This is a genomic window from Pedobacter deserti (assembly GCF_024436415.1).
Classification (GTDB): Bacteria; Bacteroidota; Bacteroidia; order Sphingobacteriales; family Sphingobacteriaceae; genus Pedobacter; species Pedobacter faecalis.
The window spans coordinates 115,344-173,014 of sequence record NZ_JAFMZQ010000001.1 but is presented as its reverse complement, the minus strand read 5'-3'; the positions used below and the strand labels follow the sequence as shown (position 1 = coordinate 173,014).

50 protein-coding genes and 3 tRNA genes (2 of these 53 cut by a window edge) are annotated in these 57,671 nt (G+C 48.3%); 24 read left to right on the top strand and 29 right to left on the bottom strand.

Features of this window, described 5'->3' with window-relative positions:
- The 4 genes from J3P40_RS00800 to J3P40_RS00785 form a co-directional block, all read right to left on the bottom strand.
- Positions 1-292: the 5' end (the start) of a nucleotidyltransferase gene (locus J3P40_RS00800; protein ID WP_256001948.1), read on the bottom strand. It extends 452 nt beyond the left edge of the window; only the first 292 of its 744 coding nucleotides appear in the window; it begins with the start codon at positions 290-292; its stop codon lies beyond the left edge, outside the window.
- 58 nt (positions 293-350) lie between these two features.
- Positions 351-1,073, bottom strand: a complete 723-nt coding sequence (locus J3P40_RS00795; RefSeq protein ID WP_256001947.1) for a hypothetical protein — start codon at positions 1,071-1,073, stop codon at positions 351-353.
- A gap of 60 nt (positions 1,074-1,133) precedes the next feature.
- The gene (gene fabV / locus J3P40_RS00790) at positions 1,134-2,333 is read right to left on the bottom strand and encodes an enoyl-ACP reductase FabV (RefSeq protein ID WP_256001946.1); all 1,200 of its coding nucleotides are present in this window, start codon (positions 2,331-2,333) and stop codon (positions 1,134-1,136) included.
- Between the two features lie 352 nt (positions 2,334-2,685).
- Positions 2,686-2,760 (bottom strand) — tRNA-Val (locus J3P40_RS00785).
- Positions 2,761-2,984: 224 nt separating this feature from the next.
- On the opposite strand from J3P40_RS00785, the gene J3P40_RS00780 reads away from it, so the two are divergent.
- A complete protein-coding gene (locus tag J3P40_RS00780; RefSeq protein WP_256001945.1) occupies positions 2,985-3,158 on the top strand; it encodes a hypothetical protein in 174 nt (57 codons plus the stop codon).
- An 11-nt stretch (positions 3,159-3,169) separates the two neighbouring features.
- Positions 3,170-3,355 (top strand): hypothetical protein, encoded by a 186-nt coding sequence (locus J3P40_RS00775; protein ID WP_256001944.1) that lies wholly within the window; start codon positions 3,170-3,172, stop codon positions 3,353-3,355.
- 15 nt (positions 3,356-3,370) lie between these two features.
- Here the strand turns inward: J3P40_RS00775 and J3P40_RS00770 are convergent, their stop codons facing one another.
- The 8 genes from J3P40_RS00770 to J3P40_RS00735 form a co-directional block, all read right to left on the bottom strand.
- Complete coding sequence (locus J3P40_RS00770) at positions 3,371-4,090, bottom strand: DUF4488 domain-containing protein (protein WP_256001943.1); 720 nt, start codon at positions 4,088-4,090, stop codon at positions 3,371-3,373.
- An 81-nt stretch (positions 4,091-4,171) separates the two neighbouring features.
- Positions 4,172-5,650, bottom strand: coding sequence for a ligand-binding sensor domain-containing protein (locus J3P40_RS00765; RefSeq protein WP_256001942.1), 1,479 nt, complete (start codon positions 5,648-5,650; stop codon positions 4,172-4,174).
- A 151-nt stretch (positions 5,651-5,801) separates the two neighbouring features.
- Positions 5,802-5,876 (bottom strand) — tRNA-Val (locus J3P40_RS00760).
- A 42-nt stretch (positions 5,877-5,918) separates the two neighbouring features.
- Positions 5,919-5,993, bottom strand: a tRNA-Val gene (locus J3P40_RS00755).
- Between the two features lie 95 nt (positions 5,994-6,088).
- Positions 6,089-6,814, bottom strand: a complete 726-nt coding sequence (gene recO / locus J3P40_RS00750; RefSeq protein ID WP_256001941.1) for a DNA repair protein RecO — start codon at positions 6,812-6,814, stop codon at positions 6,089-6,091.
- On the bottom strand, positions 6,804-7,112 hold the full coding sequence (locus J3P40_RS00745; RefSeq protein ID WP_256001940.1) for a hypothetical protein: 309 nt from the start codon (positions 7,110-7,112) through the stop codon (positions 6,804-6,806). The genes recO and J3P40_RS00745 overlap by 11 nt, the downstream gene beginning before the upstream one ends.
- Before the next feature lie 37 nt (positions 7,113-7,149).
- Positions 7,150-8,433, bottom strand: a complete 1,284-nt coding sequence (locus J3P40_RS00740; protein WP_256001939.1) for a DUF2130 domain-containing protein — start codon at positions 8,431-8,433, stop codon at positions 7,150-7,152.
- A gap of 12 nt (positions 8,434-8,445) precedes the next feature.
- Positions 8,446-9,114 carry a metal-dependent transcriptional regulator gene (locus J3P40_RS00735; protein WP_256001938.1) on the bottom strand — a complete coding sequence of 223 codons (669 nt, stop codon included), beginning with the start codon at positions 9,112-9,114 and terminating at the stop codon, positions 8,446-8,448.
- Positions 9,115-9,224: 110 nt separating this feature from the next.
- Here J3P40_RS00735 and J3P40_RS00730 point away from each other — a divergent pair, with 110 nt between their 5' ends.
- Positions 9,225-11,294, top strand: coding sequence for a TonB-dependent receptor plug domain-containing protein (locus tag J3P40_RS00730; RefSeq protein ID WP_256001937.1), 2,070 nt, complete (start codon positions 9,225-9,227; stop codon positions 11,292-11,294).
- Positions 11,295-11,317: 23 nt separating this feature from the next.
- Positions 11,318-12,460 carry a putative sensor domain DACNV-containing protein gene (locus tag J3P40_RS00725; protein ID WP_256001936.1) on the top strand — a complete coding sequence of 381 codons (1,143 nt, stop codon included), beginning with the start codon at positions 11,318-11,320 and terminating at the stop codon, positions 12,458-12,460.
- A gap of 10 nt (positions 12,461-12,470) precedes the next feature.
- Here J3P40_RS00725 and J3P40_RS00720 read toward each other — a convergent pair whose 3' ends face one another.
- Positions 12,471-12,629 carry a hypothetical protein gene (locus tag J3P40_RS00720; protein WP_256001935.1) on the bottom strand — a complete coding sequence of 53 codons (159 nt, stop codon included), beginning with the start codon at positions 12,627-12,629 and terminating at the stop codon, positions 12,471-12,473.
- 241 nt (positions 12,630-12,870) lie between these two features.
- On the opposite strand from J3P40_RS00720, the gene J3P40_RS00715 reads away from it, so the two are divergent.
- Together J3P40_RS00715 and J3P40_RS00710 are read left to right on the top strand one after the other, a co-directional pair.
- Complete coding sequence (locus tag J3P40_RS00715) at positions 12,871-13,218, top strand: PadR family transcriptional regulator (protein ID WP_256001934.1); 348 nt, start codon at positions 12,871-12,873, stop codon at positions 13,216-13,218.
- A gap of 7 nt (positions 13,219-13,225) precedes the next feature.
- Positions 13,226-14,791 (top strand): PspC domain-containing protein, encoded by a 1,566-nt coding sequence (locus J3P40_RS00710; RefSeq protein WP_256001933.1) that lies wholly within the window; start codon positions 13,226-13,228, stop codon positions 14,789-14,791.
- Here the strand turns inward: J3P40_RS00710 and J3P40_RS00705 are convergent, their stop codons facing one another.
- The 7 genes from J3P40_RS00705 to J3P40_RS00675 all read right to left on the bottom strand — a co-directional run bounded on the left by J3P40_RS00705 (position 14,792) and on the right by J3P40_RS00675 (position 26,589).
- Positions 14,792-17,515 carry a carboxypeptidase regulatory-like domain-containing protein gene (locus tag J3P40_RS00705; protein ID WP_256001932.1) on the bottom strand — a complete coding sequence of 908 codons (2,724 nt, stop codon included), beginning with the start codon at positions 17,513-17,515 and terminating at the stop codon, positions 14,792-14,794. It lies immediately after the preceding gene.
- 96 nt (positions 17,516-17,611) lie between these two features.
- On the bottom strand, positions 17,612-18,244 hold the full coding sequence (locus J3P40_RS00700; protein WP_256001931.1) for an NAD(P)H-dependent oxidoreductase: 633 nt from the start codon (positions 18,242-18,244) through the stop codon (positions 17,612-17,614).
- A gap of 92 nt (positions 18,245-18,336) precedes the next feature.
- Positions 18,337-19,584, bottom strand: coding sequence for a TlpA family protein disulfide reductase (locus tag J3P40_RS00695; RefSeq protein ID WP_256001930.1), 1,248 nt, complete (start codon positions 19,582-19,584; stop codon positions 18,337-18,339).
- Between the two features lie 23 nt (positions 19,585-19,607).
- A complete protein-coding gene (locus tag J3P40_RS00690) occupies positions 19,608-20,939 on the bottom strand; it encodes a RagB/SusD family nutrient uptake outer membrane protein (RefSeq protein ID WP_256001929.1) in 1,332 nt (443 codons plus the stop codon).
- Positions 20,940-20,949: 10 nt separating this feature from the next.
- Positions 20,950-24,567, bottom strand: coding sequence for a SusC/RagA family TonB-linked outer membrane protein (locus J3P40_RS00685; protein ID WP_256001928.1), 3,618 nt, complete (start codon positions 24,565-24,567; stop codon positions 20,950-20,952).
- A gap of 196 nt (positions 24,568-24,763) precedes the next feature.
- Positions 24,764-25,933: a FecR family protein gene (locus J3P40_RS00680; RefSeq protein WP_256001927.1), complete on the bottom strand. Its 1,170-nt coding sequence runs from the start codon at positions 25,931-25,933 to the stop codon at positions 24,764-24,766.
- Between the two features lie 95 nt (positions 25,934-26,028).
- Positions 26,029-26,589: an RNA polymerase sigma factor gene (locus J3P40_RS00675; RefSeq protein ID WP_256001926.1), complete on the bottom strand. Its 561-nt coding sequence runs from the start codon at positions 26,587-26,589 to the stop codon at positions 26,029-26,031.
- Between the two features lie 159 nt (positions 26,590-26,748).
- On the opposite strand from J3P40_RS00675, the gene J3P40_RS00670 reads away from it, so the two are divergent.
- Positions 26,749-27,969 carry a PQQ-dependent sugar dehydrogenase gene (locus J3P40_RS00670; protein ID WP_256001925.1) on the top strand — a complete coding sequence of 407 codons (1,221 nt, stop codon included), beginning with the start codon at positions 26,749-26,751 and terminating at the stop codon, positions 27,967-27,969.
- A 15-nt stretch (positions 27,970-27,984) separates the two neighbouring features.
- Here J3P40_RS00670 and msrA read toward each other — a convergent pair whose 3' ends face one another.
- A complete protein-coding gene (msrA, locus tag J3P40_RS00665; protein WP_256001924.1) occupies positions 27,985-28,593 on the bottom strand; it encodes a peptide-methionine (S)-S-oxide reductase MsrA in 609 nt (202 codons plus the stop codon).
- A gap of 111 nt (positions 28,594-28,704) precedes the next feature.
- On the opposite strand from msrA, the gene J3P40_RS00660 reads away from it, so the two are divergent.
- Positions 28,705-29,631, top strand: a complete 927-nt coding sequence (locus tag J3P40_RS00660) for an isopenicillin N synthase family dioxygenase (RefSeq protein ID WP_256001923.1) — start codon at positions 28,705-28,707, stop codon at positions 29,629-29,631.
- A gap of 6 nt (positions 29,632-29,637) precedes the next feature.
- Here J3P40_RS00660 and J3P40_RS00655 read toward each other — a convergent pair whose 3' ends face one another.
- Entirely contained in the window at positions 29,638-30,540 is a 903-nt protein-coding gene (locus J3P40_RS00655; RefSeq protein ID WP_256001922.1) for a HEPN domain-containing protein, read from the bottom strand.
- A 41-nt stretch (positions 30,541-30,581) separates the two neighbouring features.
- Positions 30,582-31,694, bottom strand: coding sequence for a hypothetical protein (locus tag J3P40_RS00650; protein ID WP_256001921.1), 1,113 nt, complete (start codon positions 31,692-31,694; stop codon positions 30,582-30,584).
- A gap of 126 nt (positions 31,695-31,820) precedes the next feature.
- On the opposite strand from J3P40_RS00650, the gene J3P40_RS00645 reads away from it, so the two are divergent.
- Positions 31,821-32,507, top strand: a complete 687-nt coding sequence (locus J3P40_RS00645; RefSeq protein WP_256001920.1) for an XRE family transcriptional regulator — start codon at positions 31,821-31,823, stop codon at positions 32,505-32,507.
- On the opposite strand, the gene J3P40_RS00640 is transcribed toward J3P40_RS00645, so the two are convergent.
- Entirely contained in the window at positions 32,504-34,336 is a 1,833-nt protein-coding gene (locus J3P40_RS00640; RefSeq protein WP_256001919.1) for a serine hydrolase domain-containing protein, read from the bottom strand. The two genes, J3P40_RS00645 and J3P40_RS00640, sit on opposite strands and share 4 nt — an antisense overlap.
- Before the next feature lie 140 nt (positions 34,337-34,476).
- On the opposite strand from J3P40_RS00640, the gene mutL reads away from it, so the two are divergent.
- The 7 genes from mutL to J3P40_RS00605 are packed head-to-tail and all read left to right on the top strand — an operon-like array spanning position 34,477 to position 42,376.
- Positions 34,477-36,345: a DNA mismatch repair endonuclease MutL gene (mutL, locus tag J3P40_RS00635; protein ID WP_256001918.1), complete on the top strand. Its 1,869-nt coding sequence runs from the start codon at positions 34,477-34,479 to the stop codon at positions 36,343-36,345.
- Positions 36,346-36,349: 4 nt separating this feature from the next.
- A complete protein-coding gene (locus J3P40_RS00630) occupies positions 36,350-37,099 on the top strand; it encodes a rhomboid family intramembrane serine protease (protein ID WP_256001917.1) in 750 nt (249 codons plus the stop codon).
- Positions 37,092-37,949 (top strand): rhomboid family intramembrane serine protease, encoded by an 858-nt coding sequence (locus J3P40_RS00625; protein WP_256001916.1) that lies wholly within the window; start codon positions 37,092-37,094, stop codon positions 37,947-37,949. The genes J3P40_RS00630 and J3P40_RS00625 overlap by 8 nt, the downstream gene beginning before the upstream one ends.
- Positions 37,950-37,951: 2 nt before the next feature.
- Entirely contained in the window at positions 37,952-39,073 is a 1,122-nt protein-coding gene (locus J3P40_RS00620; protein ID WP_256001915.1) for an endonuclease/exonuclease/phosphatase family protein, read from the top strand.
- An 18-nt stretch (positions 39,074-39,091) separates the two neighbouring features.
- On the top strand, positions 39,092-40,552 hold the full coding sequence (gene cysS, locus J3P40_RS00615; RefSeq protein ID WP_256001914.1) for a cysteine--tRNA ligase: 1,461 nt from the start codon (positions 39,092-39,094) through the stop codon (positions 40,550-40,552).
- Positions 40,553-40,608: 56 nt separating this feature from the next.
- Positions 40,609-41,463, top strand: coding sequence for a DUF4440 domain-containing protein (locus J3P40_RS00610; protein ID WP_256001913.1), 855 nt, complete (start codon positions 40,609-40,611; stop codon positions 41,461-41,463).
- 28 nt (positions 41,464-41,491) lie between these two features.
- Positions 41,492-42,376 (top strand): glycerophosphodiester phosphodiesterase family protein, encoded by an 885-nt coding sequence (locus J3P40_RS00605; protein ID WP_256001912.1) that lies wholly within the window; start codon positions 41,492-41,494, stop codon positions 42,374-42,376.
- A gap of 11 nt (positions 42,377-42,387) precedes the next feature.
- Here the strand turns inward: J3P40_RS00605 and J3P40_RS00600 are convergent, their stop codons facing one another.
- Both J3P40_RS00600 and J3P40_RS00595 read right to left on the bottom strand, forming a co-directional pair.
- Complete coding sequence (locus J3P40_RS00600; protein WP_256001911.1) at positions 42,388-43,350, bottom strand: AAA family ATPase; 963 nt, start codon at positions 43,348-43,350, stop codon at positions 42,388-42,390.
- Between the two features lie 5 nt (positions 43,351-43,355).
- Positions 43,356-44,720, bottom strand: coding sequence for a peptidylprolyl isomerase (locus J3P40_RS00595; RefSeq protein WP_256001910.1), 1,365 nt, complete (start codon positions 44,718-44,720; stop codon positions 43,356-43,358).
- A 166-nt stretch (positions 44,721-44,886) separates the two neighbouring features.
- Between J3P40_RS00595 and J3P40_RS00590 the strand changes: the two genes are divergently transcribed.
- Both J3P40_RS00590 and rdgB read left to right on the top strand, forming a co-directional pair.
- A complete protein-coding gene (locus J3P40_RS00590) occupies positions 44,887-45,399 on the top strand; it encodes a hypothetical protein (protein WP_256001909.1) in 513 nt (170 codons plus the stop codon).
- A gap of 7 nt (positions 45,400-45,406) precedes the next feature.
- Positions 45,407-45,982, top strand: a complete 576-nt coding sequence (gene rdgB / locus J3P40_RS00585; RefSeq protein WP_256007039.1) for an RdgB/HAM1 family non-canonical purine NTP pyrophosphatase — start codon at positions 45,407-45,409, stop codon at positions 45,980-45,982.
- On the opposite strand, the gene J3P40_RS00580 is transcribed toward rdgB, so the two are convergent.
- Positions 45,957-47,987 (bottom strand): OstA-like protein, encoded by a 2,031-nt coding sequence (locus J3P40_RS00580; protein ID WP_256001908.1) that lies wholly within the window; start codon positions 47,985-47,987, stop codon positions 45,957-45,959. The two genes, rdgB and J3P40_RS00580, sit on opposite strands and share 26 nt — an antisense overlap.
- Positions 47,988-48,064: 77 nt before the next feature.
- Here J3P40_RS00580 and tilS point away from each other — a divergent pair, with 77 nt between their 5' ends.
- The 3 genes from tilS to bshA all read left to right on the top strand — a co-directional run bounded on the left by tilS (position 48,065) and on the right by bshA (position 51,150).
- Complete coding sequence (gene tilS, locus J3P40_RS00575) at positions 48,065-49,396, top strand: tRNA lysidine(34) synthetase TilS (protein ID WP_256001907.1); 1,332 nt, start codon at positions 48,065-48,067, stop codon at positions 49,394-49,396.
- Positions 49,397-49,438: 42 nt separating this feature from the next.
- Positions 49,439-49,933 (top strand): hypothetical protein, encoded by a 495-nt coding sequence (locus tag J3P40_RS00570; RefSeq protein WP_256001906.1) that lies wholly within the window; start codon positions 49,439-49,441, stop codon positions 49,931-49,933.
- A 71-nt stretch (positions 49,934-50,004) separates the two neighbouring features.
- Positions 50,005-51,150, top strand: coding sequence for an N-acetyl-alpha-D-glucosaminyl L-malate synthase BshA (bshA, locus tag J3P40_RS00565; protein ID WP_256001905.1), 1,146 nt, complete (start codon positions 50,005-50,007; stop codon positions 51,148-51,150).
- Positions 51,151-51,152: 2 nt separating this feature from the next.
- Here the strand turns inward: bshA and J3P40_RS00560 are convergent, their stop codons facing one another.
- Both J3P40_RS00560 and J3P40_RS00555 read right to left on the bottom strand, forming a co-directional pair.
- Positions 51,153-52,265: a lactonase family protein gene (locus J3P40_RS00560; protein WP_256001904.1), complete on the bottom strand. Its 1,113-nt coding sequence runs from the start codon at positions 52,263-52,265 to the stop codon at positions 51,153-51,155.
- Positions 52,266-52,272: 7 nt separating this feature from the next.
- Positions 52,273-53,475, bottom strand: coding sequence for a pseudouridine synthase (locus tag J3P40_RS00555; RefSeq protein WP_256001903.1), 1,203 nt, complete (start codon positions 53,473-53,475; stop codon positions 52,273-52,275).
- Between the two features lie 503 nt (positions 53,476-53,978).
- On the opposite strand from J3P40_RS00555, the gene J3P40_RS00550 reads away from it, so the two are divergent.
- From J3P40_RS00550 to uvrA, 3 genes are all read left to right on the top strand, one after another.
- Complete coding sequence (locus J3P40_RS00550; RefSeq protein ID WP_256001902.1) at positions 53,979-54,764, top strand: lytic transglycosylase domain-containing protein; 786 nt, start codon at positions 53,979-53,981, stop codon at positions 54,762-54,764.
- A 105-nt stretch (positions 54,765-54,869) separates the two neighbouring features.
- Complete coding sequence (locus tag J3P40_RS00545; protein WP_256001901.1) at positions 54,870-55,922, top strand: 2Fe-2S iron-sulfur cluster-binding protein; 1,053 nt, start codon at positions 54,870-54,872, stop codon at positions 55,920-55,922.
- 45 nt (positions 55,923-55,967) lie between these two features.
- Positions 55,968-57,671, top strand: partial view of an excinuclease ABC subunit UvrA gene (gene uvrA / locus J3P40_RS00540; RefSeq protein WP_256001900.1) — the 5' portion only. It continues 1,143 nt past the right edge of the window; 1,704 of the gene's 2,847 nt are visible here — the first part of the coding sequence; the start codon lies at positions 55,968-55,970; its stop codon lies off the right edge, out of view.

Below are 57,671 nucleotides of genomic sequence, written 5' to 3'. Positions count from 1 at the left end.
CCGTATCGAAGATGATGTCGATATAATGTCCGTCTTTATGGATTTTAGCGAGCCAGCGCACATCGGTAAGTTCGGTGTTATAGCCTTTATCGGCCAGAAGCTTAAGTATTTTTGGATACTCTGAAGGTTTGCAGAAAATATCCATATCCTTAAGGTCGCGCGCTATACCCGTGTACTGGTACATGGCAAGTCCGCCGCCCAGCATAAACTGCAGGTCGTTTTCCTGCAGGGTACGCAGCACGTCGACATAAAATTGAATTGCTGCTGTTTTTTGCTCGTGTGTTAAAATCATGTTATCTCTAGCTTAGATGCTAGTAGATAACACAATTTCGACCGTTCTGTTTTGAGGCCTATTTAAGCCTGCTCCAGATTTCGTAGATCTTTGCGCCTTTGCTGCTCAGGCCGCTGTGATGCCATTTGCCGTTCTCCAGTTTGCCATCGAAGCTCAGAGCGGCGCCAACGCGCGAGTTATCGCGAGAAAAGAACTCTATATTTTCCGTATATTTCCCATCCTTAAAGGTATAAGAACCGCCTCCGGTTCCCGAAAACTCCTTCTTGCCCGGGTCCATGGCCACCCATTGGAATTTTGTTCCCGTAAGCATCTTGTAAGTCTGCCGCGTACCGGTCTGATGTATTTCGGCAACTTTACCGTCATCGCCCATGCGACCAGTAATGCGCCAAACGCCAGCCAGCGGAGCATCGCCTTTATCGACCCGACGAAAAGATGCCTCATTGCCCTGTACCTGTGCCGTAAGCACGTCGCCCGAGATGCTGAAAGGTACCTCCATCACAGAACCCACACCGCTGTTATCGGCAGAGTTGTACATCATTTTGGCCTTCATCACATTTCCGCTGATCTCGTAAGACCCGCCCTGACTCGCCACAAACTCGTTGCCGCGGTGTACTGTATGAAAATACATGCCGTCCTGGACAAACAAATGATGCTGGTTTTCGCCGTCTTTAAGTTGCCATGCGCCCGTTATCGCATTGTTCTGCGCCTGCGCGTTCATTATCATACCCGTTAATACCAGCAGCAACCCAAAAAAGGTGCTGCGTTTTACAAGTGCTCTCATAGGTTTATATTTTAGTGGTTCATATGTAAACTTACACTAAAGTACGCAATTTGCTGAAAACTAGCCAGCTGATTGCAAACCGCGGATCTCAACAACCTCGTTCACATCGGCCTCATAGTCGACCCCCGGTACCTCAAAGCCAAACAGCTTAAAGAAGTCATTGCTGTAGCCTTTCAGGTCACCAATTTCCGGAAGGTTCTCGGTTGTCGCCTTTTCCCACAGCGCCGCAACCTCCTGTTGCACATCTTCACGCATTTCCCAGTCGTCTATACGGATACGTCCGGCCTCATCGGTTTGGAGTGGTTTGCCCGAATACAGGTGGTCGTGGAACAAACGGTTGATCTGCTCAATACAGCCCTCGTGCAGCCCTTTTTCTTTCATCACCTTATACAGCAGTGAAATATACAATGGAATCACTGGAATTGCCGAACTTGCCTGGGTCACCAAAGCCTTGTTTACCGACACATAAGCTTTTCCGTTTACATCTTTCAGGTCATCTGAAATGGTGAAAGCTGTTTTTTCCAGATGGTCTTTAGCGCGACCAATCGTTCCTTTGCGGTATACAGGTTCGGTAAGTTCCGGACCAATGTAAGAATAGGCTACGGTGTTAACCCCTTCTGCCAGCACGCCAGCTTCTTTCAGGGCATCCATCCACATTTTCCAGTCCTCACCGCCCATTACGGCCACTGTATTTTCAATATCCTGCTCATTGGCAGGAGTAATCTCAACTTCCGATACCACACCGGTGTGGAAGTCTACCGTTTTATTTCTGAAAGTCTGTCCGATCGGTTTCAGTGCAGAGTTAAACACCTCGCCCGTTACCGGATGCGTACGCCTGGGCGATGCCAGACTGTATATCACCAGGTCTACCTGACCCAGGTCGGCCTTAATAAGCGCTATCGTTTGCTGCTTGATCTCGTTAGAAAATGCATCACCATTAATGCTTTTGGCATACAAACCGGCCTCTTCGGCAAAAGTTTCGAACGCTGCGGTATTGTACCAGCCAGCAGAAGCCGGCTTGCCCGGTGCTGCAGGCTTTTCGAAATAAACACCAATAGTGGCAGCCCCCGCGCCAAAAGCACTGGTAATCCTGGATGCCAGTCCGAACCCGGTCGACGCACCGATAACCAGCACCTTTTTTGGTCCCTCTACCGGGCCGGCGGCCTTTACATAATTGATCTGGTCAAGTACATTCTGCTTGCTACCTTCCGGATGCGCCGTGAGGCAAATAAATCCACGTGTTCTGGGTGCGATAATCATATCTTATATCCTTAAGTCTAAAAATCCAGTGTTAATTCAGACAAAGCTAAAACTTTTGTCTAATGAAAAAATGTTTAAGTGCAGCAATTGTTTGGCGGCGACCGGCTGCCGATCCAAAATTGCAGGGTATTAAGCCAGTCTGAGGGGTGGTAAATGCATCCCCTCTGGTACGGTAAATTACAGTGCTTTATTATTGATATTAAACTGGCTTAAAACAGCTTTTACACTGGTTTAAGCAGACTAATACCAGTCTAATAGCAGTGTAATACCAGTCTAAAAGCAGTCTAATTTACACACGCAATGCAGGAGGTTTAAATGAAAAAACCTCCCGCTTTTGGCAGAAGGTTTTATGTGGGAATTACTGGGTTCGAACCAGTGACCCCTACCTTGTCGAGGTAGTGCTCTAAACCAGCTGAGCTAAACTCCCGTGAGATGGCAGGCAAACTTACGTAATCCCGAGAAGTTTCGCAATACGGTTCAATTGATTACGCGGCTGCACCCGTATGCTTTGCTCATTATACGTCTGGTCAGCGCGTATTTGTCTGATAATTATCGTATTTATCAGCTAAAACTTATCCTGTGTTCGATGGTTAAATGATTAGGAACGGATAAATGCGGGCCTAAGAAGATAACCAATTAAATAAGAACAAGATGAGCATTAATGAACAAGATCAGGACAATCCTAAAAGCATGGAGCAGTCTGTAACAGAAAGCGAAGACAATGCCGATATGGGTCAGCAGGAAAGTAATTTGCTGGACGATACCGAAGGAGGAGGCACTCAAGTAAATAACGAAGGTGTCGGAGAAACAGAATCAGAAGACTAAAAGTAATGGTGATGAAAAAGCATGAGAAGGGCGCAGCGGATAAGTCTGCACAAAGCGCAAAGGAGAAAATTTCAGCAGTGTCAAAAGATGGCGTGACTGGCAGATCTGCCGGTTCGTTTAACCTGAATCAGGATGGCGGGCAAAGCAAACGGCCCATAAGCCTTCGGCAGCAACGACCCAGGCGCGGGCTGCTGTGATATTTTAGTTACAGCTCATCGTATTCTTATTGGCGGCACTTCAGTCAGAAGCTTTTTCACCTCTTCCTGCCTGGCTGGCAAAATGGAGATAATAATCACCCCGTACTTGCCAGACTCGCCATATGCTTTGATCGCTTCTTCGTCCTTAAGCACGTTAATGGCCGAAATAGCCTCTTGCGGGATTCGAGACAGTGGCCTGTTATCGCCAACTGGTTCAATTTTGGTTTTTACCTCGCCTACCTGAAGGATATATAGCGGCTGGTTCCGGTAACGTGCGAGCGGGTCGCGCTTTGCCCCAAAGGGGTCTTTTTCGGAGTAGACGACCCGTTCCCATAGTTCGGACGTAGCCATGTCATTAAACGAACCCGTAGAGGTCATTTTATCCAGACCGTCAAATTTGAGTTTGAAGGAAAAAGTCTTGCCGATCATGAAGGCCGACTCTTGGTTGACGTGCAGGATCGTTTCGGTGTATGTACTGTCTTTGATCTCGTAGGTTCCAAAGATACTCGTCGTTGTAACCTTGCTGGCAGAATCTACCTCCGTCACTATAAAGTGTGTGGGCGTGTAGGATTTGTATTTTATAAACCTGTTGTGGTTCTCGTTATTGTTCGGGTGGTTACCGTACTGAAACTTTTTGATCTTCCAGGTGCCCAGCAGAAGCTCTGTATAGCTTTGGCTGTAGGCGCTTACAGCGCTTAGCGCTATAAAGGTGAGGGTTAATATTGATTTGGTCATGATGAGAATGGTTAGGAAGTAAGATACGAAATAATTCCTGCACCGCATGAAAACAAAAGCCTTTCAGTTATATGAAAGACTCTATTTTTTCTCGATTTTAACAAGTCCATACCTGGTAGTCAGATAGATATTTCCCTTGGTATCTTTGCCAATATCAGTCACAAAGGAAGAAGGGACTTGTGAATTTTTATTATTGTAAAGCTCCCAGCCGTCCTTTAAGTCGAATCTCACTAGTCCAGCTAGTGCTGTGCCAATCCACAATACATTTTCCTTTTCATCATATAACATTGGTCCAACGTCATTTACAGGTATACCGGAATTCTCGATCGTAAGCTGTTTCCAGGAGCCGTCTGGTTTAAACACAGCAATACCTTCATTTCTGATTAATCTTTTGCGGTCAGCAGGGGCATATTCGTAAAGTCCGAAGTATAAATTACCTTGACTGTCTTCTTCCAGGGCTGTGATACACTTACCCTTCAGCACAGTACTGCCGGCGTTAAAATCTGTTGCAGTGCCGTCCAGATCAATCATCACAGAACCGCTAAAAGTTCCAATCCAGATACGACCCTTCTTATCTTTTTTAGCATAATTTACCCGGTCAGAAGGCAGCGCTTTTATATTGGCCTTGTTAATTACAGACCAGACTCCATTTTTATTAATCACCAACCCCTGGTCTGAAGTGAAATAAACTTCTCCCGACGCCGCATTATTGACGATGCTATAGCCCCTTTTAATGCCTGTTTTGAGAGAGTCGTAAAGTACCCAGTCCTTATTATTATAACTATATAAACCGGACTCAGTATAAAACCATTTGACATTTGAATTATCTGTTGCCATTCCTTTCACATAATAATACTTGGCAGGTGGTAAAACGCCTCTGTCAACCTTCTGCACTTTCCCGTTTTGTACGCAATACAAATCATTGGTTGTATCATAGAAAACGATATCCTCGTGATCAATCGTCAAATGGTCGCTAAGGTTATTCTTCATGATGGAATTCTTGGAATTCCAGACGGTCAATTTATAAGACGCAAGATGCGCATTATCATATTTATAATGCTTATTTTGGATATCCGGATCCACAGGCCGGTCAAACAAGGCAGTTGCGAACTCTTCTGTTACCCGCTGTATTCGGCCAGAGAGCTTCCCGTTTAAAACATCTATTGCTACATTTACAGAAACCCTACCTTCAATTTTCCCATTTGTAGAGGCAGGCGACCAGCCTGTAAAGTCATTTAGGGCCATTACAACTTTTTCCGATAGCATCCGCCCATTTACATCGGTATGGCTCAGCACACAACCCTTACCCGTCGAATCTACCAAAACCTGGAACAGAATAGACCCCCTTAGATTGTTCACATTGTTGTGTGAATTCAAATACTGGATCATTTTTGAAAACTTAAGGCTATCGGCACCAACTTTAACGTCTCCACAATCCAAACAGAATTTGGAAGTCGGGCAATTGTTCAGCTTCTTAGGGAAAATGTTTTGTGCATTGGCATAATGCACTATACTCAGCAGCAGGAGTGTGAATAAAAATTTCTGTGTTTTGATAAACATGAGTAACGTAAAACTTAGGCAAGCAAGATACAGAGATATTTCAAAAAATATGTAATTGCGTCATCTTACAGCTGTGATTGTATACAGGGTATAACAATAGTACAATTAGCACTAAATGACAAAAGCCTCTCAGATACTGAAAGGCTTTGTGTGGGAGATACTGGGTTCGAACCAGTGACCCCCTGCTTGTAAGGCAGGTGCTCTGAACCAGCTGAGCTAATCTCCCGGGTTCTGCCATTTGTTTGAAAACAGTCGGCTCTGTTTTTTGTGGGAGATACTGGGTTCGAACCAGTGACCCCCTGCTTGTAAGGCAGGTGCTCTGAACCAGCTGAGCTAATCTCCCTAAGGTTCTGTCGTTTTTAGCCCGACCAGGCTCCCCTGATTTGGGATTGCAAATATACAGCCTTAAATCATTTATGCAAAAAAAGATCGTGCTTTTTATGAGAGTACTTCTTCAAGGACGAGGTGTGAGTGGATTTCTCCGAAGGATGCGGTATGTAACCGGTAGTAAATCAGCAATTTATCAAGCAGTATACGCCTGCTTGCATTATTTATATGAAAATCATCGAGTCTCTCAAATGGTGTCACAAATAGTGCGGTGAAAAGGTTCGCCTGCGAGAGGTCAAGGAAATTGCCGTGTCCGGGTATGCGCTGACAGAATTCGCCCTCGTGCAGGTCGAAGTAGTCGTCGCCGGCTCTTTTTTCGGTATTGGGCGCAAATCCGAGGTATTTGGAGAGTTTGATGAGGAAGGAGAGGTGAAAGTTGACGTTGAGGTCTTCGCAGGCGTCGAGCCAGCATATGGCGTGGTACAGGTAATCGAACAGGTGCTCGTCGGCAGTTTGCTGTCTAATGCTTTTGTAAAGGACTTCGTTGAGGAACATCACCATGGTGCGTTTAACCACATCGTAGGGGATGTTGGCGAAAACGGGTGAGGGGCGGAGTTCTGAGACGCGCTGAATGCTGGTGTTGGTTTTGTGGTACACGATCATATCGGCCAGGTGGAGCGGCTGCAGCATATTCATGCTGATTTTGGCCCGGGGCTTTTTAACGCCGTTGATCATGTATGATTGTATGCCGAATTTGTCTGTAAAGATTTGCGCGACAACACTGCTTTCGCTGTATTGCGTTGTTTTGAGCACGATGCCGCGGGTTTTATGTAGCATAGTTTTGCAGTATGACTTTCTTGTTCCTGAACACGGCAATCTGCTCACCGCTTTCGTAATGCCGGAATCTTAGTTCTTCGCCCGCCTTAAGCTGCCTTTTTACGGTGCAGTAGATGTGCAGGCATTTGATCCAGTTTTCGGCGGTAGCTTGGTCTTTCCAAATTTGGGGGTACACGAAAACATCGTTGCCTTCAAAGCGAAGCAAAGATTTTTCTGCAAGACCATGTACATTGGCAATGATCTTGGCGGTCTGCGCTGCCGTGCTGGCCTGCTGATGTACTTTTTTCCTGGCGTACATGCTTTAGTTTATCATTGGTGTCAGGTAAATCTGTCGGCTACTCAAGCAACAGCGGATCTTCCTCGTCGGTCAGGCTCAGTTGTATGCTGTCTGTCCCTGCGATACCTTCTATAGAACCCCTGATGTGTGCGGCATTAAGCAATACTTTTTCCAGCTGTTTCTCACGTGCTTTCCAAAGCCGTTCCATGGCATCGCGCTCTTTCTGTATGGAGAGTTTCATGCTCATGAAGCCTTCACGGATGGCTTTCCACTGTTCCGAAAATTCGTTGCTGGTGAGGTAGTCGTACAGCATGTGCATTTTATCGCCCCGGTTTTCCTGAGATCTTGTGGCCCCGGCAAGTTTGATGATCCCGTCGCGCAGGATATAAGACACGGCTTTCACCTCGTCGAAAGAGCAGATCCACACGCCGTCTTTTTCACCGAAGCAGTCCATCCCTTTGGGGTAACATTGGGTAACGATTACGGCCACGTCTACGCCCATACTGCGCATGTCTTTCTTGAGTTTCTCGATCCAGTCGTTAGAAAAATCCTTGGTGCGTTTGCTTTCATAAATGATCTTCCCGCATTCCTGGCCAAACTGGTTGCGTACCAGGTGTACGCAGTCGGCCCCGCGCACGCCTTTACCCACCTCGGTAATGAGGTCAAAGGGAAACGAATTTCGCAGCAGTTCCTCTAAGATCAGTTCCTGGACTTCGCCCTGCAACTGCATAGAGCCCTGTTCGGCTTTGCGCTTCATCTCCTCTGCGAGTTTCTTCTGGTCTTCCAGCTGCTTCTCCAACTCTTTTACCCTGAGCTGATGTTCAGTTTCTTTGATGTTGTTTTTTTCAGCCTCCTGCTTTCTGATCTGATCGGCCATTTCTGCCCGCTGTTCCTGAAGCTTGCGCTGCAGTTGAAGCTCAAGTTCTTCCTCTTTCTGCTTCATCAGTTGCTCCTTTTTCAGGAAGTCGAGTTCCTTTTGCCGGGCTAGACGAAGCTTTTCTTCGTTTTCCTTGTTGGCATTGTCGAGCAGTTGCAGTTTATTTTCAAAATCGCTGCTGATGCGCTTGCGCAGGTTCTCTTCCAGCGTAGCCTGTAAAAGTTTCTTCTCCTGTTCGAGTTTCTGCTCATAGGCAAGGGCCTGCTGCCGCTGCTGTTGTTCAAAGCTGGCCTGCAATTTTTGCTGCTGCTGGAGAAATTCCTGCTGTTTTCGGGCAAATTCTTCTTCCTTCTGCTTGGTGAAGGACACCATTTTGTCCCTGAGGTCTTTCTTGTATTCTTCGGCCATAACTTCCTCAATAGGGAAGCTATGGGAACATGCGGGGCATTTTATTTCGGTCGCCATTTCTCTCCTCCTTTATTTTTGTCGCCTTACAAACAGGCTTTCGGCAAACTTGGCCGATACACTTTTTGGCTCGCCGCCCTCTACTTCGATGTTCATGGAGCCATCAAAACTAATTACTTCCCTAACGGTGATTTTTGAGCCAATGGCGATGTTCAGTTTTTCCAGGTATTGCAAGAACAGGGTCGACGTGTCTTTTACGGCCACCACGGTGCAGGTTTCGTCTTCCACGATTTCCGACAATAGTACTTTGGCCGCTTCAGGCATTTCGCCGTTGGCCTTCGGGATAGGGTCTCCATGCGGATCATACTCCGGGAATCCTAGGAACTCCTCAAGCTTATCTACCAGCTTGGCCGACTGGATATGCTCGAGTTGCTCGGCTACTTCATGCACTTCGTCCCAGCTAAAGTCAAGCTTCTCGCAGAGGAAGGTTTCCCACAACCGGTGCTTCCGCAGTATCGCGATTCCGTTCTTTTTACCTGCGTCGGTAAGCAGTATTTTGCCATATTTCTTATAAGAAACCAGGTCTTTTTCCTTAAGCTTTTTGAGCATGTCGGTAGCTGTAGCTGGCTTCACACCCAGGTAGGCGGCCATTTCATTCGTGCCTGCCTCTGGCTTGTCCTCATTCTGGAAGCTGAGCTTCAGCAAAGCTTTAAGGTAGTTTTCTTCAGTATAAGATAGCATAGATACAAACTTAGAGGAAATAGTTAGTTAAAGCAATTTAATAGATTGATGGAATTATTATTGTTAGGTTTATCTAACTTTTGTAGTTTTGGGTGTTTAATAATTTAATTATGAGGATTTGTACCATTGTGTTATTCGCATTTTTGATATTGTTCTTAAGTCCGAACAGAGGCTTGGGTCAGACCGATACGCTGACCAAGCAAGCCGACAGCCTGGATGAAGTGGTGATCAGCGGAACGCTGAAGCCCGTAAACCGGCTGGAAAGTCCGGTCCCGGTAGAAGTATACACGCATGGTTATTTTAAAAAGAATCCTACACCTAATATTTTTGAGGCTTTGCAGAATGTGAATGGAGTTCGCCCGCAATTGAACTGCAACATCTGCAATACGGGTGATATTCACATTAACGGACTGGAAGGTCCTTATACGATGATCCTGATAGATGGAATGCCTATCGTAAGCAGCTTGTCGACTGTTTATGGCTTGTCCGGCATTCCAAATTCCCTGGTAGAGCAGATAGAGATCGTGAAGGGTCCTGCATCTTCGTTATACGGCAGCGAGGCGGTAGGAGGACTGATCAATATCATTACCAAGAAGCCTAAAGATGCTGCAAAGCTTTTTGCCGATGTGTTTGCGACGAGTTTTAAGGAGCATAATGCTGACCTGGGGTTTAAGTTTGATGCAGGCAGGCTCGCCAGTGTGCTTACAGGAGTAAACTATTTTAAATACGGCAATGCGGTCGACCATAACCACGATAATTTTACAGATGTGACCTTGCAGGATCGTATTTCGGTGTTCCAGAAGTGGGCGTTTAAGCGGGCCGGGGACCGTATTTTTAATCTGGGCGCCCGGTACATGTATGAGGACCGCTGGGGCGGTGAGATGCAATGGAACAAATCCTACCGCGGGGGCGACCAGGTTTACGGGGAAAGTATTTTTACCAGTCGCTGGGAACTGATCGGCACGTATCAACTGCCCTTGCAGGAGCGTATGTTGTTCTCGTTCTCATTGAATGCGCATGATCAGGACAGCCGTTATGGTACCACTTCCTTTATTGCCGATCAGAAGATCGCTTTCGGTCAGCTGGTGTGGGACAAAAAGGCGGGCATCCACGATGTATTGCTCGGTACTGCGCTGCGGTATACGTTCTATGACGATAATACATCGGCGACTACCCAGGCAAATCAGGCCATTTCGAAAGATACCTGGCTGCCGGGCATATTTGTGCAGGACGAAATCAGCGCGGGCAGACAGCACAAGTTCCTGGCTGGTCTGCGCTACGACCGCAACTCTGTGCACGGGAATATTTTAACGCCCCGGTTTGCGTATAAATGGAACCTGAATGCCAATAATATGCTGCGTTTAAATGCCGGTACGGGTTTCCGGGTGGTTAATATTTTTACGGAAGATCATGCAGCACTGACGGGCGCCCGCGCTGTAAAGATTGAGGATAAGTTGAAACCCGAAAAGTCGTACAATGTGAACCTGAATTACCTTACCAAAATTTACACCGCCGGCAATGCTTTTATCGGCATTGAGAGCTCGGCATTCTATACGTATTTCAATAACCGGATCATCGGGGATTTTGACAAGCATCCGGATTCCATAATCTACAGTAATCTGCGCGGACACGCAGTGAGCAAGGGCTTGAGCACAAATATAGACCTGACACTTCCGAACGGGCTGAAGGTTATTCTGGGAGCCACGTATCAGGATGTAGCGACCTACGAAGGCGGTGTAAAGCGACCTCAGATTCTGACGGAGAAATTTTCCGGTACCTGGGCGGTGTCGTACAAGTTCAAGCGACTGAATTTGTCGGCCGACTACACCGGTAACATTTACAGTCCGATGCGGTTACCGCTGGCGGGAGAATTTGATCCGCGCAAAGCATATTCGGATACATGGAGCATCCAGAACATCCAATTTACCTATAGTGGTTTTTCGCGCTTCGAATTATACGGAGGGGTTAAGAACCTGCTTAACTGGACGCCGAACCGTGGAAATCCTTTTATTATAGCCCGGGCAAATGATCCCTTTGACCGGGGCGTGACCTATGATGATCAAGGACAGGTTATAAAGACTTCGGACAATCCCTACGCCCTTACTTTCGACCCAACTTATGTATACGGACCCAACCAGGGAATCAGGGGATTTTTTGGCATTAGATATACAATTAAGTAAAAGCAATCGCTTAACTTTAGGGCATGAAGTACCCTTCCACCTACCAGGCCGCAAGGCATATTGCACCAAAAGTAGAGGCTATTTTTGCTGCACATCTTGCCGCTGCGCGCGAAAATGGGGAGGACGACCTTGCGCCGCTTCCCACGCATGATGTTGTGGAAGCGGTTTTGGATGCGACCTTCTGGGCGAGTCTGAGAAAAGAGGAGGGGCATTCGCCAAAAATATCCCTTGCTTTCCTGCCTCCGCAGCAGGCCGGCAATCCGCTTCTTTTTAAACAGCGGTTTAAGCTTACACCCTCCACCCTCACCAAGCTTGCGCCAGGAATAGAGCGCTCGGGCATCCATTTGGGTGTATGGGCCGAAGAAGGGGAGCTTTATATCTGGGGAACCACGGTGAGCATCCCGAATTTTTGCTTTGTGGTAGATGTGTCAGAGCCGGCACTGCTGGTGATTAAGCATCGCCGGATTTATGGTTTCGGCAAGTTTACCAATGTGGCGGTGCTTAAAGGGGATCAGGTGAAGATGGTAGACGGACATATGGCCAGTACGCCGGACTGTCCGCCAATGCTGCTTTCCCTTCTGGACCTGACGGCGCCTTCGTACTGGAACGACTCTGTGAATGTGATGATCCAGCTCGCTGTGTCCATGCGTGCACATGGTCGGGGTGGCACGCTGCTTATTGTGAACCGCGAGAACAACAACTGGCTCCAGTCTATTATCAAGCCGGTACAATATCTCATTCAGCCTGCATTCAACGGTTTATCTAAGCTGCTGCTGAACGAACGTAAGGAGTCGAGCCAGATCTTCTGGCAAACAGCATTGAGGCGGGAGGTAGAACACCTGGCGGGATTAACTGCAGTAGATGGTGCTACAGTGATCAGCAGTTCCTTCGAGCTGCTTGCCTTTGGTGCGAAAATTGGTCGCGCTAAGGGCAAAGACAATGTGGATGAACTGGCTTTTTCTGAACCGGTTGAAGGTGGCGCAGCGGTAGTTGTACACCCCACGAAGGTTGGAGGGACCAGGCATCTGTCTGCGGCGCAGTTTGTTCACGACCAGCGTGATGCCACTGCGATGGTGGCTTCGCAGGACGGACACTTTACCCTATATAGCTGGTCTGACCAACAGGACAGGGTACAGGCCCATAGAATCGATGCGCTATTACTCTAATAGTTTACGGTCAGGAATAGATTACCGCTCCGGCGATGACCATAGCGATTAACAGCAGCATCACCACGCGGTCGTAACTGATCCATTGCGTTTTTGTAAGCGGCTTTGGTTGATTCTGAATCTTTTGTCGGACAAAAGTGAATGAAAGGGGATGTGTTTTGATCAACATAGGAAGATAGTATAGGTGCACTAAAATCATATCAAACCCCAAGCCATCCGTCCATGGATATGTGGAATCGTTAATAACTTCCTCTTTTTTGTTAATTACACACACTAACCGGACACATTAGTCTTTTAATATCAATCTTTAAGAAAATATTGTATTGATAATCAGTCGGATATATTTGATACTGTTTATTTTATAGTACTTTGTATTGCATATTACTGTATAAAACATATATCTTTGTTTTATGATAGCAGAAAACACACAGACGCAAATGCGTAAGGGCATACTTGAATATTGTGTGCTCTTAATTATCTCCAAAGGCGAGATTTACGCGTCGGATATTATTGCTGAGCTTAAATCGGCCAAGCTTCTTGTGGTGGAAGGTACGTTGTATCCTTTACTAACGAGGCTCAAGAACAATGGCCTGCTTGCGTATAATTGGGTAGAGTCCACTTCCGGTCCGCCCCGTAAATATTATGTGCTTACCGAGCAGGGCAGAGCAATCCTTAGCCAGCTCGACGCTACCTGGCAAGAGCTTTCCCATGCTATAAACACGTCAAAAAATTCTCAGGCAAACAAATCCGATAAATGAGCAGAAAATGAAAAAGACATTTAATATAAACATCGGCAACTCCATCATTCAAATTGAAGAGGACGCCTACGAAATGTTGGTCGCCTATATGAACGAGATAAAACAGCATTTCGCCCGGACGGCCGAAGACTTTGAAATTGTCACCGATATTGAGAACAGGATAGCCGAAATGCTTCATGAAAATCTTAGTTCAGGACAAAAGCAGGCCATCGGCATCGATGATATACGCTCGGTTATGGAGCGCATGGGCTCGGTGAGTGATTTCGAGCATTCTGCAGAGGCCGAGTTTGCAGGCCCCCGGGCAGGAAGCGCTTATGCGTTTTCGGTGAAGAAGTTATTCCGAAATACAGACCAGGCGGTTATCGCCGGAGTATGTTCCGGACTTGGGCACTACCTCGACGTGGATGTACGCTGGGTACGTGTTGCAGCTTTCCTCAGCATTTTCGCAGGGGGGCTGGGTATCCTCACTTATGTTATCCTGTGGATCATGGTGCCAAAGGCAGAAACAAGGGTTGAGAAAATGAGCATGAAAGGTATGGAGGCTAACCTGCGCGGTTTTGCGAGCAGCAATTTTGATCCTTTCTTTAAGCAGAGCAAGGGATCGCTATCGGAGATGATGGACTTTGTGTCCGGTGCGTTGTCGAAGCTGTTCCGCTTTGTCTTCAAGCTTGCCGCAGTCTTGATCATCGCATGGGCATCACTGGCTTTGATCGGACTAATGGTGGGTACTGTAGCCCTGATGGGTTTTTGGGATACGCAGGCGTCGGGTTATTTTCCATTCAATATCGTCAACGACAGTTATTTTAGTCCCCTGCTGATCTCCGCCTTTATTGTAGCCAGTATCCCCTTGCTTGCGCTGTTGCTGTTTTCCCTTCGCGTGGCGTTTACCAAGAGGCCAGTCAACCGCACGCTGTCTTTTGTGCTGCTGATTATTTGGTTGTGCGGCGTGGCGCCGCTTGCCTACTACATCACCCGCATCTCGTCTGAGTTTAAAGAAGGTGCCGAGTTTGCAGAGGTAGGTGAGCTAAAACCTTATCCGGTGTATACGCTAAAAATGGACAGGACCCGGTATTTTACGGCGGCAGATAGCCTGAGGTATAAAATTGACCGTAAAAACTATAAAGACAGAAAGATCTTAAACGATATAGACCACGAATTCGAGTCGCCCCGCAATGTGCGTATCTGGATCGAGAAGAGCGACAATGATAAGGCTTCAGTAACCCGGAACTTTAAGGCAAGGGGCCTGGACTTTGAGACTGCACTGATCAATGCGCGCAACATACATTATGATTTCAGTCAGACAGATTCGGTAGTGAACCTAGGGCATTCGATTCACCTGAGCAAAGGCAGCAACTGGCGCGGTCAGGAAGTAGAACTGATTGTCCGGCTCCCTGTTGGCACCCGGCTCAATCTTCACAAAGATTTCCACCGTTATCTGAGCGGCAATCTTTACTGGGACTGCGACGAGGGGAATGATGAACACCATGTGCATGAGCTCGAATATTTTGAACTACTGATGACGGCAAATGGCCTGCAATGTGTGCACCCTAAACCTACGGAGCCGGAAGATTAATTATTTAACCGTGTACCGATGCACAGAACGGCTAACCTGGCCGTTCTTGTCTATCCCTTCGATCACCACCCGGTACGTTCCGTTGCCATCGGCATTATAGTATTCCATGGCGCTCGTTCCGCCAGCGCCGGTAATCACCTTAGGGTTCCAGTAGATGGTTGTCCGCAAATCATTGAAATTATAGGTGTTGGCCGGGTTTACATATTTTGGTGAGTAGAACTCCCGCTGACGGGCAAAGCCCTTAGGAGAAAACTTAAGCAGGTTGGCCTCCGGGATCATATTTCTCAGATCCTGTACGCTGATCTTCTGTCCCTTCACCGGCTTCTTGGTGTTTACCACCAATACGCCGCGGGTGTTATACAAACGGTCGATCGTGCCAAGTTCGTCTTTTAAAAAGATCTCTACGTTTTCAACCTCCTCAGGTAAGACTGCCATCAATCCGGTGAAATCAATCGGTGCCCCGTTCAGGAAGATCTGCATAGGTATGCGGCTGCCTGCATTATAATCGCGGCTTACATAGAAGTTGTTCTGAAAGAAAGTTACGCCATTTAAAGAGTTTTGCATGGCCTGAGCAATTGAAGCGAAGTTTTTAAATCGATCGCCTTCTACCACTGTGACATTGATATTGCCCAGACTGGTTAAAGACGGATGATCACTGTGGCTTGGACGTTTGATTTTCGTTCCTTCGATCTTCACCTCCTTCAGGGTTCTCAAATAGCTGTATTTTCGCTTACTGTTATCAAGATACGGTGCCAGGGCGCTATCAATATTTACGGTCTCAGTCTGCGGGTGAAGATTCTTGAAGGCAGGTGCCGCAGGCTGACCGTCGAGCATGATCATCAGGCTGGATCCGCCGGCGCTGTATTTGGCATTGATCACCACCTCGGAAGAGTCGGGTATAACAAGGTTCGGGAATGCAAATGTGCCGGTAGGACTGGTTACTGTCTCCGCTGAAATACGCGAGTCGGTTACCGTAAGACGTAGCGCGCCTTTTCTTACAGGCATACCAGTCCTGTCGCGCAGGGTACCCGTAACACGCATATCCTGCTCAGGCAACACAGCGATTGGCGGGAATTGCGCGGTGAGCGCTTCCTTAAAATTGAACCTGCGGTAACCTTGAGTGAGCAGCAGGACATCGAGATCTGACAGCTTCTTTTCATCAGGTTTATTGAAATAATAGTTCGGCTTTTCCACATAGCCTTTCAGATCATTGGTGAGCAGCAGGGAACTGTAAATGGTCACCTCAGCATCCTCATCTACAGGTACCTTCTGGTCGTCGGTTACCGATACGGAATAGTTCCCGTCCATCGGGTCAGCCCCATTTTTCGCGGTCACGCTGAGTTTTACCTTCTGCCGGGGCCTGTAGGCAGCCAGATCAGTCTTCAGTTCCACCTTAACCTGTGAGGAGGGGTTGTTGAACGCCAGGCGTTCGCTGATGGGCTGACCGCTTTCAGAAAACAGGGTGATCTGCATAATGCCGGATGGAAAGGTCTCCTTCGGTATTTTTGCATTGATGAGCTGACTGTTGAGTTTGGTTTTTGCGGCATAACAAATCACCCCTCCATGGGTACCCACGAGGAAAAGTGTCTTGTTCTTGTTGACGGAAAAATAGGTGTTGTTGGCCAGTATCTTAACCTGAAGCGTTAGCGGGTCGGTATTGTCTACCTGTACCGAAGCTCCTGCAGCCACTACTTTCGGCAAATCATAGGTTTTGGTAGAGCCATCCGGGAAGTTGACGCTGGCTTTGTAGCTTTTACCTTCCTCGGGCGTAAACATAAAGGAACCCATGCCCAGATGGGATGATGCTATCTGCAACACGGTAGCACCGCCGCCGTCTGTTACTGTTCCTTTTATGTCGGCACCCAGTCCGGCAGCATTGATCGCTTTAAAACCAACTTTAAGCGGGATGCCGCTGATCAGTTCACCTCCTTCGGGGAAAAACTGCAGGTCGTACTCATTTTTCACCGGGGCCAGTTTGAAAGATTTCGTCAGGATGTCGTCGCTGGCAATCTCCAGGCGGGTGACGAGTTCCCCGTCGGTTATCGGACCGTTTTTACGCGGATCGATCTTGATTTTAAGTACGCCGTTCTGGTCGGTTGTGCCCTTGCCTTTACTCACTACGTCAAAGTTGGAATTGACTTCCCAGGTAACCTGCTTGTTCGGCAAAGGTATGTTCTCCGCACTCTTAAACTGCAGGGTAGCATCTATAAGCTGACTTTTGTCCGTTTGCGTATTCTCATAGCTGAAATGGGTGATCAGTTCTTTATCTATGGCTTCCCCAACCGGGATGGTACGCGTAAACAAATGCGCATGATCAAAGTTCAGCATCCACAGCGTGTAAGCGCGAAAGTGATAATTGCCCTGGCGGTAGGTGCCCTGATTCAGCGGAATGCTGCCCTCCGCTACCCCATTAACCAATGGCAGCTTAAGTGTTTGAACCAGTGAATCGCGACTGTTGATCACCTCCACATACATGATTTTGCTGAGCTGTGTAGGCAGGTTCTGTTCCATGGTGACATAACCTTTGAGCCATACCGTGTCGGCCACGCTGTAGTAAGGTTTATCGAAATGGACATATGCCCGCTCCACAGGCCTGCTCTCCGATAGTTCTTTGGACTTGTCGATGATTTTGCTCAGAACGATGCTGTCCTGCTGAGCTTGTGTGGAATAGTTTATGCCGGCCAGCAGAATGATGGCAGCTATGATGACTCTGAATATCCTCATTAAAACGAATGTCTGGTATTAACCTCGCTAATATATTCATTTAATAAAAGCATCAGATTAAATACCAGACAGATTTAACATTTTTTGACTGTTGTGCTATGATAGCACAGTGACAAAACTATCGAGCGGTTTGCGTACCTTTTTAAGGTTCACGAGCCAGTCGTTTTCGGTGTCGCGATAACCCAGCGGCAGGATGGTGGTACTTTTTAGTCCCTTTTCCCTCAATCCGAGCAATGCGTCGAGCTCAGCTGCATTGAAACCTTCCATGGGGGTGGCATCTACTTTCAATGTTGCGGCTTCAATGATGGCCGCGCCAAATGCGATGTACGACTGCCGCGCCGCATGCTGGAAGTTTTCTTCCGCAGACCTTATAGTATATAACGACAGCAAGCGTTTTACGTAGTCTTCCGTAGCCGATTCTGGCAGACCCCGTTCGGCATTGGTATGCGCAAATACCGTTCTGATTCGTTCCTCTGTATAATTATCCCAGGCCGCAAACACGAGTAAATGCGAACAGTCAGTGATTTGTGATTGATCGAAGGCTATCGGTCTGATCTTTTCTTTAAGTTCCTTATCGGTAATAACGATAATTTCAAACGGTTGCAAGCCTGAGGATGTAGGCGCCAGGTGGGCTGCCTTTATAATCTGGTCGACTTTTTCCTGCTCAACAGGTGCGCCGTTCATTTTTTTAACGGCATACCGCCATTGCAAAGCTTCTATTACACTCATAACTATGTTTTGTTTTTATAACACTGTTAGCAAATGTAGTAACGTTACTTTGTAATGGCGATATGGGACTATGCCTTATGACCTAGCGATGATTAATTGAGCAGTTTATCCAGCTGGCTGCGTAGCAAAGGGTCGGACGGACGATAGGCATCCCCTGCAACGATCTTGCCTGCTGGATCTATCAAAATAAATCGTGGTATGGAATTGATATTATATTTCTTGATAAAGTCTGAGGAGAAATCTTTGTCGGCCATCACCTGTATCCCGCCAAGTTTATTGTCTTTCACGTAACTTACCCATTTAGACTTGTCTGCCAGGCGGTCAACCGACAAACTCACGAATTCGATGTTTTTTCCTGCGTAATCATGTTCCACCTTTTGCAGAAAGGGAATCTCCGCTTTGCAGGGTGCACACCAGGTCGCCCATACATCGATATAAACGTATTTACCGCGGAGCGACTTCAGGGAAACTCTTTTGCCGTCTACATCCGCATAGTCGAAGTCGGGCGACAAGGCATTGCCTGCCATCATTTTGTAGTTGGCGTAGATGGTTTCGATCTCCTTCCTATGCGCGGCATTCTTCGAGCTGCTCATGAAACTTCTGTAAGCACTTTCCTTGGCTGCACTGTCTTTCACCATTTTCAGTATCTCTGTGGTGTACTGGTAGTTCAGTTGATCCTGTACAAAACCGGCAGGAATCTCTGCCTTCACCACCTTCAGCTTCACAATGGGCATCCCCGCCCAGCCCATGGTCGTGTCTTGTCTGTACTTGAAGTTTCTCAGGTAGGTGATATAGTCGCCCAGCCAGGTGCGGTAGGCGGCAGACCGTTTAAACAGCGCCTCGTTATCGAGTTCCGCATCTCCGTATACCTTGTCCATAACTGCTTTTCGCTCATCCGGACTGAGTGTTTTAACGAAAGCCTTCTTTTGGGCTTCCGCAATGAGGGTTGTAAAATTAGGGTCCCCCTTTTTGGTGGTCATAACATGTTCAAGATTGGCCATACCTACAGAATCCATCCCATACAGTCCACCATGCCAGCTCATGACCTTCCTGGCATGAAAGTCTACATCCTTGCGCGCAAGTGCTTGCAGCGCCGGGGTCTTTTGTTTGGCGATCTCTGGTTCCATCGCTTTCCGGTATTCCTTTAACTTTTGTTCTACTTCCGGTACCGGAATCACGTAAAATTTGTACAGGTATGTGCCGTTATGTAAGGGCACGAAACGCCCTAAGGCTTTGTCCTTGTTGGCCACAAGATCATCTGTGAGCTCAGTTTTGCCTGTTTGCGCAAAGCCCTGAAATGTAAGTGTCATCATCATGACACTGGTGATTAATGCTTTCATTTTTTGAGTATAAGTGTTATGAATTATTTGTGGTTAAGTTCCATGTCAGGGTTAAACGCGCTCACGCGAATGGGAATCTCGAAGGTGTAGTTCGGACTGCGGGGCGACAGGGTGGCTTCAACAACACCGGTTTTAGGGTTTATTCGCTTTACTTCAGGCATGCCACCCTCCTGATCAAGCCGCTTCATATCAAACCAGCGCATACCGCTGTATGCGAGTTCGCGCCGGCGTTCGGCGAGTACCTTGGTGAGCGCTTCCTCGGCTGAACTGGCCGTCTGGTCGGCATAAGCAGCCGTACGTATACGGTTTTTCCGTAAGGTGTTTATCACTGTCATTGCCTCATTAAATTTGCCATCGCGTGCCAGGAGCTCAGCACGGGTAAGGTGCATTTCCGGATAGGTAATGCCAAAGTTATAGACCCCCGGCAGTGATGCCCGCCCCAGGCCATTGTTGTTGGTAACCGTAAGAAAACTATAACGGATGTCGTTGCTGTCAAAATAAGTTTTCAGATCGTTTGAGTAAAGCATGAAAATAGGGCTTCCGCTCACCGCGGCACGCTGCCATAAAACTTCCGGATTAAGATCATACACCGGCATTAAGGTGTAGGTAGCGTAATTATTATAGTTGAGGATGCTGTGCGTGCCTTGCAGGGCCATATCCGTATAGGTTTCAGCGTTGTCGAAGTCGCCCATATACAGAAAGATCCTGCTCAACAGTCCGTACGCTGCATACTTGGTGGCTCGGTACCGGTTGATATTGGTGGTTGGCAGACTTTCAGCAGCAGTTTTGAGATCGGCTATGATCGCGTCGAGCGTAGCTTTCAGGGTAGCGCGCGGAGGAGCTTTGTCGTTCACATCTGTGCTGGTTACCAGAGGCAGGCCCGGATCGGTTGCAGCAGTCGCCGGATTGTACGCCTTGGCAAAAACGGTAAGCAGCTCAAGGTAACAATTGGCCCGAACTACCAGGGCTTCGGCAATGACACTTTGTTTCTGCAGGTCCGAACCGTCAGTAGCGCTGCCCGCGCCGTTGATGATTACGTTGGCCGAGTAGATGCTGCGGTAGGCTGGTCCCCAAACATCCGGACTAGCCTTCTCATTCATAGTGAGGATGGGGCGCCAATAGTAGCCGTTCGCCGTGGGCGACTGAACCGTTGCTTCAAAGGTATTTAAATTGTCGTCTGTAAAATCCAGCAGGTTAATAGGGAAAGTCCGCGTCATAGAGGGCGCATTAAGTAATCCTTCATAGTCCGAAAGCTTCTCAGGCAGGATGATTCCTTTGGGTTTGATTTCCAGGAAATCTTTACAGGAACTGGCCACAATGGCAAGAAGGACCAGAAATATATATGTCTTTTTCATGGTTGCAGAGTTAAAAATTGGTGGATAAGGTAAAGCTGTAGAAAGGCTGAGTTTCCAGGCGGCGAACCCCGTTAAGCCTGTCGATCGCGTCCGGATCTATATCATTTCCGCTGAAGGTATAGCGGAATGGGTTCTGCGCCTGAAAACGAAGCTGGGTGTCCCTCAGCCCGAGATCCCGCAGAAACTTAGCTTTTGCGTTGTAAGTGATGACCACATCGCGCAAACGAATGTAATCGGCCTTGCGTACAAATTCATGGGCATACTGGTAGCCATATAGCGCAGACGACTGATAATAGCCGGGCGCCGTACTGGTAGCTCCGGTATATCCCGGTATACGGGTGTTCAGTTCGTCACCTTTATTTCGCCAGAAATTTACCGCACCCTGAAGCGGAAAACTGCTGCTGCTGCCAATGTTGTTTGGGTTAGGCTGTTCTACGCGCATTACGTGGCCGCCATAATACATAAACAGGAAGGAAAGATCGAAGTCACCAATGCTAAACTGGTTGTTTAAACCCAGCACATGTTTCGGTACTGTTGTCCCACTGTAAATCATGTCTTCCCTGGTTACATCGTCTGTGCCTGCGCCGAAGCTGAAAAGGGTAAGCACGTGTGCATTGCCATTGCGATCCATCACGTAAGGCTGACCCATATCATTCAAACCTCCGTAATTATAGCTGTACAGCGCTCCGATCGGCTGGCTCTGAACAGGGTTCGTGTTAGCCGCAATAAGCTGTGAGTTGGCAAACTCCGTTGCCTTAACGGCGAGTACCTTATTGCGGTTAAAAGAGGCTGTTAGCTGTGTTCTCCAGGAAAAGCGATCGCCGCGAATGTTGTGGCTGTTGATCAGCAGTTCCAGTCCCCGGTTCTCGATAGAAGCCGTATTGGCGTCGTACTGGTTAAAGCCTGTTGTCGGGTCGGCATCAAACTTGCCGAAAACATCGATCGTTTTTTTGAGATAATAATCTGCCGAGCCCGTAATGCGGTTATTAAACAAGCCATAATCGAGCCCCAGATTGTAATTTTTGGTTGTTTCCCATCTTAGCGACTGGTTTTCCGGTGTGAGCACCTCGTTGTAGGTCAGCGGCGTAGTAAAGGCCGTGTTCAGCGCCGTGTTCAGGATCAGGAAGGCACCGTTATTGCTGCTCGGCACGTTTCCATTGAAACCTGTTGCCGTACGAAGCTGCAACTGGCTGATCCACTCGTGCTTTTTGATAAAGGCTTCCTCTCCAAGACGCCAGTTGATGCCGGCCGACCACAGTGGTTTGTTCCGGTATTTTGGATCTACGCCAAAAAGATTGGACTGGTCTATACGAAAACTTCCGGTTGCCACATATTTCGATCTAAAGATATAAGTGCCCTGACCATAGTATGAATTGAAACGGCGGTCGGTAGAGGTTTCATTAAAATAATTGTTGCTGCTGAATCGGGAGCCGAACGCCGATGGCCCGAAAGAGATGGCAGGGGTGGTTGTTGCGTTTAGCGCGCCCATATTGATCGGCTTCACGATGAGCGATTGTCCGTCGTACCCAAAGAACGAGGTCAGGTATCCGTCGGAGTTTGTTTTTCTCTGTTCTACACCCGCGATTCCGGAGATGCTGTGCTCGTGGCCATCAAAACTTTTATTGAAATTAAGCTGGCCGCGCAGGGTGTAGTTGACCACTTTCTGCGTGTTTTTTCTCAGGATATTTCCTTTAGGCATATTTGTAAACAGTGCCCTGCCGTTGGCCGGGTCGCGAAGCGCCATAGAATTGATCAGCCAGCGCGACTCATAGGCGTTTTCCGTCTGGAGCCTGTCGGTCAGCATGCTTTGATTTTCATAATTGCCACCCAGGTCCAGGCTCATCCAGTCTGTGATCTTCCCGTTAAGCCGTCCCTGAAAACGCATGGAACCCGTGCGCACCGTGGTTGTATTCGAGGCCAGTTCCTGGTAAGGATAGTAAAGAAGATCGTACAGTCCGGCCGCCTGTAGTGTATTATTGGTTGCCGTGGTCAACGCCTTGGTGGAGTAATCACGCCCTTGTCCGAGCGACATAGCCAGAGCCTTCCCCTGATCGTCTGTCAACCTTTCATAGGGGAAAAAGTCGCCATAGCCGGGCGTCAGGCCCGAACGGTTTGTTATATTGGTATAAGTCCCTCTCAGGTCGGCACTGATACGGCTCGACAGCTGTATGGTATTGGCCAGGTTAAGGTTAAACTGGTTATTCTCCGACCGTCGGTTTACAGGCCTTTCTCCGATATAATTGAAGCCTATCATATAAGTGCTGCGGTCGTTTCCCCCGCTTACATCGAGATTAAGGTTACGGGCCTGGCGCTGCTGGTAGAACAGGTCCTTATATTCCTGCAGATTGCTGTACGAGCCGAGGGCGGCGAGTTGTGCATCTACTTGCTCCTGGCTCAGTTGGGGATTGGTTACGCCTGTCCGGGGCCCTTTAAACAGGATTTCCTGCGCCGGGTTCATTTTGTAGTAACCCAGATCGTACAACGTTGTGGTAGGCTTTGAGATATAGAAGTTCTCCCGTTGAAGCTGTACGAATTCGGCGGCCGAGATGTAATTCAGGTAGCCGAAATCGGGTTTAGCCTGAACAGCGTAAGAACTATTGAAATTAATGGTCGGTTTTCCGGCTTTTCCCCTCCTTGTTTCCACGATGATCACACCGTTAGAAGCCCTTACTCCATAAATAGAGGCGGCTGCGGCATCCCGTAACACCGATATGGACACGATGTCGTTCGGGTTTATGGTGCGGAGATCAATCTCTGTAGGAAATCCATCCAATACAATCAAAGGCTGCTTTACGGCATCAAAAGTAGAAACGCCACGAATGCTCAGTTCTCCGGTTTGTCCGTTGTATACCAATCCAGGCACCTTCCCCTCCAGACTTTCCAGAAAATTGCCTGTAATCGCCTCGCGCTGATGGTATTCGGCCTCACTTACGGTTGAAGCCGCCCCGGTGAGCTGATCTTTGCTGATCCGCTGATAGCCGGTAGACACGGTCACCTCTCTAAGCTCTTCGTCTTCCGGGAATATGGAAATAGTCAACTCTGCTTTTACGGGTACCTCTTTGGTTTTATAGCCGGTATAAGAGACAACCAAGACGGCATTTTCATCTACGGCCCTGAACTCAAACCCGCCTGTGGCGTTGGTAATGAATATCCGGTTCGTATTCTTTATTTTGACGGTCGCGCCCGGAAGCGGAATGCCGCGTTCGTCGCGCACGGTACCTGTCACATTAATATTGTCGAACACCTCTGTAAGGCGCTGCAGTAAGGATTTTTCCTGACGCTCCACGATGATATTCTTGTCCCGTATCGTGTATACCACTGGCTGACCGTAAAAGCTGCGGTTCAGGACTTCCTCGATAGAGGCATTGTAAAAACTGACGTCCAGTTTCCTGTTTTGGTCTATTTTAGAATCTGCGTAAAAGATGTTGTATCCGGTCTGCCTGGTAATTTCCCGAAAGAGCTGCTTTATGCTTACATCCTTTTGGGAGTATGTGATCTTTTGCGCAAAACTGTGGGCGCTGACCTGCATTATGCAAACGATTAATAGAAATGTGGTGATTTTCATGATCAGCAGGAATTTGTCCAGGTGCAGGGGATGCCCGCACGAGTTCTTAGTACAAATTTTCATACATTTGAGTTGTTTGGATTTGAATGGAAATGAAATTTTAACGGATTAATTCACAGGACAATCTGAACATTTTGGCCAGGGGTGTTGGAGCGCCCCTGGCTCTTTTTCAGGCTTGTCTGCATATACAGTTTATCTCCTTTCAGGGTCCTGCTTTAGTGTAAAAGTGTTTCATGGTTTAGCTTAGTTTATTCGTTGTTTAGTTAATTACAGTTACTTTTCTTCCATCCACTTTGAAATGGATGCCTTCACTTTCTTCCAGGAGCGTCAGTACGGCCGAAATCTTCGCATATTTAGAAATCGTACCGCTGTAGGTCTTGCCGGCGGTTGGTGCTGAGGCGTAGTCTACCTGCACATCGTACCAACGGGCAATTTTTCGCATCACCGATTGCAGGGGTTCATTTTCAAAGTTGAAGATGCCGTTCTTCCAGTCGGTATACGTTTCTGGCCTTACATAAATCACGGTAATGTCCGACTTACCGACCCTGGCCTGCTGATTAGGGCTCAGCCTGGTGCTGCCGTTGACACTTACGGAACCTTCCACCAGGGTGGTGCGGGTGAGAGGTTCATCCGCATAACTATTGATGTTAAACTGCGTACCCAGCACTTCGATCTGTTGGTTTCGGCTTTCTATTACGAAGGGGTGGTCCTTGTCTTTGGCAATATCAAAATAGCCCTCGCCTTCAAATTTTACCATCCGTTTTTCCTGCCTGCCCAGGTTGACCGGATAAGTCAGCGTTGAGGCTGCATTCATCCAAACCATCGACCCGTCTGGTAGGCGCACCTGGTAAGTTTCCCCTTTAGCGGTCGACAATACATTCATGGCTTTCCCGTCCGAAGCCTGTCCTTTTATTTCATAAACCAGCTGGTTGTCAGCCGTCTTACTGATGACCACCCCCGCCTCCGTGGCGAGTTCGCCATTGGCTGCGTCAGAGAGTCTTATTTTTCTTCCGTTGGCAAGGGTCAGTGTAGCACCGCTGGTACCCGGGTCAATATCGTTCCTGTAAGTACTTTGTCTAGATACTGTTTGATGAAAGCCTGCATTGTAGTAAAAGAGTCCGGCCCCGAAAAGGATCAATGCTATGGCAGCGGCGATAGCCGGTCTGCGCCATATTTTCCATGTCCGTCGTGTGGGCATTACAGCGGTATGTTTGTAACCGAATATCTGCGCCAGGGTCTGCTCCTGCATCCCTGCGCTCATTTCCCGATCGCCGGTCTCCCGTTCATATTCAAAGCCAAGCCGGTCTTCGATTTCCGTCCGGTAAACCGGGTCCTCAAAATAACTGAGTAACTCGGCGCGGTCCAGTTGAGACAGGCCGCCCCGAAGGTAGCTGTCAATCAAGTGATGAAGTCTTGGATTGTTTTTCATATTCCGTAAGCGGCGTCGCCGATCCTTTACTGATATGACACCGCTCATACTTGCTTACAGGGTAGTCAGAATAAAAAAATATCATTTGCTTCCTGTCAGGAATCGAAGAGTGCCAGGATCAGTAGCGGGTAAACTGTTGCATGCTTTTTGAAATGCATCCGGATTTTTTTTAAGGCATCTTTCATGTACGCATTCACCGTCTGCGGCGATATATTCATTTTCTCGGCGGCTTCCGCATATTTCAGCCCCTGCTGATGACATAACTGATAAACCTGCCGCTGCTGAGGCGATAGTCCGGCAATGGCCTCGTTCAGCAGGTTGCTTACCTCATTATACTCAAGCTGCAGGGTGGTTGAGTCGTCGCGTTCATCGAAAGACCGGCCGAACTCGCCGGTTGTGCGGGCTACCTGAAGTTCCTTTCTCACAACGTTCAGCGAATGATTGCGCACCATCCGGTTCAGGTAAGCGCCGAAACTCTGAACTTCGGCAAGTCTTTCCCGGTTAAGCCATATTTTTAAAAACACATCCTGCACCACTTCACTTGCACTTTCTTCAGAAGAGGTGATGCGCAGGCTGAAACTGTAGAGAAACCTGTGGTAATGTTTGAAAAGTGCCGCGAACGCACGCTGGTCCCCTTGCGCGATCTGAGCAAGCAATTCGCTTTCGTTCTGAAGAGGTGTTACAGCCCATATTCCCGACGGATAAAACTACAGATTTATACGTTTAGTCGATCATGTCGGTAGTCGATAAGTTGTTTTTGGCAAGGGTTGACATCAGCAGACACAAAATTGTCACGGATTATGTAACTTCATCATATGAAATCATTTTTGAAAGTTGGTGTTGCGGTGGTAGCTGCCATGACACAGGTTGCCGTGTTTTACGGATCTGTCTACGCACAGTCAGCATCCGCGATCAGGATGTCGCCGGTAAAAGTGGGCCTGCAACTGGTCACCGACCAGCTGTCTTATCCGACAGCCTTTGCAGCACCTAACGACAAATCGGGCCGCTTGTTTGTCTGCGAACAGGCCGGACGCATCCGAATCATCAAGAAGGGGAACTTGCAAACCGAACCTTTGCTGGATTTCGCGCCTGAAGTATTCATGACAGCCAGTGCCGACGAGCGGGGCTTGCTGGGTCTGGCCCTGCATCCCGATTTCCTGAAGAACGGTAAACTGTATGTGTACTTTAGTTCGCGTATTCCCAAAACCCCTGGAGTAGATCACAAAAGTATGATCAGGGAGTATACGGTGTCTAAACAGAACCCCGACCTGGTCGATAAGGCTAGTGCGCGTGATGTGTTAACGATCAATGAGCCCGAATCCAATCATAACGGCGGGGATTTGAAGTTCGGTCCGGACGGATACCTCTATATTGGTGTGGGCGATGGCGGCGCATATAATGACCTGCACGGTGCGTATGGAAACGGACAAAACATGAATACGCTGCTGGGTAAGATATTGCGGATCGACGTAAATGCTGTGCCTTACGCCATTCCAAAAGACAATCCCTTTGTCGGAAAAGAGAATATGAAGCCTGAGATTTACGCCTATGGTCTGAGAAACCCCTGGCGGATAAGTTTTGACCGGCAGGACGGAAGGCTGTTTGCCGGTGATGTAGGTCAGAAAAACTGGGAGGAAGTAAACATCATCACCAAAGGCGGCAATTTCGGCTGGCGTGTAAGGGAGGGTACTCATGTGAAGTTTCCCAACGATCCCGATCCGAAGAACTGGATCAACCCGATTATTGATTACGGCCGGCAGGAAGGAATCAGCATTACCGGCGGTTTTCTGTACCGGGGCAAGCGCATTCCGGAGCTTAGGGGTAAATATGTGTTTGGCGACCTGATGGGGCCGGTATGGGCGCTTACCGATGTGAAAAAGGCCCTCTGGCAAATAGAGCGCTTATCCATCTCTAAAGAACCCGGTATCTGGCAGATCTATAGTTTCGGGGAAGACCAGGAGGGTGAGCTCTATATTTTGGCCAACATTCTGGAAGCTGAGAAAGGTTCGGTGTACAAGATTGTACCCGGCGAGTAGCGGATCAGGAAGCGCTTACTTCTGCTTCAGCTTTGCTTTAAAGACCTTTTCAAACTTCTGAACCTTGGGAAGGACCACAGCCTTACAGTAAGGGGCGTTGCCGTTTTTATTGAAATAGTTCTGATGGTAATTTTCAGCGACATAAAAAGGCGCCGCCTTTTCTATAGTGGTGACCACCGGGTTAGGGAAGACTTTCTGGTCATTCAGTTTCTTCTTGTACTGATCAGCCAAACGTTTCTGTTCTGCATTATGATAAAAAATTACAGAGCGGTACTGTGTGCCCACGTCGGCGCCCTGGCGGTTCAGCGTGGTGGGGTCGTGCGTTTTCCAAAATACTTCCAGCAATTCCTCATAACTTATTTTTGAGGGATCATAGGTGAGTTCAATCACCTCCGCATGGCCAGTCGTTCCTGTGCACACGTCCTCGTAGCTTGGGTTGGCCGTATAACCGCCTTCATAACCGGAGCGGACCGAGGCCACACCGTTCAGTCGCTGAAACACCGCTTCCGAACACCAGAAACAACCGTTCCCGAATGTAGCTTTTTGCAGTTTGTTCTGCTGCGCCTTTGTTTTGCTGAATGGTAGCAGCATGGTTGCCGCCAGAAGTATGATCGCAATTCTCATGTGTTATCGTTTATGTATTTACTTACGCAGTTGCCGCCCTAATAGTCTTTATGCTTTGTAATTAATTGGTAATAGTTTACTAATTTCGGTTTTATAATTATATCCAGCACCATGTCAGCATCCTATATACCCAGCCTCAATATCGAACTATATATTAACGGAAGCAAAGAACAGCGCGCTGCTTTTTCTGCGGAGCTTGGCAGGGCTTTCAACGATTCGGGCTTTGTTACCATCACCAATCACGGACTGGATCAGGAGCTTATCGACCGGCTCTATAACAATATCCAGGCGATGTTTGCCCTTCCGGTAGGGGTAAAGCGAAACTATGAGCGCACCGAACTGGCCGGGCAACGTGGTTATACCAGCGCTGGTAAGGAAATTGCCAAAGGGGCGAAGACTGCCGATCTTAAAGAATTCTGGCAGATCGGTCAGGACGATAACCTCTATCTCGAAGAGATCCCTGATTTTAACGAAGTCACCCGCGAAGTGTTTAAACGCCTGGAAGAAAATGGCAAACATCTGCTCCGGGCGATTGCAGACTATCTGGGACTGTCGCAGGATTATTTCGATCAGCATGTAGATCGGGGTAACTCTATCCTTCGCGGCATACATTATTTTCCGATTGAAGATCCGGATGCCCTGCCTCCCGATGCCGTTCGGGCAGGTGCGCATGAAGACATCAATCTAATTACCCTGCTGATCGGCGCAAGCGCCGACGGACTCGAGGTGCTTACACGTGACAATAAATGGCTGCCTATACAAGCAGGGCATACCGATATTGTGGTAAACGTTGGTGATATGCTGCAGCGGCTGACAAACAATAAGCTCCGCTCAACGACCCACCGTGTGGTGAACCCGCCGAGGGAGCTTATGAAAACCTCACGGTATTCTGTGCCGTTTTTTCTGCACCCGCGCGCGGGCATGGACCTTACCTGTCTCCCTTCATGCATTAGCGCGGACAGGCCCAAAGCCTATTCCGATATGACAGCCGGTGACTACCTGGACGAGCGGCTACGCGAAATAGGGTTGAAGATGTAGTTCTTTTCAGGATGTGCAGGGGCGAACGCCGCCTTTGATCTCTTCGATATGCTGAAGACAGGCAATGTTGCCCTTAGAGAGTATTTCTTCCACGCGTCGAATAATGAGCGACAGTTCATAATCGGAAATCTGGAAGGTTTCGTCGTAACGTGCCTCGCCGATGCCTTTAAGCAACAAGGCGGTCAGGCGACCGTCTTCCGGTGTTTTGAGACCGCCTGCAAAAGAGGATTCGGGCAGGATGTGGTCAACCAGCCTCATTAAGCGGCGTAGCCCGTTGGTGTTGGTACGGTAGCCAGTAAGCACCCGGAGCATGCCGGAATAGCAATGCAGCAGCGCCTGGTAAAGCATGTAAACAGAAAGATTTTTCAGCTCACCTCGTTTATAAAATACTGCTCCCTTCAGAAAACCGTCAGATAGTTTGTACCACTGCTGCCAGAACAGTTCCCTTTTTAAAATGCGTTTGCTGATCGCTTCGCCTGCTGCGGGAGCAACGAACAGTTCCTTGCCCTGATCGTAAAGCAGGGTCCCTTTTTTATAGATCGTTGTAAAAAATGAGCTTCCATTCATCAGCGCGTTGTTGATCTCTTCCATGCGGTGCACCAGTATGTTAGCCTGCGCAATGTGCTTCAGGCTTTCTTCTGCCTGCATCTGTATCACAATATCTGCCATGATCTCCTGTGCGGAAGGTATCAGCAACAGGGAATAGCTGTTTTGCGGCCACGGGTTCCCCTCACTGCCGGTGTATTCGGTGAAACAGCTGTGGTATTCAATGTTGTTCGTAATGCTGCCAAAACAGACGATTTTTTCCATTTTATACCTTGAAATAACAAGATCTACCATGGCCTTTAGTTCGGCCGACAAAGCTTTTTCCGGAGATGGGAGCCCGGCTCCCGGTTTTTGTTTTTTCATGTTGTTTTATAATTTAGAAGTTAGAAAGCTTTTACAAGATGTTACCTGCTTTCGAAAAGCAGATGTGCCGCTTCAATAAATTTGGCCAGGTGACTGAAAGCGCGCCCGGTCGGCGCCACATCCTTCTCTTTTATTTTAAGGGTATTGCTCAGGCTGTACGTTAGCCATTCGTTCAGCGTGCTTTTCCATTTGTGCATCTTCTTAAAATGGAAAAAGTCGTCGATGATGGTCACCAGATGCTTGTTCCGCACATGCCTGTCCACTTTGCCCTGCTCCCGCATAATCCACACAGCGTCTATGAGTTTAATGAGGCATTCGTGCATATAAATGAGGTTGGCCGGGTGATCGGCTGCTTTCCATAAATCTGTTTCACTGAGCATTTGTTCCCAGGCCGAGAGGGCTGGGTGGAGATTTTCTATATTGATGTAATAAGTGCCGAAAGTGCTTAACAGGCTGAGCGGTTGCCTGATGCATTCGCGCGAAAGATGCGTGGGATGGTTGCGGTCGCAGGCATATTTCATTTCCTTACAAGTTAAAAGCACCGGGAACGCTGCCGGCCCTTTGCTGTAAATCTTAAATCCTTCTTCAATCAGTTCCGAAAGCTGAAAGAAATCGGAAGCTATATTGAAATCAGCGATACTGAAGTATTCGTATTTATCGTTTGTCATATACGAAGCATCGAGGGCGATTTGCAGGTAAGTAAACAGGTCACATTTGCTGAAGCCGTCATAATGTTTGTTGTAATGGTTGCTCAGCACAGTTACTCCGCCGCCTCCTTTGGTTGGGTCTTCGGCTGCCTCCGCTTCCCCAAAACGAAAAAGCGAACTAAGCTCATCGGCTAAATGATTTGCCGCATACCGGTTGTTAGTGATCGGCATCGGACTGCTCAGCTCAGGGCAGTACTTGTTTACGAGCCAGAGTACATCGAGCAATCTGGCTGCATCCATACACAGACTGTAAAGATCAGCCGGGTCGTGCAGCTTCCACTCATTCTCCTTAAACAGCATTTTCAGTAGACTCCAGAGATCCTGCTGAAAGTCGGTGGGCTTGCGTCTTCTGTACAGTTCACCTAATACGAGGTAGGGATCGCTTATCTCCTTACGTTTAAGAAAGCTAATGTGCGGCCGGTAACAACAAAATTTACTATACTTCATAATTTCCAATTTATTTAGATACATTTACGCCGTGATAAACTAAAATGCTTATCAGGAAACTTTTGGCAAGTTATATTCTTTTGACTATTATTGACAAGTCAAAAGACAACTAAATGAATTGATATTGTGAAACAACCTGATTCAGAGGATAATAATTTTGGTGCACGCTTACGTGCCGTACGCCAGGCTAAACAAATGACGCTGGAGCAGTTCTACCGGCCGGTTACTGATCACATCAGCAATTGCTCTGCAATTGAAAACGGAAAACGGAAGATAGGGAAGCGTTTGTCAAAAGATATTATTGATTATCATCACATCAATCCCGAATGGCTTAAAACGGGGCTGGGTGATATGTTTGCAGAAAGACCCGGGAGTGAAGACACGACCGCGTCACAGGAGAATCCCGGTGTGCCTTATTTAAACGTCGACCTCTCCGAGATTTCTGTCGACGGCTTTGATCAGCTCAGGGAAAGTCCGGAGTACTACGTTAACTTCCGGCCCTTTAATGATTGTGATGCTTACCTGCCTATTTATGGCGACAGCATGTATCCCAGATATGCCAGCGGGGAAATCATTGTCATCCGGGAAGTGACCAATTACGATGTCCTGCAGTGGGGTGAGGCCTACCTAGTCGTAACCGATGAACGGGCAAACAACATGTCTACAGTGAAATTGGTGTTCGAACATCCCGATGAAGACAGGCTGGTGCTCCGGGCATCGAATCCTAACTACCGCGGAGATATGGTCATCGAGAAGAGATTTATCAGAAATATGTTCATCATCAAGGGCAAGGTCACCAGGAATCAGCTTTAAGGCGCTGGTGCAGTTCGCTTGGACTTGTCGACCGCCCGGTTCAGGACATCCTGTATTCTGCCCCTTATTTTCATGGTGCTCAGTTTGTTGCTTGCTGCAGGGTGCACGCGGTTAGACAGGAAAACGTATACGAGTTGCCGCGACGCGTCTACCCAAACGCAGGTACCCGTGTAGCCGGTATGACCGAAGGTCTGCGGTGACGCCAGGTCTGAAGGATATTTTTTGGTCTTGTCCGGATCCCAGCGGTCGAAGCCCAGTCCGCGCCTGCTGACGTTTGACTGCTGCGCAGTGAATAGTACTACGGTCTCGGGTTTAAAAATCTGCGCTCCTCCGTAGGTACCTTTGTTGAGCAGCATCTGGTAAAAAATTGCGAGGTCATTTGCACTGGCAAACAGGCCGGCGTGGCCTGAAATCCCTCCGGTAAGGGCTGCTCCCTGATCGTGTACAAAACCATGCAACAGGGTTTTCCGGAAATAGGTGTCCTGCTCAGTAGGTACAATCAAGGCCCTGTCGAACCGCTTACGTGGTGAGAAACCGGCGGTCTGCATGCCCAGGGGCTTATAAAAGTTCTCCATGACGTATTCATCGAGACGCGATCCGCTGATCTGTTCCACGATCTCTTTCATAACGTACATGCTGATGTCGCTGTATACATATTTACCCCGGGTGCGCAGCGGTGTCGCCAGCATTTTGGGCCACATCATCTCCTCAAAGAAATTTTGCCGGATGTAGTAACCGTCGGCCACCTGCGTAGGGTAGGCTGCACTCGAATCCCGGCTGTGATCGGAAGGCTTCACATAATCATGAAAAGCGATATAAGGAATAAAGCCTGCCTGATGGAGCATGACCTCCCTTAAACGCACAGGGTTCATAGGTTGCGTTCTGGCCCTCGGAATATAAGCCCCGACATTGGTATCAAGATTTAACCTGCGCTCTTCAAATAAGCGCATGACGGCTGGTGTGGTGGCCGTAGTTTTGGTAACCGAAGCTATGTCGAAGATGTCGGAGACCCTTTCCTGGACCGTGTCGGCATAAGTATGACTCCCGTAAGCTTTATTAAAGATCACTTTCCCGTCTTTTGCCGCAAGAACTACCATGCCCGGTGTCGCACGCGCCCGGATGGCCTCCATGGCAATATCATCAATTTCCTGCAGGTCTTCTGTATTGACACCGGCGTCTTCCGGAAGGGTATACTTTAAACGTGTTGATGTTGTACTGAACCCGGAGCCTGCCACGTATTTGGCCGACAAAGTACTGTTCAGCTTTTTATCAAGCGCAATGCCGCCAAATATCGCTTGTGGCACCAGAGCGTAAGCAATCGGCGTACTCTGATCTGTCCAGATCAGCGGGGCGTTAAGCGAGTCGAGCAAAGAGAGGCTGGATAGTCCCCCAAAAAGACATAGCACCACGTCTTTCGTTCTTGCTACGTTAAATATAAAGTTGCGGTTCCTGCTGTCGGAGATCCGTTGGGCTGGCAGGCTGATGATCACTGTATTAAAAAACTTAAGGTCCTCCTCAAGTGCATCGAGGCTGGTTGCGTTCTTATAATTGCCAGTTGTAAATGACTTCACCTGAGCGTACTTGTTCGCCAGACTGTCAAACAGGGGCTGACCGGAAAAGTCAAGGCTTACCGACGCAATGTTTTTCTCATTTAGTGATCTGAGTGGAATGATGCCGCGCTCATTATTCAGTAAAACTGTATTACGAATCACCGTGTTGCTTACGGCAAGAATCTGTTGGTTATGCTGATGGTTCTGGGCACATGCATTGAAGGTGATAAGGGTGTGTAAACAGATGATAACAAGGCGGACGAAATTCTTTTTTCTCATAAATAACGGCAAAAAACTCTGGTTGTAAGTACAACGTAAAATTAGGCGTTTTGATTCGTGTACTGCTAAAGATATGAAAACGAGACGGTGATTGAGCCTTATTTTACCTAAATTAGCGACGTTTACAGTCCGGATAACACATGTCAGATATCATAAAGCTTTTACCCGATAGTATTGCCAATCAGATAGCAGCAGGAGAGGTGGTTCAGCGACCGGCATCGGCGGTAAAGGAACTTTTAGAGAACGCGATAGATGCGGGGGCGAGTAAGATACAGCTGATCATCAAAGACGCAGGGAAAGCCCTGATCCAGGTTATAGATAACGGTTGCGGTATGAGTGTAACCGATGCCCGCATGTGTTTCGAGCGTCATGCTACTTCCAAAGTTCGCAAGGCGGAAGATCTTTTTGCAATCCGTACGATGGGATTTCGTGGAGAGGCGATGGCCTCTATTGCAGCAATTGCCCAGGTAGAAATGAGAACGCGAAGACATGAAGATGAGATCGGCACGCTGGTCGAGATCGAAGGCTCTTCGGTTACCCGTCAGGAGCCTGTAGCCACCCCGGCAGGCACAAGCATATGTGTAAAAAATCTCTTCTTCAATACCCCTGCGCGCCGAAACTTCCTGAAAAGCAATGCTGCTGAGATGCGCCATATTGTCGACGAGTTTCAGCGTATTGCCATGTCAAATTCGGGCATAGCTTTCAGCCTGCATCACGATGGCGCCGAGATTTACCGGCTGCCGGCATCGTCGTTGAAACAGCGCATCGTACACCTGCTGGGCAATAATTATAACGAAAGACTTATTCCGGTTGAGGAGGAAACGACGATCATCAACCTGAAGGGTTTTATCGGCAAACCGCAGTTTGCCAAAAAAACCAGGGGCGAACAGTTTTTCTTCGTGAACAACCGTTTTATTAAAGATGCTTATCTGAACCATGCCGTAAACAAGGCCTATGAAGATTTGCTTCCTGAAGAGAACTTTCCCTTATATGTGCTTTTTATTGATATAGATCCCGCCAATATAGATGTCAATGTGCATCCTACAAAAACCGAGATCAAGTATCTCGACGAAAAATCGATCTATGCTATCCTGCATTCGGCGGTAAAACGCTCACTCGGAAGGTTCAACATCAGTCCGACGATAGATTTCGATCAGGAAACCGGTTTCAGCAATATGATTACCCCGCTGCCGCCCGAAGAGATTGTGCCGCCCAGCATTAGCTTTAATCCGGATTTCAATCCCTTTGCCAATGAGCCGGGCCAGGTGAGGAATTCGAGCTATTCAAGCATGCCCAAGCCCTACTCCAATGGTCGCGGAGGCGGTTCCAGCAGTGTTGCGTCCTGGGGCGCTCTTTATGAGGTTGCCACGGAGTCGCGGTACGACCAAACGGAACTGAACTTGCCGGGTTCTGGAGGTGAAGAAGAATTAGCCCCCGTACAGAAGCAATTTATGCAGCTGCACAACCGGTATATCGTCTCGCAGATTAAGTCGGGTGTTATGCTTATCGATCAGCAGGCGGCGCATGAACGGATTTTGTATGAACGTTTTCAGCGCCATCTTGAGGACCGCAAAGGCGCCTCACAGCAAAGTCTCTTTCCGCAAACGGTTACCTTAAGTGCGGGCGACTATGAGTTGGCCAGGAGTTTGCTTGATGACATCAAAAGCCTGGGTTTTGAGGTGCGCGAGTTTGGTAAGAACACCCTGGTCATAGAGGGTATACCGGTCGACCTGGGCAGCGTGAATATCAACGAAACGCAGCTTTTCGAGCAGTTGATAGAAGGATTCAAGAATTCGCAGCAGGAGCTTAAGCTCGACAGGCGGGGAGCGCTTGCAAGGAGCATGGCAAAGAACAGCGCCATAAAGAGCGGAACTGCATTAAGTCAGCCCGAAATGAATACGCTGATAGAAGAGTTGTTTGGATGTGCCGCACCCAATATTAGTTTGAGCGGGAAACCCGTGATACATACCATCAGCCTTGCTGAACTTGACAAAAGATTTGAGAAATAAACGAATGAATAACTTATATATACCTCCTGTAGTAAAAAACCTGCTGATCATCAATGTGCTGTTCTTTGCGGCTAAGTATGTATTCAGTAATATCGGTGTAGATCTTTCGGAGCACCTTGGCGCTTTTTATGTTGATTCTCCGTTTTTCAGGGTATGGCAGCTGGTTACTTATATGTTCATGCATGGCGACATGTCGCATATCTTTTTCAATATGTTTGCGCTGTTTATGTTTGGCGGTGTGCTGGAGCAGCGCTGGGGGCAGAAGCGTTTCCTGAACTTTTATCTGATTACCGGTCTGGGTGCCGTGGCCCTGCAAATGGGTGTACAGGCTGTAGAAGTTTATGAACTGACCGGATCCGTCATGGGAATTCCTATTACCGACCTCACACGTGAGGGAGGCTATCTTCAGGGTAATATCAATGTGCCCGGAATCACCCGCGACCAGGGTACCACATTGCTCGGCATTTATGGCGCGCCTATGGTAGGTGCTTCAGGCGCTATATTCGGTTTACTGGTAGCCTTTGGCATGCTTTTTCCAAACACCCGCATGTTTGTGCTGTTTATACCTGTACCCATCAAAGCGAAATATCTGATACCCGTTTATATCCTCCTGGAAATGAGTTTGGGTGTTGCCAAGATACCGGGCGACTCGGTTGCGCACTATGCGCACCTTGGGGGCGCTTTGCTTGGATTCATCCTGGTCAAACTTTGGAAGGACAAAAACAACGACAGGTTTTATAACTACTATGAATAGTTTTTTTAGAGATATCAGCTACAAGGTTTTTAAGTCAGGAGATCCGGTATACCTATATATCGGCATCAATGCCTTTATTTTCATAGCCATGGGCCTGGTCAGCGTTATCCTGTTCTTGTCGGGGCAGCAGGCCGGCTTTCAGGATCAGGTGTTTGCATATGTAGGCTTCCCTGCCGACCTGAACAAGCTGCCGTTCCGCTTCTATACTTTGCTTACCTACCAGTTTTTTCACGAAGGCCTGCTCCACATCCTGTTCAACATGCTATGGCTTTTCTGGATGGGACGCATTTTTCTCGATTTTCTTAAAGCCAGGCAATTTCATTTTGTCTACCTGGGCGGAGGTTTCGCAGGTGCGTTGGTGTACCTGCTTGCTTTTAATATTTTCCCGGTGTTTATGGGTAGCGTGTCTAACGGATTCGTTATCGGCTCTTCAGCGGCAGTGATGGCAATTATCGTTGGAACTGCGACGCTATTGCCCGATTATAGTATGCGTCTTCTGCTTTTTGGCGACGTAAAACTGAAATATCTGGCCGCAGGATATGTGGTGCTCGACATGATCAGTCTGGCTTCGGCAAATGCTGGCGGCAGCTTTGCCCACCTCGGCGGCGGCCTTTTCGGCTTTGTCTTTATACGCATGCTTAGGGCGGGTACCGACTGGAGCAGCATGTTCAAGCGCAAACCCAAACTTCGTGTAGTACATAAAGATGCCAAGGTACGATCGCAAAAAAGTCAGACCCAGGAGGTGGACCAAAGACAAATAGACGCTATCTTAGATAAAATTTCTCAATCGGGATACGACAAACTGAGCAAAGAAGAAAAGGAGATCCTGTTTAAAGCAAGTAAGCATTAAGCATGAAGAGAAGAAGAACGTCTAAAACAACATTTTTCGACAGATTGATGCAGCTGCTTGCGCTTGGGCTGGCTATTGCGCTGATACTTGGCTTCACAGCAGGCAGATTTGATCCGCGTGAATATCCTTATATCGCTTTTTTTGGCCTGGCATACCCGTTTGTGCTGCTGCTGAATATATTGATGCTGGTTTGGTGGACGATACGGAGTAAGCTAATTCTAGCGGGCTCTACGCTGGTCCTGATCCTGATCGGCTGGCAGGCCTTAAATGCCAGTGTAGGTATTTTTGGCGAGGCTGGGGAAGGCGCTAAAGGCGACAGCTCGCACATCCGTATGATGACTTACAACGTGCACAGCTTCAGTCCCTACGGTGAAAAAGCGATCGAATCCGCTAAAGAGCAGATGCTTGATGTCATAGAGCAGGAGAACCCCGATATCATCTGTTTCCAGGAATACTTCACACGAAGGAAGGGGCCGTTCGACATTACCGACAGTTTGAAAAGGTTGCTGCAAACCTCACATTACTATTTCGTGCCTACATCGGAAAACAGCTATGAGGGCACCGGTCTGGCTATTTTCTCCAAGTATCCTATCAAAGACAAGGGCCATATCGTTTTTGGGGAGAACCATAGTGGCAACACAAGCATTTATGCGGATCTGGATATCGGGAGCCAGGTTGTACGCGTGTACAACGTACACCTGCAGTCTATCTCTTTCCGCGAGCAGGATTATGCTTATATAGACGAAGTCAAAAAAAAGATGAACGCCAACCTGACACCGTCCAGGCGGATACTAGGCTTGCTTAAACGCGCCTTTATTAAACGCAGTCATCAGGTCGACGTCATGAAAGCCCATATGGAAACCTGCCAGACTCCTTTAATTATTGCAGGTGATTTCAATGATACCCCTGCCTCCTATGCAGTTACACAGCTTACCAGGTCGCTCAACAATACATTCATGGAAAAGGGTACCGGTCTGGGCCGCACCTACAACGGCAAATTCCCGAACTTTCAGATCGACTATATCGCTGCCAGCAAAGCGTTGGAAGTTGTCAACTACCGTATCATACCAGCTAAATTATCAGATCACTTCCCCGTTCGGAGCGACCTGAAGTTAAACCCCTAAAATTTTTACCTTTGCACGATGAACACAGGCTTGCATCTATATAATACGCTTACCCGTCAGAAAGAACCTTTCCAGCCGCTGAATCCGCCCAATGTGGGCATGTATGTTTGCGGTCCGACTGTTTACAGCGATGTGCATCTCGGCAATTGCCGCACCTTTATCTCCTTCGACCTGATTTACAGGTACCTGAAATACAGCGGATACAAGGTCAGGTACGTCCGCAACATCACCGATGCAGGTCACCTGGAAGGCGACCGCGACGAGGGGGATGACAAGTTTGCAAAAAGGGCCAAACTCGAACAGCTTGAGCCCATGGAGATCGTTCAGAAGTACACCATAGGATTTCACGATGTAATGCGGATGTTCAATACACTGCCGCCAAGCATAGAGCCTACGGCCACCGGGCATATCCTCGAGCAGATTGAAATGATTAAGGAGATCATGGGCAACGGCTACGCCTATGAGGTTAACGGAACGGTGTACTTTGATGTTGAGAAATACAGCAGGGAGTATAACTACACCATCCTGACCAACAGGAACCTGGAAGATATGCTTGCCAATACACGTGAGCTTGGCGGACAGGACGAGAAACGCGGGCGACTTGATTTCGCACTATGGATCAAGGCGAAGCCTGAAACCATTATGCGCTGGCCTTCGCCATGGGGTGTAGGTTTCCCGGGATGGCATATTGAGTGCTCGGCCATGAGTGCCAAATATCTGGGTGAGGAGTTTGATATCCACGGCGGCGGTATGGACCTGGCTGCTACACATCATACCAACGAGATCGCACAGAGCGAAGCCTGCAGTCATAAACAGCCGGCGAGATATTGGATGCATACCAATATGCTTACTGTAAACGGCACACGCATGTCCAAATCTGCCGGCAACGGTTTCTTACCGCTGGAGCTTTTTACAGGCAGTCACCCTTTGCTAAAAAAAGGTTTCAGTCCGATGACGGTGAAGTTCTTTATGCTTCAGGCGCACTATCGGAGCACGCTTGATTTTTCTAACGAAGCCCTGGAAGCTTCGGAAAAAGGATTCCGCAGGTTAATGAACGCTGTAGGTCTGCTGCCTAAACTTAGGGCCTCGGAACATAGTGATTTTGAGATCGGCCCTATTGCGGAGAACTGCGTGAAGGCGATGGACGACGATATCAACAGTCCGGTGGTGATAGCTGAGTTATTTGAAGCTGTGCGTATCATTAATGTTATTCACGATGGTAAGGGCACGATAAATGCAGAAGAGCTGGGTAAACTAACAAAGCTGATGCATGACTTTGTGTTTGAGGTATTTGGCCTTAAGGATGAGGACGCATCTAACGTTGAACTGAATGCTGTGCTGGATCTGGTTATTGATATCCGCAGAAGTGCCAAGGAGAATAAGGACTACGCCACATCCGATAAAATACGTGTTGGGTTGCAGGAAATGGGCATACAGCTAAAAGACAGTAAAGAAGGGACAACCTGGAGTAAAGCATAAGATCCGCAAGAATAATGAATATAAATTTGAACAAAGCAAGACTTAAACATAACATAATGAACAAACTATTTTGTACTGTAATTGCAGCATCTGTAACACTTGGCGCTTTTGCGCAGAAATCTGATGGTACAACCAAGTCGTTGGTGAAAGCCGAAACGGACTTTGCAGAGAAACTCGCCAAGACCGGCGCCAGGACTGCTTACAATACTTATGCAAATAGCAAGACGCTGGTTTTTCGTCCCAACCCGGTGAGCGCTTCCACGTACTATGCAACCCAGGACAACAGCAAAGACATCAGCTGGAACCCTGTTTACGCGCGTGTGTCGCGGAGCGGCGACTGGGGTTTCACCACCGGACCATATGTGGATCAGGGTCAGGAGACAAGCTATGGCCAATATCTTTCGGTCTGGAAAGCCTCAGATAATAAATGGCAGCTTTTTCTGGATGCAGGGGTTCCGCACAATAAGCCGCTGAACAAAGTGAGCACGTCATTCCCTGAGCCAAAAGATCACTATAAGCCCCAGTTCCTGAACGATAAACAACGGGAAGCTGGTTTAAATATCATTACAACAACCGAAACAACGTTAAACGCGACGCTCAAATCTTACGGCGTAGCAGCATTTTCAGGTTTTATTAACCCTGATGTAAGGATTCTGTTCCCAGGTTATGAGCCGATCATCGGGAAAGACAAGGCGCTGGCTTTCTTTAACAGCATGTTTTCTAAAGTTACGCTGAAAACTACAGGCGCCGATAAAGCCGACGGGGGCGACCTGGCCTGTACGTACGGACTGGTGGCGGTCGACTACAAGGCTGATCTGCGTGAGAGTTTCAATTACATTTTTGTATACGAACGTCAGGCCGATCATAACTGGAACCTGATTGCTATGGTGTTCGCTCCGGCAGAACGCTAGCACAGCAACCAACAAAAACATCATCCCTATGAAAACAAATTCCCTGATCATTCTCCTGGCATTTCTGTTGAATGTCCATGCGTCGGGCCAGAAGGTCGACCTGCAGGGCAACCGTGGTGCCAGGGGAATTATGCCCGAAAATACCGTTGAAGGTATGCTGCGGGCGCTCGACCTCGGCGTCACGACCCTGGTGATGAATGTGGTGATCACCAGGGACAAGCAGGTGGTCCTTTCGCAGGAGCCCTACTTTAATCACGAGTTTTCACTCAAGCCCGACGGTAAACCGATCAGCCTGAAAGAGCAGAAGGACTTTAACATCTATAAGATGGATTACGCCGAGGTCAGCAAGTTTGACATCGGAAGTAAGATCCACCCACGCTTTCCGGCGCAGCAGAAATACCGGGCCCATAAGCCGCTTCTCAGCGAAACTGTTGCTGCTGTAGAGGCTTATGCAAAGAAAAGGAAACTCAAAAAGCCTGCTTACAGTATAGAGATCAAAACGATCCCTAAGGGCGATAAGGAGTTTCATCCCGAGCCGGATGAGTTTACTGATCTGGTGATGAATGTCGTGAACGAACAGAAGATCGTTAAGCGTGCTACCCTGCAGTCGTTTGATACCCGTGTGCTGCAGTACCTGCACAGCGCCTATCCAAAGATCCGTACGGGGCTGTTGGTCGACGAAAAAGTTGATTTTGAAGCGAGCCTTGCAGAGCTGGGTTTTACTCCCGCGGTATATAGTCCATACCATGTGCTCGTCGGCAAAGGACTCATAGATCGCTGCCACAAAGCCGGCGTAAAGGTTATTCCGTGGACAGTTAATTCCGCTAAGGACATGGCTTACCTGCTTGGTCTGGGTGTAGACGGGCTGGTTACCGACTATCCAAACCTGTACGCAACGCTGGACGGCCGCTAAGAAACATAAGACTAGTAAAGATTTCTGATAAGTTGTTCTACCGAGAGGCCTTCAGCTTCTGCGCGGTAGTTCCTTACAATACGATGTCTGAGGATAGGCTCGGCCACAGCCTGCACATCTTCAATATCGGGCGAATATTTTCCAGATACCGCAGCATGACATTTAGCTCCGATCACCAAAAACTGCGATGCCCGTGGTCCGGCGCCCCAGCCTACATACTGGTTTACTTCTGCGGTGGCCATGGCCGTGTTGGGCCGGGTTTTGCTTACCAGCTTTACCGCATATTCAATTACATTGTCGGTCACCGGAATATTCCTGACCAGCTTTTGAAAATACTGGATCTGGGCTGCCGTAATGACCTTTTTCAGTGCTGTCTCCCGGTTTACCGTCGTGTTCTTCACGATCTGGAGTTCATCGGCATATTCGGGATAAGTCAGATGAACATTGAACATAAAGCGATCCAGCTGAGCCTCAGGCAGGGGATAGGTCCCTTCTTGTTCTATAGGATTCTGCGTAGCGAGAACAAAAAAAGGATTCGGAAGCGGGTGGCGAATGCCGGCGGCGGTAACTGCTTTCTCCTGCATGGCTTCCAGCAGGGCTGCCTGGGTTTTAGGAGGCGTACGGTTAACCTCGTCGGCCAGTATGATGTTTGAAAATACAGGTCCTGGCATAAACTTAAACGTGCGGTCTTCGCCGAGAATCTCTGCACCAATAATATCACTGGGCATCAGGTCAGGCGTAAACTGAATACGGTTGAACGCCAGGTCCATCACATTTGCGACCGTCTGCACAAGTAGGGTTTTGGCTAGTCCCGGTACCCCAACCAGCAGGCAGTGCCCATTGCTGAATATGGAGATAATCACCGACTTGATCACCTCGTCCTGGCCTATAACGACCTTGCCGATCTCATTTTTGATGTCCCGGTAAGCCTGGTGCAGCGCGTCTACCGCCTTTATGTCGTTTTCAAACTGCATGCAGGCTATTTCGTCGCTGTCACACCCCTTGTCCAGATCTTCAGTTCGTCGCAAGCGGCATATTCCTCATCGATCTTGATGAACATGCTTTCCCTTCTTTTTTCAAACCATTCGCTCAGCGTACGGTTGATCTTGTCTTGTTGTGCACGCTCCTTAAACTTGGTGTAGTCCTGTTCAAGGTTGCCTTTATGCGGCGGGATTTTTGACTTCAAATACAGGATTTTGTAGCTCTCCGTTCCGTCAGGTTCCGTAAAACGGACCGGGGCAGAATAAGATCCCACCTTCATGGTGTCTACAACCAGGAATACTTTTGGATCCAGCTTGTCAGCAGGAATAAAAGTGGTGCGCGCAGTCACATCATCTGCATAAAGCAGCATACCGCCATTGTATTGAGATTCTTTATTGTCTGAATAGCGTGAAGCAGCTGCAGAGAACGGGATTACTTTGTTGACGATATTCTTGAAAATTGTATCGGCGTGAAGCCTGGTACGCTCCATGCTCTCGGGTGTAATCTGTGGTCTTACCAGGATATGTCTCGCACGCACCTGTTCACCACGACGTTCAATAACCTGCAGGATATGGTAACCATGCTCTGATTCAAAAACGGGCGACATCTCACCAGCTTTCAGTTTAAAAGCCCATGCCGTAAACTCTTTTACCATCCTTTTCCGGTCAAAGAAGCCAAGGTCACCGCCGTCAGACGCTGATCCGGTATCTTCCGAATAGGTTCTTGCAAGAAAGCCGAAGTCCTCTCCGCTTTTAACCCTAAGACGAAGGGCATCGATTTTGTCATAGAAGCGCTGCTTTTCCTCCCGGGTCAGCTTTGGTTTCAGCACAATTTCCCCAACTTCAAACTCTGTAGGGATATCAGGCAAGCTGTCCTTCGGATAGCTGTCAAAGTATTTTTTAACCTCAAGCGGGGTGACGTTCACATTCTCCGTGATCTTCTGCTGCATCTTCATCGAGATAAGCTGCTCCCTGATCTCCGGTCTGATCTCGTCCTTATACTGAAGTACCGAGCGGTTCAGGAACTGTTCCAGTCTTTCTTCACCCCCGGCCCTGTTGATCATGGCACGCATACGTTTGTCAACCTCTTCGTCAACCATACCTTCCTCAACGTATACCGAGTCGATCTCCGCCTGTTGTTTCAGTAATTTCTGCGTAAGCATCTGTTGCAGAAACATGCATTTGACCCGTGGATCGTCCGGATTCCCGGAATGTAAATACTGGGCATATTGCTGATTGAGGTCGGATAAAAGAATGATGTTACTGCCAAGTACCGCCACAACCTTATCTACGCTTTTGTCCTGTGCAAAGCCCTGAAAAAACAGGCCGACCAGCGTACTCATTATAAAAAAAGATCTCTTCATTTAGACTTGTTCAAATAAACTGCGCTGCAAATTTACGATATCCCCGCTACTTTCCACAGGCAGAATACTAAGGTGTAATTTTTAAGCCATAAAAATAGCAAATAAAGGTGCCATTGAGAGATATTTAACTAATTTTAACAGAAAACTTATATTCCGTATCTACACCATGTCAAACCCGCTTGCAGTCAATCCAGATGCACTTCATTTATTCTTTACGGACGACATCTACATGGTCAGCCAGCCCTCCGCGCCGATCGCGCCGGACGACAAACCGGAGCCGCCTCCTGTATTTAATTTTGAATACCTTGGGGGCAATAAGCGAAATATCCTGATCCTCGTGTACGACGAGGAGTATGACGTAAGCAGTGAGACCGGCCGTGAACTGCTTCGCAAGATCGTAAAGTCGGTAAACCTGGCCACACCCGATTTTGCCCTGCTGAACTACGCCCGGTATAAAAACGCAGATTATGAAGCGCTCGGCGCGTTTTTCGATCCTAAATTTTTCTTCGCGTTTGGGGTAACACCGGCAATGCTTCGTCTGCCGACCGCTCCTGCCAGGTATCAGCTGACTTCGGAAGGGAATGTCCGCCTGATCTTTTCGGCTGGCCTTAAGGAGCTCGACCAGGATCCTGCCTCCAAGAAGCTGTTGTGGAACACCCTCAAAACTTTAGAATTTTAACATGACCATACCAAAACTGGTTTTTGCAACCAACAATCAATACAAAGTGCAGGAAGTACAGCACCTGCTTGAAGGGGTATATACCGTGCTAAGTTTAAGCGATATCGGCTGTAACGAAGATATTCCCGAAACGGGCAGCACTTTTGCGGAAAACGCAGCACTCAAAACTGCCTATGTTTCCGGTAAGCTGGGGCTCGACTGCTTTGCGGATGACAGCGGACTGGAAATAGCCGCGCTGAATGACGAGCCGGGCATTTTTTCGGCAAGGTATTCCGGCACGCGTGACGTCCAGAAGAACATCGAACTTGTGCTCGAAAAGATGAAGGGGATGGGCGACCGCCGCGCACGGTTTAAAACGGTGATTTCCTTAAAGCTGGGTGCTCAGGATTACCTGTTTGAAGGCGTCATCAACGGACGGATCAGAGAGGCTCCGGCAGGTTCACAGGGTTTTGGTTACGATCCCATCTTTGAACCGGAAGGATATAGCCACACCTTCGCTGAAATGTCCGTGTCGGAGAAGAACTCGATCAGTCACCGTGCACAGGCCATGCAAAAACTTATTGCTTTTTTAAAGGGGGCTTAGCCGGAGCAGCTTTTTCCGATGGAGCATTTTCTCCGCCCGGTTTAGGTTTGGGAGGCGCTGCTTTCTTTGCGGCCGGTTTTGCAGCAGTTTTCGATTTGCCCCTTATGACCTCCTGTTTGGATAGCGGCCTGAGTTCAGGCTTCCATATAAATCCCGTGAGAAAAATGTCCTCCTTCATCTCCTTAACCGGCATACTCAGGCCTTCGGCGTCCTTGATGGTGAGCAGATCCTGGATTTCCTTGTTCTTGAACAATATCTTGATGCGGGCACTCACGGTCTGACTCATGTCGGTATACACACTGTCCTTATTCCGGCTGTAATACACACTTTCGGCATTACCGTCCACAAACATATTGCGCAGCTCCCCGTCGTTGAAGAATGCGGTGATCAGTTTGCCCTTGATCTGATTGTGTTTGGCCGAATCGGCGTTGACATTTACCAGGAAAGCGTTTTCCAAGACCTGCAGGGTATTCAGCTTGTTGTTCTTCAGCCGCAGATACAGCGTGTCGCCCGCCTGCTGAGAGCCTTGCGACCATAGTATGGGCTTTCCGAACCAGCGCAGGGTAGAGTCGGCGCTTGCGTAAAACAAGGAGTCGGCCACGGCCTGCATGTTCGATTTATATACCCTCACATTGCTGTAGGCTTTAATAGTTCGCGTCAGAATGGTATCTGCCGGGTTCACCACCGAATCTTTAGGAAGCTTCAGGGCACCCACCTTTAAAGCACCACCTTTGGCCGTCACGCTGTCTTTCGTAAGGCTATCCTTTTTCAGACTGTCCGGACCTCTTAACTTCAGAAGGCTATCGGCTGCGACACTGTCCCTCAACTTCGTGATTTTCAGCACGCTGTCTTTGGCTAAACTATCCCTCGTCACACTGTCGGGCACCGCCAGTGGCACCTTATCTTTATTCTTTGCGGCCTGCCTGCGTGCGGCGCGACTATTGGATTTTGGCAGGGCCTTAGGTTTTTGTACCTGGGGGAGTGGTTTGCTCTTAGGGCTGGCCGGTGCTTTGCGTTTAGGCGGGGTCTCGCGTTCCTCATCGCTGCCCGCCTCGCCCAGCTCATTGTCTTTTTTCAGCACAGGAAAAGACAATAACTTCAGCGTTCCCTGTCTCACTTTTTGAGTCTCCAGCGTATCCGCACCCAGCCAGATGGTATCCGGCACCATCTTTTTATTAAGCGCTATAGAATCCTTGGTGCCCATGCCTACATAGGCATTACGTGTCACCACCGCGCGTTCATCGGCCTTGTAATAATACCCTAACTGCCCATATAACACGGTCTTGTCGCTCGTATCCTGAAACACGATATTCCTTACCGCCTTGCCATAGCCCTTAATGCCGTCGTAGTACAAACTATCACCTTTCAGTGACTTCGCCGCATTGGTGTACAAGTTTCGTTTGCCGAAGTAGGCATACTCTGTCTTTGTGTTGTAAGCACCGTTTTCGGTATACAGGTTATCGCCTTTGCCTTTGATATTCGTCGGACCGTAAAAATAAGCCCAGTTGGTCGCCGTATTATAGCGAAGGGTATCTGAAGTGATACGCACCTCAGGCGTCACGACCACCACATTGTACTTAAAATATGCGTCTCGGGTGTTAGAGAAGTAATATCCATTAGTGCTTGTAAGTGTGACATCTTTGTTAACAATTTTGCCGCCGTTTGTATAGGTGCCGATTTTTGTGTCAAGGCGATAATCCAGAATGTTTGTTGTAAGCACCGACTCCTTGTCTACCATCCGCACATTATCGGTCAGGTGGGCATTTTTCGTATTGCCGTCATAGGTCAGGTAATCCGAATAGATGTTGATCGTGTCGCCCTGTACAATGTGCACGTTGCGGTAGGCCTCAAACACGTTGCGCTCAGGGTAAAATACTGCGCTGTCGCAGCTTAGGGTAGCATTTACATGGCGGAAAACCGGCTTGCGCAAATACGTGATGTCATTATCGGTGGTGCCACGCTCAGAAAACTGTAAGATGATCTTTGTTTTCTGCTGCGCAAGCATGCAAAATGGTAGGAGCAATAAGATAAAGAAAAAGCGTATTTTCTGCACTTTACAAAGTTAACTGTTATTTTTGAAAGATGTTACCCCACCAGGATTTTAAACAATACATCAGTTCTGAAGCACTTTTTTCGCCCCCCGAGCGCATACTGCTCGCCGTGAGCGGAGGCAAGGATTCCGTACTGATGGCCCATCTGTTTAAACATGCTGATTTCAACTTCGGTATAGCGCATTGCAACTTTAACCTGCGGTCCGACGAGTCGCAGCGCGACGAGCATTTCGTCAGGATGCTTGCCGCTACCCTGGAAGTTCCGTTCTTTGTAACGCAGTTCTCTACCAAAGCGTATGCAGCCGAGCATAAAATATCTACCCAGATGGCCGCGCGATCGCTTCGCTATCAATGGTTTGAAGAACTCAGGCAGGCGGAAGGGTACGACTATGTAGCACTTGCGCATCATCAGGACGATGCCATGGAAACCGTTTTGCTTAACCTGACGCGAGGCACCGGCATTGCCGGTCTGCACGGGATCCAGGCAAAGCGGAACCGGCTGATCCGGCCCATGCTGTTCTTAAACAGGGCGCAGATCGACAGCATTATGGAAGAAGCGGGCATTGCCCATGTGGAGGATAGCTCAAATCAGGCCGACAACTACGCAAGGAACCGCATCAGGCATCACGTTGTTCCGGTTTTAAAATCCATCAATCCCAAGCTGGAGCACACCTTCCAGCAAAACATGAGGCGTTTTGCGGAAACAGAGGAGGTCCTGCAGCAGGTGGTAGAGGTCTTTAAAAAAGAGATCTTTGCATACTCCGGTGCGCAGGTGAGTATGGCGCTCGATAGGATTGCCGATCTGAAGCCCAAGCAGTTGCTGTTATTTGAGCTGCTACGGCCCTATGGCTTCACGGAAAGTGTGGTGGCTGATCTGATCAGTTCCCTGAATCATCCGCATACCGGCGCGTCTTTTTATGGGGCAGGGTATGTGCTGGTGGTCGACCGCGACCGCCTGATCCTGGAGCCTATGCCTTCTGCAGAACCAACGGTCACCTTTATTCACGCGCATGACACGGAGGTGAGCTATCTTGAGCGGGTGATCAGCATGCAGACCTATCCATATGGATGCATTGAGCGTGATGAAAACGCGGCCTCGGTTGATGCAGGCAAACTGATCTATCCGTTGGTGCTCCGCAGCTGGCAGCAGGGCGATCGGTTCAAACCACTTGGCTTAACGGGTTTTAAAAAGCTGAGTGACTTTTTTATTTCCCAAAAAATTCCACTCACGCAAAAGGCAGGCGTGCCGCTGCTTGTAAACGGCAACGGAGAGATCATCTGGGTAGCGGGCTACAGGCAGGACGACCGTTTTAAGGTGGTGGCTCATACGCGTCAGACTATCGTATTCAGGCTTAATGATTAGGAAGCCGATAAAAAAAGCTAACTTTATGCAAAATTAAATTAAATGGCACACCGTTACGCTTTCTTCGAGAAACAGTACGTGGGGCGCGACTATATCCGTACCTGCATCCGGCTTATTATGGCCGCCTTCTGTTTCGCTGCCTATGTTTATGAGCGCGATAGGGACCGTACCCAGGATCTTTTCCTGGTTGTTGGGTTCGGCATCATCGGAGTATCTATTGCGCTGATGTTCGTGATACATTATAAAACCACGATAGGCGATAATCAGCTCACGATTTCCGGCTTATGGCCTACTAAGAAGGTGGTGATAGATCTGGATACGATCGTTAACGTACGTAAAGACACCTACAGCCGGTATTTTTTCAATAATCCAGTTTACAACCTGCACCGTAAAGGCAGCCTGCGTTTTTATTCTTCCGGCAAGGACGCGGTGGTACTTACGGATGCCACCGGTTTTGAATACTATATAGGTACCCAGCGGCCCAATGAGATGTTTCTGGTGATTCAGTCGGAGATCGAAAAGCACGCCAAAAGCTGAGGTAAATAATTGCATTAGTTTAACACAAAGCTCGTTTTAAGTGCAGTACTTTGCGTCGTAAAATCACGTGAATGAAAATAGGGATTGTATGTTACCCCACCTTTGGCGGTAGCGGCGTTGTCGCAACGGAACTGGGTAAGGCTCTTGCTGGTGAAGGACATCAGGTACATTTTATTACATACAGTCAGCCAGCGCGGCTCGATTTTTTTTCAGCAAATCTTTTTTACCACGAAGTTTCGGTCCGCGATTATCCGCTGTTCGATTACGCACCCTATGAGTCGGCCCTGGCCAGTAAGCTGGTCGACGTGGTCCGCTTCGAGAACCTGGACATTTTGCACGTGCATTACGCCATCCCTCATGCTTCGGCGGCTTTTATGGCCAAGCAGATCCTGGAAACGTATGGCATCAACATTCCTATCGTAACCACCCTGCACGGTACCGACATCACCCTTGTAGGCAAAGACCCTACCTATAAGCCGGTGGTGACCTTCTCGATCAACAAATCGGACGGTGTAACCGCCGTCTCGCAAAGTCTGAAAGACGATACACACCAGCATTTCGAAATTAATACCGAAATCCGCGTTATCCACAACTTCATCGATTTTTCCAGGTTCAGCTTAAAGCCAAAGGACCATTTCAAAAAGGCTATCGCGCCAAATAATGAACGCATACTCATCCATACCTCCAATTTCAGGAAGGTAAAGCGTACGGCGGATGTGATACGTATGTTTGAGAAGATACTGGCTAAAGTGCCCTCTAAATTGCTTATGGTGGGCGACGGACCGGAACGCGCATATGATGAACAGCTTTGCCGCAGCCTGAACATTGGCGAACACGTGCGTTTTCTTGGCAAACAGGATGCTATAGAAGAGATTTTATCGGTGTCGGATCTTTTCCTGATGCCTTCTGAATCTGAGAGCTTTGGTTTGGCAGCACTCGAAGCACTGGCCTGTAAGGTTCCAGCCATTACCTCGAATGCAGGTGGTTTACCCGAACTCAATATTGACGGGTACTGCGGATATATGAGCAGCGTGGGCGATGTAGATGATATGGCCGCGAAAGCCATTAGTATACTTGAAAACGACGATGTCCTAAAGCAGTTTAAAGAAAATGCTTTTGCCCGGGCCAAGGAGTTTGACCTGAAAAAGATACTTCCGAGATACGTGGAATATTATGCGCAGGTGATTGCCGAATCACATCAGCTGAAAAACGCTTAGGCTTAATCGCCTGTAAACAGCAGGCAGGAAGGTGCGCCCACAGCGATACGCTTACCCGTGTCCTTAAGGTCGCCGCTCTTTGCATCTCTTTCGAACACGACAACCATATCGCTCTGCTGGTTGGCCACGAGCAGGTATTTGCCGGTAGGGTCAAGCGTAAAATTCCTGGGCCCTTTACCCATAGTGCTTACCAGTTTCCTTTTGGTCAGCCGGCCGTCTTCGCCTACCGCAAAGATGGCAATTTTATTTTCAGACCCCCGGTTACTCGCGTACAGAAAGCGCCCGTCGGGAGAAAGGTGAATATCCGCACCGCCGTTCTCACCCAGGAAGTTGTCGCCGTTCATGTTTACTTCCTGCAGAGGCTTCAAAATTCCATTTGCGTAAGACAGTACCGTGATGCCGCCGTCAAGTTCATGTACGAGGTAGGCATAATCGCCTGCGGCATTAAATACAAGGTGGCGCGGGCCTGCGCCCGGCGTAATAGAAAGGCTTTGGTGAGCGGTGAGCACCAGACCTGTATCTACCGGGTTATACTGATAAAGGTATACTTTGTCGGTACCCAGATCATTCACCACCACATATTTACCATCGGGCGTAAACTGCACCATGTGTACGTGGCTGCTTTCCTGCCGTTCCTGGTTAGCGCTGCTGCCTTCATGCTGTATCCGCTGTTTAAGCTTGCCCAGGCTGCCATCGGCTGCAATATCAAATACAGAAATACTGCCGCCAGTATAATTTGCAGTAATCACATGCCTGCCGTCCGAAATCACATAACAAGGATCGGCCCCGTCTGTGCTGAGCTTGTTTAAAAACCTAAGCTGCTGCAGGCTCCTGTTGTACGAGAAAGCACTAGCGGCGCTGGTTTCCCCGGTTTCATTTACAGCATAGACAAACCTGTTATCCCGGCTCAAATTCAGGTAGCTCGGGTTATCAACACCTTTAGCTACGCCCCTTTGCACAGCGTCACCGGTCGCAGGATCGAACTCAAAAATATAGATCCCTTCACTTTTCCCCGTATTGGTGTAGGTACCCGTCAACAGGGTAAAACCTTTCTTCTGACTGTAACCTTGCATAGTCGTGATGATTATCGCAATAAGAACAAGGCCAGTTTTCATTTGGTTTTTATTTTATCAGGTGTTTAATCTGGATCAGTTCATGTTCTTCCAGAAAGCGCCATTTGCCCCTTGGCAGATCTTTCTTTGTCAGGTTTCCATAAACCACACGGTCGAGTTTTACCACATCGTAACCAAGATGTTCAAATATCCGGCGTACAATGCGGTTTTTGCCACTATGTATCTGTATGCCGATTTCCTTTTTCGATGCACCCGTTACATACGATACCGAGTCAGGTTTAATGAAGCCGTCCTCCAGCTCCAGTCCGAACTGAATCTTATTCATATCACCCTGCGAAAGGTTACGGTTTAGTTCTACATGATATATTTTCGTGATACCGTTTTTAGGATGCGAAAGCTTGTCTGCCAGTTCACCATCGTTCGTCATCAGCAAAAGCCCTGTGGTGTTCCGGTCAAGGCGTCCCACCGGGTAAATGCGCTCCCGGCTTGCCTTTTCCACGAGGTGCATCACGGTACGGCGCTCCTGCGGATCGTCGGTGGTGGTAATATAATCTTTAGGTTTGTTGAGCAATACATAAACCTTTTTTTCGCGTTTCAGCAATTCGCCGTTGTACTTTACAACGTCTTTTCTCGGGTCTACCTTAAAGCCAAGCTCTGATACTACGTCGCCATTTACCGAAATGACTCCCGCGGTAATCAGTTCATCGGCCTTGCGGCGCGAGCAAATGCCTGAATTGGCGATGTACCTGTTCAGGCGGATCAACCCATCGTCTTTCGCGGCAACATTTTTCCGGCCCCGGAGGTTAGGTCCGTTGTCTATGCGCTCACCTTTATCATGGCCGCCGTAAGGTTTTCTGAAATCACGGCGTTCTGAGCGCTCAGGGCGATTCTCGCGCGGACCTCTTTCCTGCTTGTCTCTAGAAAATGATCTTGGATTTCCTGATGCCGTTTCCCGTTTCCTGAACGGACGGCTGTCTGCAAACTTAGGGGCTTCTGTTTTTCTGTCTCCGAATTTTCCTGCAGGCTTATCTTCGAACTTTCTGTCTGGCTTACTCTCAAACTTTCTGCCTGCTTTATCTTCAAACTTCCTGCCGGGCTTGTCCTCAAATTTCCGCCCTGGTTTATCTTCAAATCTTCTTGATGAAGGCGCCCTGCCTTCTGTACGTTTTCCCTCTGCTCTTCTTCCTTCAGCACTGCGGCTTCCCGCTTTGGACTTGTCATCCCGACTGTTCCTTTTGTTGTTATTTACCATGGTACGCTTTTATCCGCAAAAACATGCGGGCACAAAGTTACCAAAAAAGCAGCATAACGATGTATTGTTTTTGGATTAGTTCACAGTAAGCAGGAACAGAGGGTTTACATAGCCCGGCGAAAGTGTCTCACCGACTTAGGTTACTTAGGCGATTGGGAGGGGTTTGGTATACCCCATGGGGTCATGCAAAGGTATAGCAAACCTAACTCAAACCTCGTTCAAACCCATCTTTCAACGAACCTTTCCCGGCCCTTTTTACGTATGAAAAGGCGAGTTTTCCCGAACTGTATGCATCCTAAATAAAATCGGCCTTTATGGCGGTTTAAACTGCGTTTTTGGCAGTTAATTCCGTAATTGCTTGGTAATAAGGTTGGTATGCTGTATATTTGCAGGCGTTTTATATTGTTAAACCCTAAAGAAGGAGGAAGATGATAAAAAAACACATCCTAACATGCGCAGTGATTTTGACATTGCTGATCATGGCCCGAGTGTTTGCTTATAACATGCCCCAAGTAGAAGATGGCCTCAAAAAACAAGAAGAAACAACGAGCTTAGATACCATAGGTATAAGTGATTTTTTAGATCCTTCCTATGCCGGCATCACTGGTTTTCCGGTGATGATTGCAAAAACAGCTGCCAAAGTGCGTAAAGCACCATTGTCTACCATGGCAACACTGAGTTTTGCTGATGAAACACTTCCGCTTGGCGATGCAAAGGTTGAGCGCAAGATGAGAAAGATTTTATCAAGTTTCAGCTATAGCAGATTGCAAACCAACAGGCTCCACCGCAAAGCGGCAGAGTGGTTCCCTGTAGTAGAGCCTATTCTGGCCAGCTACGGTATTCCAGAAGATTTCAAGTATGTGCCTTTGGTAGAGTCGGGTCTGCGTGGCGGAGTGTCGCCGAAAGGTGCTGCTGGTTTCTGGCAGTTTATGCCGGCAACGGCACGCAGCTACGGGCTTACGGTAAACTCGAAGGTCGATGAACGGAAGAATCTTCGCAAGTCGACCATTGCAGCTGCAAAATATCTGAGAGAGCTTTACGATATTTTTGAAAGCTGGACGCTTGTTGCCGCTGCTTACAATGTAGGTGACGGACATATGCGGGCACAGATCGACCGTCAGAATCAGGACAATTACTTCAAAATGAAGCTTAACCGGGAAACCGGCGGTTATGTGTACAAGCTTATTTCCATGAAAGAAATTATGGAGGACCCGGTGCGTTACGGATACAAGGCGCCGCGTGCACTCCTGGCATATAATGCCGCTAACGAAACAAATGCTTATAACTAAGCTTGCCAATACTTCTACAAATGGGCGCCGCGCTGATTCATATATCAGCGCGGCTTTTTATTTATGGTCAGAATGGTTATTTTGAGCACGATACTTATGTCTCCTATGGAATTGTTGAAACTGCAGATTAAGGAAATGATTTTTGGCGCCGGAGAGACTTTGCTGCTGCGGTTTGATGTGTTGGATGATGCGGAAGTCACCTACCTGGCCGGACAGTTCCTTACGCTTGTTTTTGACGTGGATGGCCGCGAGCTGAGGCGTTCGTACTCCATATGCAGTGAACCGGGAAGCGGCGAAACCTTGAGTATCGCCATCAAGCGGGTTGAGAACGGCGAGATATCCAGGTTTCTGCATCATAAAACCTCGGTAGGCGATGTACTTACCGCATTGCGTCCCAACGGACAGTTCACGTATGTGCCACGGCCGGAACAGGAAAGGTCTGTCTTTCTGTTTGCCGCCGGGGTAGGTATTACACCGCTATTTGCCATGCTTAAAACAGCCCTGCATCAGGAGAACCGATCTAAGATAAAACTGATCTATAGTACGCGCGGGGTAGACGAAACGCTGTTTTACAAGGAGCTGGAGGCTTTGCAGGCCGAGTATCCGGGCCGGTTTAAGCTGATCTATGTAAACAGTGGCGCCAAGAATCTGCTGATGGCCCGGCTCAACGTGTTTCTGATTGAGAAGGTGGTAAAAGAATACCTGGAGTTCGATCCTGCGGATGCACTGTTTTATACCTGTGGCCCGGCCGACTATATGCTTACCTGTCGCATTACGCTGCTGCAGTTGGGTTTCAAGGTCGAGCAGATCAGACGGGAGACGTTCGTTTTGCCTGAAGATGAGGTGGATGAGGACGACACCACGGAAAAGGTGATCAAGGATACAAACACTTATGGGGTAACCCTGTTGTACCAGGGGCGGGAGCATAAGCTTTCTGTGCCGTACGACAAAACGATATTGACCGTGGCGCTTGAAAATCACATTGATCTGCCCTATAGCTGTCGCGCCGGAATATGCAGCAGTTGCACCGCCACCTGCACCCGCGGCGCTGTGCGTATGGATTATAACGAAGTGCTGACAGACCAGGAGGTTGCCGCCGGCCGGGTGCTGGTTTGTACGGGTCACCCCACGGTTCAGGACACCACCATTGTATGGTAGTTTTAGCTGATAATGATTTACCTTTGCTAACGTTTTAAAAATGATATGAGTAAAAATACGATCGACCTCGGCGAGCAAAAGGATGTTGAAGTTTATGGAGCCAGGGTACACAATCTAAAAGATATAGACGTCTCTTTTCCAAGAAATCAGCTTGTGGTCATTACAGGCCTCAGCGGCAGCGGTAAATCTTCACTTGCTTTTGATACCATTTATGCGGAGGGACAGCGCCGTTACATGGAAACGTTCAGTGCTTATTCGCGGCAGTTTATGGGCGGCATGGAACGGCCGGATGTGGATAAAGTTTCGGGTCTGAGTCCGGTGATTGCCATTGAACAGAAAACGACGAGCAAGAACCCACGTTCTACAGTAGGTACCATTACGGAGATATATGACTTTATGCGTCTGCTGTATGCGAGGACCGCAGACGCGTATTCTTATAATACTGGTGAGAAGATGGAGCGGATGAGTGAGGACCAGATTTTGAACGCTATCCTGAAAAAATTTGACGGACTGGCGGTCAACGTGCTGGCTCCGGTGGTTAAGGGCCGTAAGGGTCATTACCGCGAACTGTTTGAGCAAATCCGCAAGCAGGGCTATTTGAAAGTGCGCGTAGATGGGGATATACAGGATATTGTGCCCAAAATGCAGGTCGACCGCTACAAGATTCATGATATTGAAATTGTGGTAGACCGCCTGCTCATAGACCGCAAGGATCTGAAGCGTCTTCAGGATTCCCTGCAAACGGCGATGCGCCTGGGTAAAGGCATTATCAAGATCAGTGATAAGGAGAACAATGTGGCACATTTCAGTCGCTTTCTGATGTGCCCCACGACGGGTATATCGTACGACGAGCCGCAACCTAACAGCTTTTCGTTTAATTCCCCCTACGGGGCCTGCGAAAACTGCGATGGCCTGGGCTATATTTTTGTGATCGACCGTGATTCGGTAATACCGAATCCTAAATTGAGTATTGTTAACGGCGGACTTGCCCCTTTGGGTGAGTATCGCGATATATGGATGTTCCAGGTCCTGAAGGCACTGGCCAAAAAATACGGTTTCTCGTTGTCGACCCCCCTGGAAAAACTGGGTGAAGAGAACATCAACCTGATTTTGAACGGGGCGCCTGACCTGCTCAATGTATCGGTGGAATACAATAAATGGAATGTTCAGAGTTACCATGTTACGTTCGATGGCATTATTAAGTTGTTGGAAGAACAACAGGAGCGTAAGTCGGAAGGTTCTGCAGATGATCTGGAGGCTTTCAGGAAGTTAAAGACCTGTCCGGTTTGTAATGGCGCCCGACTGAAAAAGGAGAGTCTGCATTTTAAGATAGACGGTAAGAATATTTTCGAGTTATCGGACATGGATATTGCCGGTTTGAGAAGCTGGTTCGAGGGCTTGGAAAGCCGTCTTAGCGAACGGCAGAACACCATTGCCCGCGAGGTGCTCAAGGAGATAAGGGCACGTCTGGGTTTTCTGAGTGATGTAGGGCTTAATTATTTGTCGCTAGACCGTACGGCGCGTACGCTTTCCGGCGGGGAAGCTCAGCGAATCAGGCTGGCCACTCAAATTGGTTCGCAACTGATGAACGTGATGTACATTCTGGATGAACCTAGTATTGGTTTGCACCAGCGCGATAATGAGCGGCTGATTAATGCGCTGAAAAATCTTCGCGATCTGGGCAATACGGTGCTGGTTGTTGAGCATGATAAGGATATGATCCTGGAAGCGGACCATGTGATTGATGTG

Bases quoted from the DNA above. Each gene is read 5' to 3' on its own strand.
- J3P40_RS00625 (WP_256001916.1), top strand. From the start codon at position 37,092: ATGAATAGTTTTTTTAGAGATATCAGCTACAAGGTTTTTAAGTCAGGA.
- J3P40_RS00655 (WP_256001922.1), bottom strand. From the start codon at position 30,540: ATGAAAAAACAAAAACCGGGAGCCGGGCTCCCATCTCCGGAAAAAGCT.
- J3P40_RS00545 (WP_256001901.1), top strand. From the start codon at position 54,870: ATGGAATTGTTGAAACTGCAGATTAAGGAAATGATTTTTGGCGCCGGA.
- cysS (WP_256001914.1), top strand. From the start codon at position 39,092: ATGAACACAGGCTTGCATCTATATAATACGCTTACCCGTCAGAAAGAA.
- J3P40_RS00690 (WP_256001929.1), bottom strand. From the start codon at position 20,939: ATGAAAAAGACATATATATTTCTGGTCCTTCTTGCCATTGTGGCCAGT.
- J3P40_RS00720 (WP_256001935.1), bottom strand. From the start codon at position 12,629: ATGTTGATCAAAACACATCCCCTTTCATTCACTTTTGTCCGACAAAAG.
- J3P40_RS00715 (WP_256001934.1), top strand. From the start codon at position 12,871: ATGATAGCAGAAAACACACAGACGCAAATGCGTAAGGGCATACTTGAA.
- tilS (WP_256001907.1), top strand. From the start codon at position 48,065: ATGTTACCCCACCAGGATTTTAAACAATACATCAGTTCTGAAGCACTT.
- J3P40_RS00695 (WP_256001930.1), bottom strand. From the start codon at position 19,584: ATGAAAGCATTAATCACCAGTGTCATGATGATGACACTTACATTTCAG.
- J3P40_RS00775 (WP_256001944.1), top strand. From the start codon at position 3,170: ATGAAAAAGCATGAGAAGGGCGCAGCGGATAAGTCTGCACAAAGCGCA.
- J3P40_RS00640 (WP_256001919.1), bottom strand. From the start codon at position 34,336: ATGAGAAAAAAGAATTTCGTCCGCCTTGTTATCATCTGTTTACACACC.
- recO (WP_256001941.1), bottom strand. From the start codon at position 6,814: ATGCTACATAAAACCCGCGGCATCGTGCTCAAAACAACGCAATACAGC.
- J3P40_RS00610 (WP_256001913.1), top strand. From the start codon at position 40,609: ATGAACAAACTATTTTGTACTGTAATTGCAGCATCTGTAACACTTGGC.
- J3P40_RS00605 (WP_256001912.1), top strand. From the start codon at position 41,492: ATGAAAACAAATTCCCTGATCATTCTCCTGGCATTTCTGTTGAATGTC.
- J3P40_RS00590 (WP_256001909.1), top strand. From the start codon at position 44,887: ATGTCAAACCCGCTTGCAGTCAATCCAGATGCACTTCATTTATTCTTT.
- J3P40_RS00770 (WP_256001943.1), bottom strand. From the start codon at position 4,090: ATGACCAAATCAATATTAACCCTCACCTTTATAGCGCTAAGCGCTGTA.
- J3P40_RS00580 (WP_256001908.1), bottom strand. From the start codon at position 47,987: ATGCTTGCGCAGCAGAAAACAAAGATCATCTTACAGTTTTCTGAGCGT.
- J3P40_RS00685 (WP_256001928.1), bottom strand. From the start codon at position 24,567: ATGAAAATTTGTACTAAGAACTCGTGCGGGCATCCCCTGCACCTGGAC.
- J3P40_RS00765 (WP_256001942.1), bottom strand. From the start codon at position 5,650: ATGTTTATCAAAACACAGAAATTTTTATTCACACTCCTGCTGCTGAGT.
- J3P40_RS00795 (WP_256001947.1), bottom strand. From the start codon at position 1,073: ATGAGAGCACTTGTAAAACGCAGCACCTTTTTTGGGTTGCTGCTGGTA.
- J3P40_RS00630 (WP_256001917.1), top strand. From the start codon at position 36,350: ATGAATAACTTATATATACCTCCTGTAGTAAAAAACCTGCTGATCATC.
- J3P40_RS00620 (WP_256001915.1), top strand. From the start codon at position 37,952: ATGAAGAGAAGAAGAACGTCTAAAACAACATTTTTCGACAGATTGATG.
- J3P40_RS00745 (WP_256001940.1), bottom strand. From the start codon at position 7,112: ATGTACGCCAGGAAAAAAGTACATCAGCAGGCCAGCACGGCAGCGCAG.
- J3P40_RS00560 (WP_256001904.1), bottom strand. From the start codon at position 52,265: ATGAAAACTGGCCTTGTTCTTATTGCGATAATCATCACGACTATGCAA.
- J3P40_RS00710 (WP_256001933.1), top strand. From the start codon at position 13,226: ATGAAAAAGACATTTAATATAAACATCGGCAACTCCATCATTCAAATT.
- mutL (WP_256001918.1), top strand. From the start codon at position 34,477: ATGTCAGATATCATAAAGCTTTTACCCGATAGTATTGCCAATCAGATA.
- J3P40_RS00680 (WP_256001927.1), bottom strand. From the start codon at position 25,933: ATGAAAAACAATCCAAGACTTCATCACTTGATTGACAGCTACCTTCGG.
- msrA (WP_256001924.1), bottom strand. From the start codon at position 28,593: ATGAGAATTGCGATCATACTTCTGGCGGCAACCATGCTGCTACCATTC.
- bshA (WP_256001905.1), top strand. From the start codon at position 50,005: ATGAAAATAGGGATTGTATGTTACCCCACCTTTGGCGGTAGCGGCGTT.
- J3P40_RS00570 (WP_256001906.1), top strand. From the start codon at position 49,439: ATGGCACACCGTTACGCTTTCTTCGAGAAACAGTACGTGGGGCGCGAC.
- J3P40_RS00550 (WP_256001902.1), top strand. From the start codon at position 53,979: ATGCCCCAAGTAGAAGATGGCCTCAAAAAACAAGAAGAAACAACGAGC.
- J3P40_RS00780 (WP_256001945.1), top strand. From the start codon at position 2,985: ATGAGCATTAATGAACAAGATCAGGACAATCCTAAAAGCATGGAGCAG.
- fabV (WP_256001946.1), bottom strand. From the start codon at position 2,333: ATGATTATCGCACCCAGAACACGTGGATTTATTTGCCTCACGGCGCAT.
- J3P40_RS00555 (WP_256001903.1), bottom strand. From the start codon at position 53,475: ATGGTAAATAACAACAAAAGGAACAGTCGGGATGACAAGTCCAAAGCG.
- J3P40_RS00670 (WP_256001925.1), top strand. From the start codon at position 26,749: ATGAAATCATTTTTGAAAGTTGGTGTTGCGGTGGTAGCTGCCATGACA.
- J3P40_RS00600 (WP_256001911.1), bottom strand. From the start codon at position 43,350: ATGCAGTTTGAAAACGACATAAAGGCGGTAGACGCGCTGCACCAGGCT.
- J3P40_RS00735 (WP_256001938.1), bottom strand. From the start codon at position 9,114: ATGCTATCTTATACTGAAGAAAACTACCTTAAAGCTTTGCTGAAGCTC.
- J3P40_RS00730 (WP_256001937.1), top strand. From the start codon at position 9,225: ATGAGGATTTGTACCATTGTGTTATTCGCATTTTTGATATTGTTCTTA.
- J3P40_RS00700 (WP_256001931.1), bottom strand. From the start codon at position 18,244: ATGAGTGTAATAGAAGCTTTGCAATGGCGGTATGCCGTTAAAAAAATG.
- J3P40_RS00650 (WP_256001921.1), bottom strand. From the start codon at position 31,694: ATGAAGTATAGTAAATTTTGTTGTTACCGGCCGCACATTAGCTTTCTT.
- J3P40_RS00595 (WP_256001910.1), bottom strand. From the start codon at position 44,720: ATGAAGAGATCTTTTTTTATAATGAGTACGCTGGTCGGCCTGTTTTTT.
- J3P40_RS00705 (WP_256001932.1), bottom strand. From the start codon at position 17,515: ATGAGGATATTCAGAGTCATCATAGCTGCCATCATTCTGCTGGCCGGC.
- J3P40_RS00660 (WP_256001923.1), top strand. From the start codon at position 28,705: ATGTCAGCATCCTATATACCCAGCCTCAATATCGAACTATATATTAAC.
- J3P40_RS00740 (WP_256001939.1), bottom strand. From the start codon at position 8,433: ATGGCGACCGAAATAAAATGCCCCGCATGTTCCCATAGCTTCCCTATT.
- J3P40_RS00725 (WP_256001936.1), top strand. From the start codon at position 11,318: ATGAAGTACCCTTCCACCTACCAGGCCGCAAGGCATATTGCACCAAAA.